Here is a 57,671-nt window from a genome sequence, read left to right as displayed (position 1 = left end):
CATTCGACGATCGACGTCGACGGCCCGGCGCCGGTGAACGCCAGCGACTGCGTGAATAGGTACGACGAGATCGACAGGCTCACGCCGAACAGCAAGGGGCCAAGCGTGATCAGCGCCCAGTACGCGAGCACGCGCTGCGCGAACGGCCGCGGCTTGCGCACCCGCCAGATCAGGTTGAACGCGGACTCGATCGTCATCATCGTCATCACCGACGTGACGACGAGCACGATCAGGCCGGCCGTCGTCAGCCCCTTGGCCTTCGACGCGAACTGGTTCAGGTACTTGAAGATCTGGACGTTGAACTGCGCGGGCATCAGGTGATCCGCGAGGAACCCCTGCAGCGAGATCTGAAACGATGCGAACATCGGGAACGCGGTGAACAGCGCGAACGCGACCGTCACGAGCGGCACGAGTGCCAGCATCGTCGTGAACGTGAGGCTGCCCGCCACTTGCGGGATGCGATCCTCGGCGCTACGCCGGGCCGCGAACTGCGCGAGGCGCTTGAGGGTGTCGAGATCGACGCTCAACTTCGGCAAACGGCTTCTCCTTCTCGATGGCGCGTGCGCGACGGCGCGCCGCCGCCGCGCTGCGCGACGACTTCAGCCCCTATAATAGCCGCTCGATCCAGCAGGGGCCGACTGCACCGGGCATGCGCGCGGCCGCACGCGGCCCCGTCGCCCATGAAAGACATTCTCGTCCTCTATTACAGCCGCCACGGCGCCACGCGCGATCTCGCGCTAGCTATCGCGAACGGCATCGACAGCGTGCCCGGCATGCAGGCCCGCATCCGCACCGTGCCGCCCGTCTCGACTGTCTGCGAAGCCACCGCCCCCGACATCCCCGACGACGGCCCGCCCTATGCGGAACTCCGCGACCTCGAGGAATGCGCGGGCCTCGCGCTCGGCTCGCCGACCCGCTTCGGCAACATGGCCGCCTCGCTCAAGTATTTCCTCGACGGCACGACCCCGCAATGGCTGTCAGGCGCGCTGACCGGCAAGCCGGCCTGCGTGTTCACGTCGACCGGCAGCCTGCACGGCGGCCAGGAATCGACGCTGCTGTCGATGATGCTGCCGCTGCTGCATCACGGGATGATGATCGTCGGGATCCCGTACACGGAAGCCGCGCTCAGCACGACGCGCACCGGCGGCACGCCGTACGGCGCATCGCACGTGTCGCAGCACGATCGCAGCGCGCCCGAAGGGCTGTCGGCCGACGAAAAAGCGCTCGCGGCCGCGCTCGGCGCGCGGCTCGCCCGCGCGGCGTCGGCCCTGTCCGCCGCCCAGGCGGCCGAAGCCGCATGAATGCGCCCGCCCGCCCCGCCGTCGCCGCCCGGCCGCGCTACGCGCTGGCCGCGGCCGCGTGCCTCGTCGCACTGATCGCGCTGTCGCTCGCGTGGGAACTGTGGCTCGCGCCGCTGCGCCCGGGCGGCTCGGCGCTGATGCTCAAGGCCGTGCCGCTCGCGCTCGCGCTGCCCGGCGTCTGGCGGCGTAACATCTATACGATGCAGTGGGCGAGCATGCTGATCCTCGTCTATTTCGCCGAAGGCATCGTGCGCGGCATGTCCGACCGCGGGTTGTCCGCGACGCTCGGCTGGTGCGAGACCGCGCTCGCCGTCGGCTTCTTCGTGGCAGCGCTTGCATACGTCGCGCCGTTCAAGCGCGCGGCGAAGCGGCAGCGCGCCGCGTCCTGACCCTTACGCGACCGAACGTGATGAATTCTTCCGAAGCCTTCGTTTCCGCCTGCCGCGACGCGATCGGCGCCACCTACGTTCTGACCGATCCGCACGACACCGAGCCGTTCCTGATCGACTGGCGCCGCCGCTACCAAGGCCGCGCGTGCGCGGTGCTGAAACCGGCCGATACGGCCGAAGTCGCCGCGCTCGTCCGGCTCGCGAACACGCATGGCGTCGCGCTCGTGCCGCAGGGCGGCAACACGGGCCTCGCCGGCGGCGCAACGCCTGACGCGAGCGGCGACCAGGCCGTGCTGAGCCTCGCGCGCCTGAACCGCGTGCGCGCGCTCGATCCGCACAACAACACGATCACGGTCGAAGCCGGCGTGATCCTCGCCGACGTGCAGGCGCGCGCCCGCGAAGGCGGCCGGCTGTTCGCGCTGAGCCTCGCCGCCGAAGGCAGCTGCACGATCGGCGGCAACCTGTCGACCAACGCGGGCGGCACTGCGGTGCTGCGCTATGGCAACGCGCGCGAGCTGTGCCTCGGGCTCGAGATCGTGACGCCGCAGGGTGAGACCTGGGACGGCCTGCGCGGCTTGCGCAAGGACAACACGGGCTACGACCTGCGCGATTTGTTCATCGGTGCGGAGGGCACGCTCGGGATCATCACGGCCGCCGTGATGAAGCTGCATCCGCTGCCGGCCGCGCAGGTCACCGCGCTGGCCGCGCTCGAGTCGCCGCACGCGGCGCTCGACTTCCTCGCGCTCGCGCAGCGCGCGGCCGGCCCGCTGTTGACCGGCTTCGAGCTGATGTCCGACTTCTGCATGCAGCTCGTCGGCAAGCATTATCCGCAACTGCGCTATCCGTTCGACCGCACGCATGCGCAGACGGTGCTGCTCGAACTGTCGGACAACGAAAGCGAAACGCACGCCCGCGCGCTGTTCGAAAAGCTGATGGAAGAGGCGTTCGAGGCCGGGCTCGTGGTCGACGCGGTGGTCGCGGAAAATCTCGCGCAGTCGCGCGCGTTCTGGGATCTGCGCGAACACATCCCGCTCGCGCAGGCCGACGAGGGACTGAACATCAAGCACGACATCGCGGTGCCGATCTCGTCGATCGCGCGCTTCATCGACGAAACCGACGCGGCAATCCAGCAGGCCGCGCCCGGCGCACGGATGGTCACGTTCGGCCACCTCGGTGACGGCAACCTGCACTACAACGTGCAGACGCCCGAAGGCGGCGATGCGAAGGCGTTCCTCGCGGAATTCCAGAAGCCGATCAATCGCATCGTCTACGACAACGTGCACCGCCACCACGGCACGATCAGCGCGGAGCACGGGATCGGCCAGTTGAAGATCGACGACGCGCAGCGCTACAAGTCGCCGGTCGAAACGGCACTCATGCGCACGCTGAAGAACGCGCTCGACCCACGCGGGCTGATGAATCCCGGCAAGGTCCTGCGCTGAAGCCCCCAACCCGGAGCGATGTCCATGAGAGTTCGCGTCCTTTCCGACCTGCATCTCGAAAGCAACCAGCCCGACACGATCGCGCATGCCGACGCGGATCTCGTCGTGCTGGCCGGCGACATCCACAATCACGCGGAAGGCCTGCGCTGGGCCGCCGAAACGTTCGACACGGACGTGCCGGTGATCTACGTGCCGGGCAACCACGAGTACTACGACGGGGAATTCGGTGCGCTCGAAACCGCGATGCGCGACGCCGCGCAGGCGATCGACAACGTGCATTACCTGAACAACGGCGTGTACGTCGATCCGGCGCAGCGCTTCCGCGTGCTGGGTACGACGCTGTGGTCCGATTTCTCGCTGTTCGGCGCCGACGAGACGAGCATCGCACGCGCGATCGATGCCGGCATGCGTGTGATGCTCGATTTCAAGGGCTTGATCCAGGTGACGTGGCCGCACGATGCGGCACTGCATGCGGCGGTGGCGCCGGAGCGGGATTTCACGCCGGCCGACGCGATCGCGCTGCACCGGCAAGGCCGTGCGTGGCTGGAAGCACGGCTCGCGACGCCGTTCGACGGCCGCACGATCGTCGTCACCCATCATGCGCCGCACCTGCGTTCGCTGGCCGAGCGTTACGCGGAAGACCTCGCATCTGCGGGATTCGTCACGGACATGGCTGAACTCGTGCGGCCGCCCGTGGACCTGTGGATCCACGGCCACACGCATACATCATTCGATTACGTGACCGACAGCGGCACGCGCGTGGTGTGCAACCCGCGCGGCTATATCCACCGGCGCACCGGCGAACTGGAAAATCCCGCGTTTGCGTGGGACAGAGTGGTCGAACTCGGCTGAGCGCCCGGCCGTCGGGGCGCGTGATGCGGCCCTTCCCGATCCGAAAGGCCGCCCGATCAGCGATCGGCGCGGCGCGATCCGTTCGACGACGGGCGCACCCGCACCGGCACCGGCTTCATCCGTGCCTTCATCGCGCGCAGCAGATCGCGCGTCGCCGCGGCGGCAGCAGCCGCACCAAGCAGAACTCCAAGGCCGATCATCAGTTGCGTATCCATTGCGACTCCGGGTATGGGCAGATCCAAATCTCTCTGATTTGAACAGTATCAAACTGTCCGCCGTCCGAGGGTAAAAAAATGTTGCGCGAAGGACAAATCTCGTCAGATCGGGGTCGACCGCGCGCTCATGTCGCAGCCGTGAACTGCGCGAGCGCGGCTTCGTCGGCTTCGAGCGTGGCCGGCAACTCGTCGCGCAAAAAATCGACCCAGGTGCGGATTTTCGCGTCGAGGTACTGGCGCGACGGATACAGCGCGTAAATGTTCATCACGTGCGACCGGTATTCGGGCATCACGCGCACGATGTGCCCGCTGCGCAGCCCGCCGATCGCCGAATAGAGCGGCAACCCGCCGATCCCCATCCCTTCCCGCACGGCCACCGCGAGCGCCTCTGCGACGTTCACGCGGAACGGCGGCGCCGTGATCGGAATCACCTCGTCGCCGCGCGGCCCCGACAGCGACCACTCGTCGAAGTGAAATCCCGGCGCGACCATCCCGAGACAGACGTGATGCTCGAGATCCGCGGGAGTCCGCGGCACGCCGTGCGCGTCGACATAGCCGGGCGACGCGCACACGACGCTGTAGCTCTCGCCGAGCCGCTGCGACACGAGCCCCGAATCGGGCAGGTCGCGGCCGACGACGATCGCGACGTCGTACCCCTCGTCGAGCAGGTCGGGCATCCGCTGCGCGAGCGTCAGTTCGACGTGCACGTCCGGATAGCGCTGCCGATAGCGCGCGATGGCCGGCACCAGGTAGTGCTGCCCGAGGCTCGTGAAGCAATGGACCTTCAGCTTGCCCGACGGGCGCGCGTGCGCGTCGCCCGCTTCGGCCTCGGCCTGGTCGACGTACGCGAGGATCTGCTCGCAGCGCTGCAGGTAGCGCTCGCCTGCCTCGGTCAGCGCGATCCGGCGTGTCGTCCGGTTCAGGAGGCGCGTGCGCAGATGCGCCTCGAGATCCGACACGGCGCGCGACGCGTAGGCAGTAGTCGAATTCATCTGCTGGGCGGCCGCGGTAAAGCTTCCCGCGTCGACCACGCGGACGAATACCCGCATGTTTTGTAGCGTATCCATCGCATTACCCGTTTGAATCCGGATGGATTGTTGCACAGGGTCGAACAAATATTATCTCAGGATTCGTAAAAATGACTTGCATCCTTGTCCATTTATTCAGGAATCACTGAAAAATATAATCGCATCCGACTCATCTATATCCGAAAGGGAGAAAATCGTGCGGTCTCCGGCAACAAAAGGGACGCTGGCACTGGCGGTTCTTGCAGTCTCATTAATAATGGCCGGGTGCGCGAGCATGGGCGACAACAAGCCGCAGTCCGCCCGCATCGAAGCGAACACGCTCGATGCCGGTGCCGCCATCCGCGCGGCGAACCGCGACGCGGGCTGGCCCGCGTCCGACTGGTGGCGCGCTTACCGCGACCCGCAGCTCGACGCGTGGATCGCCGCCGCGCAGGCCGGCAACCCGACCCTCGCGGCCGCCGAGGCCCGCGTTCGCGAAGCGCAGGCGATGGCACGCGTGGCCCGTTCGGCGGAATTGCCGCAGATCAACGGCAACCTGTCGCTGATGCGCCAGCACTGGCCCGATAACGTCTACTACGGCCCGGGGCCGCTCGCCAACACCGACACGTGGAACAACACCGGCACGCTCGGCCTGTCGTACCACCTCGACCTGTGGGGCAAGGACAAGAACGCGACCGAGCGCGCGCTCGACACCGCGCATGCGACCGCAGCCGACGCACGGGCGGCGAAGCTCGAGCTCGAGGTCAACGTCGTACGCGCGTATGTCGGCATGTCGATGAACTACGCGCTGCTCGACCTCGCGCACGAAACGTTCGAACGCCAGCGCTCACTGGCCGATCTCGCGCGCAAGCGCCTGCAGGCGGGCCTCGGCACGCAGCTCGAAGTCAGCCAGGCCGAATCGACGCTGCCCGACTACGAGCGCCAGATCGACAGCTATGAAGAAGCGATCCAGCTCGCGCGCCACCAGCTCGCCGCGCTCGCGGGCAAGGGCCCGGGCGCCGGCGATGCGATCAAGCGGCCGAGCCTGACGCTCGACGCGCCGGCCGGCTTGCCGTCCGCCATGCCGGCCGACCTGCTCGGCCGCCGCCCGGACGTCGTCGCGGCCCGCTGGATGGTCGACGCGCAGGCACGGGGCATCGATGTCGCGAAAGCCGCGTTCTACCCGAACATCGATCTGCTCGCGACGGTCGGCGGCTTCGGCGTGACCGCGCCGTTCGCCGACTTCCTGCGGGCGATGAACGGCGGCTGGACCGCCGGCCCCGCGCTGTCGCTGCCGATCTTCGAAGGCGGCCGCCTGCGCGCGCAACTCGGTGCAGCCGACGCCGGCTACGACCAGGCGGTCGAGCGCTACAACCAGACGGTCGTCGGCGCGCTCAAGGACATCGCCGACCAGGTCGTGCGGATCCGCTCGCTCGATACGCAGAAGAAGGACGCCGCGCGCTCGGTCGCCGCCAACGACCGCAGCTACCAGCTGTCGCGCGAAGGCTTCCGCCGCGGGCTAACCGATTACGTGAACGTGCTGGTCGCGCAACAGCAGCTGCTGCGCGCGCAGGAGACGGCGGCCCGCATTGACGCCGAGCGCCTCGCCGCGCACGCGCAGCTGATGGCCGCGCTCGGCGGCGGCGTCGAGACGGAAACAGACGTTCAGGGCGGCCATCCGCCGCATGACGAATCCGCCGCGAGTGCCGCGTCGGCCGCACGGTAACGCGGAGCAACCGTCATGTCCGCCTCCTCCCACGCTTCCACGCACGCCGCCGGCCCGCTCGCGGCCTGGTCCGCCGCGTTCGGCGACTGGGCCCGCAGCGACGGCGCCGCGTGGCTCTATCTGTTCAAGGCACTGCTCGCCGCGTTCATCGCGACCGGCGTGTCGATGCGGCTCGACCTGCCGGCGCCGAAGACGGCGATGACCACGGTGTTCATCGTGATGCAGCCGCAAAGCGGCGCGGTGCTCGCGAAGAGCTTCTACCGGGTCGCCGGCACGATCTTCGGGCTGATCGCGACGCTCACGTTCGTCGGGTTGTTCCCGCAGCAGCCGCAGCTGTTCCTGCTGGCCGTCGCGCTGTGGGTCGCCCTGTGCACGGCCGGCGCCGCGCGCAACCGCAACTTCCGCAGCTACGGCTTCCTGCTCGCCGGTTACACGACCGCGCTGATCGGGCTGCCGGCATCGCAACATCCGGACGGCGCGTTCATGAGCGCGATGACGCGGGTCGCCGAGATCATGGTCGGGATCGTGTCCGCAGGCGTCGTCAGCGCGCTGGTGTTTCCGCAGTACACCGGCGAGCAGATGCGCACGACCGTGCGCAAGCGCTTCAGCAGCTTCGTCGACTACGTCGCGGCGGCGCTGTCGGGCCAGCTCGACCGCGCGCACATCGAAACCATCCATGCGCGCTTCGTCGCGGATGTGGTCGGCTTCGAAGCGGCGCGCAGCATGGCCGTGTTCGAGGATCCGGACACGCGGATGCGCAGCGGCCGCCTCGCGCGACTGAACAGCGAGTTCATGAGCGTATCGAGCCGCTTCCACGCACTGCACCAGTTGATGAACCGGTTGCGCGCGGCCGGCGCGCAGGCCGCGATCGATGCGATCGAGCCGTACTTCCGCGAAATCGCACCACTTCTGACGCGCAATGGCGAACCGGTACGCTCGTCGGCCGACGCCGCGCTCGCGGCTGAACAGCTGCTCGCGTGGCGCGACGCGCTGCCGCGCCGCATCCGCGTGACGCGCGCCGCGCTCGAGACGCAACCGGATTTTCCACTGCTCGACTTCGACACGGCCACCGAGCTGCTGTACCGCTTCATCACGGACCTGCACGAATACGCGGCGACCTATGCGTCGCTGTCGACCCCGACGCACGAGCGCGAACGCTGGATCGAGCGCTACGAACCGCGCACCAACGTGACGGCGATGGTGATCGCGGCGATTCGGACCGCGACCGTGATCCTGGTGCTCGGCTGGTTCTGGATCGAAACCGCGTGGCCGAGCGGCGTGACGATGACGCTGACGGCCGCGGCCACCTGCGCGCTCGCGTCGTCGACGCCGCGCCCGACCGCGATGTCCGCCCAGATGGGCATGGGTACCGCGCTGGCCGTATGCACGGGCTTCCTGCTGACATTCGGCATCTACCCGCACATCGACGGCTTCCCGCTGCTGTGCGCGGCCCTCGCGCCGCTGCTCGCGATCGGCATCTTCATGACGTTGAAGCCGAAGCTCGCGGGCTACGGGATGGGCTACCTGATCTTCTTCAGCTTCCTCGCCGGCCCCGACAACATCACGCACTACGACCCGATGAGCTTCATGAACGACGCGCTCGCGCTGGTGCTGTCGATGCTGGTCTCGGCGATCGCGTTCGCGGTGCTGTTTCCGCCGACCGCGCCGTGGCTCAAGAAGCGGCTGTTCGCCGACCTGCGCCACCAGGTGGTCGCCGCGTGCCACGCACGTCTGGCCGGACTGCGCACGCGCTTCGAGAGCGGCGCGCGCGACCTGATGTTCCAGGCGCACACGCTATCGGCCGACCAGCCCGACGTGCAGCGCGACGCGCTGCGCTGGATGTTCGCGGTGCTGGAGACGGGCAATGCGGCGCTCGACCTGCGCACCGAACTGGCGATGCTGCCGTCCGACCCGCGCTATGCGCCGACCACGCCGTGGCGACGCGCGATCGAGACGATGCGCACCGCGCTGTCCGCGCTGTTCCGCAAGCCGAACGCAGCGCGCTTCGACGCGACGCTCGACGCGGTCAACGCCGCGATCGACGCGACCCGGCAGACGCTCGATGCGTTCACGCCGTCGCGCGAGGAGCGTCATCGGCTGCAGCGCATCCTGAGTCATCTGCATTTCGTACGCACGGCGCTGCTCGATCCGGAATCGCCCCTCGAGCCGCTCAACCGCAATCGCCCCGTGCGTCCCCAACAAGGAGCCTCGTCATGATGCCGCGTGAAATCGCCATTCTCGATGCCTACATGCCCACGGTGGTCCTGATGTTCGTCCTGGGCGCGCTGGCGACCTGGGCCGTCGACCGCCTGCTTGCCTACACGGGCCTCTACCGTCTCGTCTGGCACCCGTCGCTGTTCCGTGCGTGCCTTCTCGTCTGCATTTGCGGCGGACTGAGTCTTGCCGTTTACCGTTGATTCCGAACCATCATGATTCTCAGAAAACTCTTCGGCTTCGTCGCGACCGCCGTCATCCTTCTCGTCGCGATCCTGATCGGGCGCTCGCTGTGGGTGCACTACATGGACGATCCCTGGACGCGCGACGGGCGCGTCCGTGCCGAGATCGTCAACGTCGCACCGGACGTGTCGGGCGCGATCGTCGAGCTGCCGGTGCATGACAACCAGCTCGTGAAAAAGGGCGACCTGATCATGCAGATCGACCCGTCGCACTATCAGATCGCGGTCGAGCAGGCGCAGGCGGCCGTCGCCGCCCGCCGCGCGGAATTGCAGATGCGCCGCGACGACGCGGCCCGTCGTGCCGACCTCGACGCGCTCGTCGTGTCGAAGGAAAACCGCGAGAACGCGGCGCACAGCGCATCGAGCGCCGACGCGCAGTACCAGCAGGCAATCGCCGCGCTCGATGCCGCGAAGCTCAATCTCGAACGCACGCGCGTGGTCGCGCCGGTCGACGGCTACATCACGAACCTGCAGACGTTCAAGGGCAACTACGCGGTGGCCGGCCAGGCGAAGCTCGCGATCGTCGACAGCCATTCGTTCTGGGTCTACGGCTACTTCGAGGAAACCAAGCTGCCGCGCGTGAAGGTCGGCGCACCGGCCGAGATGCGGCTGATGAGCGGCGGCGTGATGAAGGGCCATGTCGAGAGCATCTCGCGCGGCATCTACGATCGCGACAACCCGCAAAGCCGCGACCTCGTCGCGGACGTGAACCCGACCTTCAACTGGGTGCGCCTCGCGCAGCGCGTGCCGGTGCGCATCCGCATCGACGAAGTGCCGGCCGACGTGGTGCTGTCGGCGGGCACGACCTGCACGGTCATCATCGATCCGGACAAGCAGAAGAAGTCGTGACGGCACTCCGGCCGGGCGCCACCGCACCCGGCCGCGTCACTCCCAGAAGAACCGGTAAGGCAGGAACGGCGACGGGCCGAGCCCGTATTCGCCGAGCATGTTGCGCATTCGCATCGCGAAGCCGACGGCGCCGATCAGGGCCAGCGCAACGATGACGTGCCGGCGCCGGATCCCCGGCACGTGCTGTATCGGCACGAACTGACAGCCCATCGCGAACAGCACGAGCCACTGGAAGCGCAGCCCCGCATAGCTGACCCGCGCGAGCGCGAAGCTCGCGATCTCGCAGACGAACAGGAACACGAGCGTGCGCGGCATGCGCGCCAGCAGCACCCAGCCGGCAGCGAGCGTCAGCATCGCAAGGCCGAGCGGTGCGCCGCCCGATGTCTGCGCGGGCGGCGTGAACGCCGCATACAGGCCGACCTTCGCGAGCAGCGCGTCGTGATGCATCGCGAACAGCACGCCGCCGATCGCGACTGCCAGCCCCGCATAGCGCAGCAGGCGCAACCGTCGGATCTGCAGCAGCACGACAAGCAGCGCCGCCGACACGTGCATGCTGGTCGCCGCGGCAGCGAACGCGAGCGACGCGCCGTGCCGCCTGCGCGCCCACGCGTCCGAAGCAAGCTTCGCGACACAGAACGCGACGCCGTAGCGCACGCCGCTCATCGCCATGTCGTAGAAGAACAGCGGAAAGATCAGCGTGGCGAACACACATGCGTCCTCGGCGCTCCGGCCGAACGCGGCCACGCAGGCGACGACGACCAGCAGCGACAGGATCGCCATCGCGATGTGCGGATCGTGCCCGAGCCACTCGAGCGCGCGCACGAGCCAGACGAAGCCCGGTTCGAGCGTGCGCGGCACGACCTTCAGGTTGCCGCTCCAGATGCCGGTAATGATGTCGTGGTAGATCGCCGTGTCGGTGCCCGTCCGGCCCCGCAGCACGGCGAACGCGGCGGCCGGCGCGATGCCCGCCGCGAGCCATCGCCACGCGGCCGTGCGCATGCGCACTCCGATCGCGGCGGACGCGAGCATCCACACGTATCCCGTCAGGTAAATCGTCATCGTCATTGTTACGACCCGCTCGGCGTGCGGTCGCCCCGGAGTCGGTGCGACCGCACGCCGAGCGGATCTGGCCCCCAGCTATGTGGAGGCGCATTGTAAGGGATTGCGTGCGGGCCGACTGCACGGACTGTCACCGATCGACAGCAGCCCGCCAGCCTGCGCGTCGCCCACGGACGGCTCGCGACGGTGTGGGACGAAGCGACGCTCAGGCCGCGATGCGAAAGCGTCCGACCAGCGACTTGAGGGCCTGCGCCTGCTCGTCGAGCGCGTTCGCTGCTGCGGCTGCCTGTTCGACGAGCGCCGCGTTCTGCTGCGTGCCCGCATCCATCTGCGTGACGGCGCGGCCGATCTCGTCGATTCCCGCGCTCTGCTCGTCCGACGCCGCGGAGATCTCGCCGATGATGTCGGTCACGCGCTTGACCGCCCGCACCACGTCGTTCATCGTGCGGCCCGCATCGTGCGCGAGCGCCGCGCCGTTCGCGACGCGCTCGACCGACGCGCCGATCAGCGCACGGATCTCCTTCGCCGCGGTCGCCGCGCGCTGCGCGAGCAGCCGCACCTCGCCCGCGACCACCGAAAAACCGCGTCCCTGCTCACCCGCGCGCGCCGCCTCGACCGCGGCGTTCAACGCGAGAATGTTGGTCTGGAACGCGATCCCCTCGATCGTGCCGATGATGTCGCGAATGTTCTTCGCGCTGTCGTCGATCTCGCTCATCGTCGCGACCACGCGCCCGACGACTTCGCCGCCCGCCTCCGCGACGGCCGACGCATTGGCCGCGAGCGTGCTCGCTTGCCGCGCGTTCTCGGCATTCTGCCGCACCGTCGACGTGAGTTCCTCCATGCTGGCCGCGGTGCGCTCCAGCGCGACGGCCTGCTGCTCGGTGCGCCGCGACAGGTCGAGGTTACCGGTCGAGATCTCGCCGGACGCGGCCGCGATCGCCTCGGCGCTGACGGCGATCTCGCCGACGGTCGCCGCGAGCCCGGTCTGCATGTCGGACAGCGCGCGCACCATGCTGTCGCGGTCGTGCCGGCCGAGCGGTATCGGCCGTGTGAGGTCGCCCCGCGCGATGTCGGCGGCGATCGCCTTCGCCTCCGCGGGCTCGCCGCCGAGCTGCGACGCGAGGCGGCGCACGACCCCTTCGGCAATCGCGATCGCCAGCACGATCAGCGCGGCCGTCATCGCCGCGATCATCGCGAACGACGACGAGAAGATCGTTGCGGACGCATCGAGCGTCGCCTTCGACTTCGCGCCGCGCGTCTTCACCAGCATCGCGACGAGCTTCTCGAGCTTGCCGGTCTCGACCAGCAGCGACACGTCCTGCGTGCCGACTTGCCAGTTCATCTGCGACAGGTCGAGCGGCTGCGCCTGCACGAGCGCGACGAAATCGCGCAGATGGCCGCTCCACGTGCCGACCGCCATCGAGAACGCGCGCAGTCGCGCGGAATCGTCCGCATCGGACGGATCCGCGTATCGCTGCAGCGTCGCGAGCGCCTGGCCGATCGACGCGAGCCCCGCGCCAACCTCGGCGCCCAGGTCGTCGCGCTCCTTCGCGGTGGTCGCGGTCAGCAGCATCTTCTGCGCGCGGCTCGCGCGCAGCACCTCGGCGCGCACCTCCTCCGCCGCCCGGCTCGCGACGTGCCCCTGCTCATAGACCGACGCAATCGACGCGTTCAGCCGGCTGATCTGCCACAACGAAAACACGCCGATCGCGAGCGTGCCGGCCAGCAGGATCGCGAAGGCCGCGCGCAACGTCGCCTTGACCGTCCACGACCGGCGTTCGCGCCGGGCTGAGCGCGCGCGCCATGCGGCGGGCCTGGCGGCTGCGTCGGATGTGGCGGCGGCCGCAACCGGCCGCGGATGCAATGAAGCTGCTTTCATCGATATTTCCCCGTATTGATCATGCCGCCGGAAAGGTCGGTTCCGGCGGCCGGCATTGCCGCGATGGCCCGCCATGCCGCGCGCCCTGCGCTCGCCCGGCTCGTGGCCGGTGCCGCACGTGGCGCACTCGTGATGTCGCTGCGTCGTTCTACGGCCGCCATCGGCGCGCCTTGAGTCCGGGCAAACACCGATCCGGTCCCGCGCGGCCCGATGAAAGGCGGACCCGCCGCAGCGTCGCAGCGTTATACCTGGCCAAAAAACGCGTCATGGCCGAATCGTCACAGCAATGTCCGAATCGCGACAAAACTTGTCCTGACATTCTCGATGCGCCACATTAGACTTCTTTGACGCAACAACGATTCGAACGCGCCGATCCCCATCAGAGCGCGTCCCGCCACCTCAACTCGCTCAGCTCACATGGAAACCAGCCTCGATACGGGCGCCGGCGCAACAGCCGCAGCCCAGCCGTCTGCCCCACCCGCTCCGCGTACCGTTTACCCCGTGCTCGGCGCGATCAGCTTCTCGCACATGCTCAACGACATGATCCAGTCGTTGATCCTCGCGATCTATCCGATGCTCAAGAGCCAGTTCGCGCTGTCGTTCGCGCAGATCGGCCTGATCACGCTGACCTACCAGATCACCGCGTCGCTGCTGCAGCCGCTTGTCGGCCTGTACACGGACAAGCGGCCGAAACCGTATTCGCTGCCGGTCGGGATGGGCTTCACCCTCGCGGGGCTGCTGCTGATGTCGGCCGCGCAGAACTTCCCGACGCTGCTGGCGGCGGCGGCGCTGGTCGGCTGCGGCTCATCGGTGTTCCATCCGGAATCGTCGCGCGTCGCGCGGATGGCATCGGGCGGCCAGCACGGGCTCGCGCAGTCGCTGTTCCAGGTCGGCGGCAACGCAGGTTCGGCACTCGGGCCGCTGCTCGCCGCGCTGGTGATCATTCCGCACGGCCAGCACAGCATTGCGTGGTTCTCGGCGGCCGCGCTCGTCGCGATGGTCGTCCTCACGCAGATCGGCCACTGGTACAAGAAGCATCCGTCGATGAAGAAGAAGGCCGCGGCGGCCGGCCATCCGACGCTGTCGCAGGGCCGCGTGCTCGCCGCGATCGGCGTGCTGGTGCTGCTGGTCTTCTCGAAGTACTTCTACCTCGCAAGCATCAACAGCTATTTCACGTTCTACCTGATCGACAAGTTCCACCTGTCGGTGCAGGCCGCGCAGATCCACCTGTTCGTGTTCCTCGCGGCGGTCGCGGCCGGCACGCTGATCGGCGGCCCGGTTGGCGACCGGATCGGCCGCAAGTACGTGATCTGGGTGTCGATCCTCGGTGTCGCGCCGTTCACGCTGCTGCTGCCGTACGCGAACCTGTTCTGGACAAGCGTGCTGAGCGTGATCATCGGCGTCGTGCTGGCGTCGGCGTTCGCCGCGATCCTCGTCTATGCGACGGAGCTGATGCCCGGCAAGGTCGGGATGGTCGCGGGCCTGTTCTTCGGCTTCGCGTTCGGCCTGGGCGGCGTGGGTGCCGCCGTGCTCGGCCAGCTCGCGGACGCGACGAGCATCACGTTCGTCTACAAGGTGTGCTCGTTCCTGCCGCTGATCGGCGTGCTGACGGTGTTCCTGCCGAACCTCGAAAGCAGCCGGCGCAAGAAGACGTGACGAACCGGCCGATTCGAAGGGACAGTGCGACGGCGGCTTCAGGCCGCCGTCGTCGCATGCAGCGAAAGGAAACGCTTGAGGATGCCGGACGAATAGCTGCTCGCGATCGCCGACAGGAAATGCGAGAACGACTGCGTCGCGTGATCGTCGGCCGTATCGGAGATCGTGCGCACGATGGCGAACGGCACGTCGTGCTCGGCGCACACCTGCGCGATCGCCGCACCTTCCATCTCGACCGCGAGCGCGTCCGGCAGCGCGTCGCGCAGCGCGACGACTTCCCGCTCGCTCGACACGAAGCGGTCGCCGCTGATGATCAGCCCGCCGTGCAACGTCGCACCCGCCAGCCCGAAACGCTCGGCGAACCGCGCGCCCTCCTCGGCGACGAACAGCGTGCACGCGGCCTTCAGACGAGCCGTCAGCGCCGCATCGGTCGCGAACCGCGTGATGCCGAGCAGCGGCACCTCGTAGCGCGGAAACAGCGGCGACGCGTCGAGATCGTGCTGCAGCAGCAGATCGGCGACGACGACGTCGCCGACGCGTACCGTGCGCGACACGCCACCGGCGACGCCGGTGAATACGATGCCGGACACGCCGAACACATGAATCAGTGCGCTGACCGTCGCGGCGGCCGCAACCTTGCCGACCCGCGCGAGCGTGACGACGCAGGCCGCGCCGTGCACGGTGCCGACGTGATAATCGCGGCGACCGAGCGTGATCGTCTTCATCACGCCTTCGGCACGCATCGCGGCGATCAGGTCGCCGAGTTCCTCGGGCAGCGCTGCCAGAATGCCGAGCGGGCGCGTCGAAACCGTTTCAGTCATGGCGATGGTCATCATTCCACCGCCTGCAGTTTCGCGACCGCCAGCGCGAGCCACTTCTCGCCGTGCCGTTTGAACTTCACCTGCGCCTTCGCATCGGCGCCGTTGCCTTCGAGCGCAGTGACCGTCCCCTCGCCGAACTTGGTATGGAATACCTGCTGGCCGATGCGGAAGCCGGTGTCGGCCGCGCGCTGCTTGTTCGCGAACGCCGGCAGCGGCGCGGAGACCGCCGCGTCGACGACCTGCTCGCGACTGCCGCCGCCCGGCCGCGCGAACCAGTCGCGCCCCCAGCCGGCGTTGTCCGAGCGGCCGCCCCAGCGCGAACCCGCCTCGACCTTCGGCGTGAGCCACTTCAGCACGTGCTCCGGCAATTCGTCGAAAAAGCGCGAGCGCACGTTGTATCGCGTCTGGCCGTGCAGCATCCGGCTCTGCGCGAACGACAGGTAGAGCCGCTCCTTCGCGCGCGTGATCGCAACATACATCAGCCGCCGCTCTTCCTCGAGACCATCCGATTCGAGCACGCTGTTCTCGTGCGGGAACAGCCCTTCCTCGAGGCCGGTGATGAACACAGCCGAGAATTCGAGACCCTTCGCCGCGTGCACCGTCATCAGCTGCACCGCGTCCTGGCCGGCCTGCGCCTGGTTGTCGCCGGCCTCCAGCGACGCGTGCGACAGGAAGCCCGCGAGCGGCGTCATCGTGTCGGGGTTCTGCGCGGGGTCGCCGAGCGGCGCCGGATCGAGCACCTCGACTGTCGGATCGTCCACGTCCACGCCAAGCTCCGGCGCCGCGATCGCGCCCGCGCGCAGCGGAATCGAGCGGGCCGGCGCATCGAGCCCGTAGCCTTCCTCGCTCACGAACGCGGTGGCCGCGTTCACGAGTTCCTGCAAGTTCTCGAGGCGGTCCTGGCCTTCACGCTCGCCCTGGTAGAAATCGGCGAGGCCACTCGCGCGCACGACGTATTCGACCATTTCCGGCAGGCTCATCTGCTGCGTCTCGGCGCGCATCTTCGCGACGAGGTTCGCGAACGCGCCGAGGCTCGTGCCGGCCTTGCCGGTGACGTACGGGATCGCCGCGGCCATCGAGCAGTCGTACAGGCGCGCGGCGTCCGCGAGCTGCTCGATCGAGCGCGCGCCGATCCCGCGCGTCGGGAAATTCACGACGCGCACGAACGCGGTGTCGTCGTTCGGGTTGTCGATCAGGCGCAGGTACGCGAGCGCGTGCTTCACTTCCTGGCGCTCGAAGAAGCGCAGGCCGCCGTACACGCGATACGGGATGCCCGACGTCATCAGCGTGTGCTCGATCGCACGCGACTGCGCATTGCTGCGATACAGGACGGCCACCTCGCTGCGCGACATCCCGGTGTTGATCAGCGAGCGGATCTCCTCGACGATCCAGCCGGCTTCCTGCGCATCGGTGCTCGCCTCGTACACGCGCACGGGCTCGCCATGGCCGGCGTCGGTGCGCAGGTTCTTGCCGAGGCGATGCGAGTTGTTCGAGATCAGCTGGTTCGCCGCGTCGAGGATGTTGCCGTGCGACCGGTAGTTCTGCTCGAGCTTGATCAGGTTGCGCACGCGGAATTCGTCTTCGAAGTCGCGCATGTTGCCGACGTTCGCACCGCGGAACGCGTAGATAGACTGGTCGTCGTCGCCGACAGCGAAGATCGCGTTCTCGCCGCCCGCGAGCATCTTGAGCCACGCGTACTGCAGCTTGTTGGTGTCCTGGAACTCGTCGACGAGAATATGCTTGAAGCGCGCCTGGTAGTGCGCGCGCAGCGGCGCGTTGTACGCGAGCAGCTCGTAGCAGCGCAGCAGCAGTTCGGGGAAGTCGACGACACCCTCGCGCTGGCACTGCTGGTCGTACGCCTGGTAGAGCTCGACGAACTTGCGGTTGAAGTTGTCGGACGCGTCGACCTTGTCGGGACGCAGCCCCTGCTCCTTCGCGTTGTTGATGAAGTACTGGACGTTCTTCGGCGGATATTTTTCGTCGTCGACATTCGCCGCCTTCATCAGCCGCTTGATCGCGGACAACTGGTCGGCCGTGTCGAGGATCTGGAAGGTCTGCGGCAGGCCGGCGTCGCGCCAGTGCGTGCGCAGCATCCGGTTGCACAGCCCGTGGAACGTGCCGATCCACATGCCGCGCGTGTCGATCGGCATCATCGCCGACAGCCGCGCCATCATTTCGCGCGCGGCCTTGTTCGTGAAGGTGACGGCAAGCACGGTGGCCGGCGACGCGTAGCCCTGCTGAATCAGCCACGCGATGCGCGTGATCAGCACGCGGGTCTTGCCGCTGCCCGCCCCCGCGAGGATCAGCGCCGGTTCGTTCGGCAGCGTGACGGCGGCGTATTGTTCAGGGTTCAGATTGGCGAGCAGATCGGGCATGGAGCGGCAGCGGACGTGCGAGAAAAGTGCGGACCCGCCATTATAAGTCGGCCGCGCGATGCCGTTTTCGATCCGTTCCGCCGCATGCCGTCGCCCGCGTTGCGGCGCCCCTGCGACCTGCCCGCGCGGCCAAGCGATGGCTGGCCGATGTGCATCCATTTATAATTGTCAGATTCGGCATCCAATTCACGCATTTTTCGGCAGATTTCCACCATGAGCGACAACACGCTTGCGAAGAGTTTCGAGCCCCGCACCATCGAGTCCCAATGGGGGCCGGAGTGGGAAAAGCGCGGCTATGCGGCCCCGGCCTTCGATCCGGCCCGCCCCGATTTCTCGATCCAGTTGCCGCCGCCGAACGTGACGGGCACGCTGCACATGGGCCACGCGTTCAACCAGACGATCATGGACGGCCTCACCCGCTACCACCGGATGCTCGGCGAGAACACACTGTGGCTGCCCGGCACCGACCACGCGGGGATCGCGACCCAGATCGTCGTCGAGCGCCAGCTCGACGCACAGGGCGTGTCGCGACACGACCTCGGCCGTGAGAAGTTCGTCGAGCGCGTGTGGGAATGGAAGGAAAAGTCCGGTTCGACGATCACCGGCCAGGTGCGCCGCCTCGGCGCGTCGCCCGACTGGTCGCGCGAATACTTCACGATGGACGACAAGATGTCCGCCGCCGTGCGCGACGTGTTCGTCACGCTCTACGAACAGGGCCTGATCTACCGCGGCAAGCGCCTCGTCAACTGGGATCCGGTGCTGCTCACCGCGGTGTCGGATCTCGAGGTCGCGAGCGAGGAGGAAAACGGCCACCTGTGGCACATCCGCTACCCGCTCGTCGACGGTTCGGGCTCGCTGACCGTCGCGACGACGCGTCCCGAGACGATGCTCGGCGACGTCGCGCTGATGGTCCATCCGGAGGACGAGCGCTACGCGCACCTGATCGGCAAGCTCGTCACGCTGCCGCTGACGGGCCGCGAGATCCCGGTGATCGCCGACGACTACGTCGACCGCGAGTTCGGCACGGGGGTCGTGAAGGTCACGCCCGCGCACGACTTCAACGACTACCAGGTCGGCCTGCGCCACAACCTCACGCCGATCGAGATCCTGACGCTCGACGCCAAGATCAACGACAACGGCCCCGAGCAGTATCGCGGCCTCGACCGCTTCGACGCGCGCAAGGCGATCGTCGCCGACCTCGATGCGGAAGGCTTCCTCGACTCCGTGAAGCCGCACAAGCTGATGGTGCCGCGCGGCGACCGCACGGGCGTCGTGATCGAGCCGATGCTGACCGACCAGTGGTTCGTCGCGATGACGAAGCCGGCGCCGGAAGGCACGTTCAACCCGGGCAAGTCGATCACCGAAACGTCGCTCGACGTCGTGCGCAACGGCCAGATCAAGTTCGTGCCGGAAAACTGGACGACCACCTACTACCAGTGGCTCGAGAACATCCAGGACTGGTGCATCTCGCGCCAGCTGTGGTGGGGCCACCAGATTCCCGCATGGTACGGCGAGAACGGCGAGGTGTTCGTCGCACGCAACGAGGCAGACGCGCGCGCGAAGGCCGCCGCGCAAGGCTACACGGGCGCGCTGAAGCGCGATGAAGACGTGCTCGACACGTGGTTCTCGTCGGCGCTCGTGCCGTTCTCGTCGCTCGGCTGGCCGAACGAAACGCCTGAACTGAAGCACTTCCTGCCGTCGTCGGTACTCGTCACGGGCTTCGACATCATCTTCTTCTGGGTCGCCCGGATGGTGATGATGACGACGCACTTCACCGGCAAGGTGCCGTTCCACACGGTCTACGTGCACGGCCTCGTGCGCGACGCGGAAGGCCAGAAGATGTCGAAGAGCAAGGGCAACACGCTCGACCCGATCGACATCGTCGACGGCATCGACCTCGAGACGCTGGTCGCGAAGCGCACGACGGGCCTGATGAACCCGAAACAGGCCGCCACCATCGAGAAGAAGACGCGCAAGGAATTCCCGGACGGCATCGCCGCGTTCGGCACCGACGCGCTGCGCTTCACGATGGCGTCGATGGCGACGCTCGGCCGCAACGTGAATTTCGACCTCGCGCGCTGCGAAGGCTATCGCAACTTCTGCAACAAGCTGTGGAACGCCACGCGCTTCGTGCTGATGAACTGCGAAGGCCACGACTGCGGCGCCGACAAGCCGGAAGTGTGCGGCGCGGGCGACTGCGGCCCCGGCGGCTACCTCGACTTCTCGGCGGCCGACCGCTGGATCGTGTCGCTCCTGCAGCGCACCGAGGCCGACATCGCGAAGGGCTTCGCCGACTACCGCTTCGACAACATCGCCACCAGCATCTACAAGTTCGTGTGGGACGAGTACTGCGACTGGTACCTCGAACTCGCGAAGGTGCAGATCCAGAACGGCACGCCGGAACAGCAGCGCGCGACGCGCCGCACACTGCTGCGCGTGCTGGAAACGGTGCTGCGCCTCGCGCACCCGATCATTCCGTTCATCACCGAAGCGCTCTGGCAGAAGGTCGCGCCGCTCGCCGGCCGTTATCCGCAAGGCAACGCCGAGGGCGAAGCGTCGCTGATGACGCAGGCGTATCCGATTGCGAACCTGCAGAAGATCGACGAGGCATCGGAGCAATGGGCGGCCGACCTGAAGGCGATCGTCGACGCGTGCCGCAACCTGCGCGGCGAGATGAACCTGTCGCCGGCGACCAAGGTGCCGCTGCTCGCGGCCGGCGATGCCGAGCGCCTGCGCTCGTTCGCGCCGTACGTCCAGGCCCTCGCCCGCCTGTCGGAAGTGCAGATCCTGGCCGACGAAGCGACGCTCGACCAGGCGGCGCACGGCGCGCCGATCGCGATCGTGGGCCCGAACAAGCTGGTGCTGAAGGTGGAAATCGACGTCGCGGCCGAACGCGAGCGCCTGTCGAAGGAAATCGCGCGTCTGACGGGCGAAATCGCGAAGTGCAACGCGAAGCTCGGCAACGAGGCGTTCGTCGCGAAAGCGCCGCCGGCCGTGGTCGAACAGGAGCAGAAGCGCGTCGCGGAATTCCAGAGCACGCTGGAAAAACTGCGCGCTCAGCTCGATCGGTTGCCTGCGTAACAAACAGTAAGGTCGTTTGCGTTCACTATAATCGGAACGTGAACATAGACTGTCTGACAAGTCGATTACAGGAATAAAGGTTCGATCATGTTGAAAGTCACCAAGGCGGTATTCCCCGTTGCCGGTCTCGGCACGCGGTTCCTCCCGGCAACGAAGGCGAGCCCGAAGGAAATGCTGCCCGTCGTCGACAAGCCGCTGATCCAGTACGCCGTCGAGGAAGCGATCGCCGCAGGCATCACCGAGATGATCTTCGTGACCGGGCGCAGCAAGCGCGCGATCGAGGATCACTTCGACAAGTCGTACGAAGTCGAGGCCGAACTCGAGGCGCGCGGCAAGGAAAAACTGCTCGAACTCGTGCGCAGCATCAAGCCGAGCCACGTCGACTGCTTCTACGTGCGCCAGCCGGAAGCACTCGGCCTCGGCCATGCGGTGCTGTGCGCGGAGAAGCTCGTCGCCGACAACCCGTTCGCGGTGATCCTCGCCGACGACCTGCTCGACGGCAACCCGCCCGTGATGAAGCAGATGGTCGATGTGTTCGACCACTATCACAGCTCTGTGATCGGCGTGGAAGAGATCCCGCCGTCGGAGACGAAGTCGTACGGCATCGTCGACGGCAAGGAATGGGAAGAGTCGATCGTCAAGATGTCGGCGATCGTCGAGAAGCCGGCGCCGGAAGTCGCGCCGTCGAACCTCGGCGTGGTCGGCCGCTACATCCTGAAGCCGCGGATCTTCCAACACCTGCGCGCGCTGAAGCCGGGTGCGGGCGGCGAGTTGCAGCTCACCGACGCGATCCAGGCGCTGCTCGCCGATGAACAGGTGCTGGCGTACAAGTACCAGGGCACGCGCTACGACTGCGGCAGCAAGCTCGGCTACCTGAAGGCGACGGTCGAATTCGCACTGCGCCACCCGGAAGTCGGCGCAGAGTTCGACGCGTACCTGCGCGCGCGCGGCAACGGGCACCCGGCTGCCTGAACGCGGCACGGGCCGGCCTCGCCTGCGCGGCGGGCCCGCCCTCACCTCACGGCCGGCGCGTCAGCGGATGGCGGCCGACTTCACCGAGACGACGCTTGGCATTGCGCCCGCGTCGTCTTTTTTCGTCTTCACGAGCCAGCCGTCGCCCTGCTCGAACGGCAGCTTCGCGAGCGCGCTCTTCACGAGCGTCGGCGCGGCCCGCTGCGTGCCCGCATCGCGATCGCGCATCGACGCCGACACGCGATAGACGTCGGCGCCCGACTTCGCGTCGACGAAACGCAGCGTCAGCACGTGGCGGTACACCTTGCCGGCGAACGGCAGCGCCAACGGTGCCGGCCCGTCGACGGTCACGCACGCGCTGCTTGCCGCGCCGCACTGGTCGGCCGTCGCCGCGACCGACGCCGGCTGCGTCGCGTACGCGATCGACAGCCGGTAGCGCGCGGCCTGGCCGGGCTGCGCGTCGAAGCCGCGGTGCGCGAGTTCGTCGCGCACGAGCGTCTCGATCTGCCGGTATTCGGCGTCGTCCGCCTGCGCGGCCGTGCGAACGAAATCGTAGTCGTGCGCCCCGGATTCGAACGCGGTCGGCTGCCCGAGCGCGCTCACGCCGGTCGTGACGCCGGCGCAACCCGTCAACAGCGCCACCGCCAGCGCGGTCGCTGCCCATTCCTTTCTCATGACTTCCCCCAAATGCCTGCCGTCGTGCCCGGCCCTGTCAGGCGGACGGCTCGTCGATCGCGGGCAGCGACACCGTCACCGCGGTGCCGACACCCACTTCGCTGTCGACCGTCACGCTGCCGCCGTGGCGCGTGACGACCGTCTTCACGAATGCCATGCCGAGCCCCGAGCCCGAGATTTCAGGCCGCTCGCCCGCATGGAATCGCTTGAAACGCTCGAACAGATGCCGCTGATCTTCCGGCGCAATGCCGTACCCCTGATCGCGAATCGTACAGAACATCCGCTTCGACGCATGCTCGACCGTCAGCGTACACGTGATCACCGTGTCGGACGGACTGTATTTGACCGCATTGTTCAGCAAGTTGACGAACGCGCGCGTGATCAGCGAGCGGTCGGCGCGCGCCCAGCACATGTCGGTGCCGACGTCGGTCTCGATGCGGATGCGCTTCGCCTGCGCCTGCGGCCAGACTTCGTCGCTCGCATCGATCAGCACGTCGACGAGACTGGTCGGTTCGAGCTGATATGCCTGCGACTCCGCGCGCGCCAGCTGCACGAACTCGTCGGCGAGTGACAGCGCGCGGTGCGCATACCGCTCGATCCGCGCGAGCAGCCCGCGCATCGCGTCGGTTTCGACGCGATCGCGCTCGATCTCAACGAGCGCGAGGATCGACGACTGCGGCGAGCGCATGTCGTGCGACAGCAGGTGCAGCGCCTCCTCGCGCTGCCGCTCGGCCGCGTGCAGTTCGGTCACGTCGACGAGGCCGGCGATCCAGCCCGTCACGTGGCCCTGCGCATTCGTACACGGGGCGTAGCGTAACAGATGGTCGAGCCCGTCGCGATCGCGCACCTCGATGCCGCGCGCCATCGCTTCGTCTTCGGCCCCGAGCGTCGGGTCGAGCGCGGCCGGCCAGTGTTCGCGGATCGTGACGTCGTGTTCGGCGTTGCCGTCGACGGTCTTCATGAAGGTCAGCTCGCCGAGCGCGGCGCGCAGCGGCCGCCCTTCCGGCAGCGGCAGCGCGAGGCGTTCCCCGTAGCGCTTCGCCGCATGGTTCGCGATCAGCACGGTCCCGGCCAGGTCCGTGACGAAGATCGGCTCCGGCATGCTGTCGAGGCTGTCCCACACGAAGCGCTTCATGTCCTGGACGCGCTGCGCGGCCTGCGCCATCAACGCCATCTGCCGTTCGAGCACGTCGCCGCCGACGCTGCGCGTGCGCGGCGCCTCGGGCAGCAGATGCGGCTCGTCGGCCAGCCGCTGCAGCTCGCGGCGCAGGTAGGACATCGTCATTTCCAGGCGCCGCCAGTTCCAGATCGGGTAGACGGCGATCAGCCCGAAGATCGCCGGCGCGGGCGACAGCCACACGCGCGCCTCGAACAGCAGCGCCAGGCTCGCGACGACGGACAGCGCGGCCAGGCTCAGCGTCAGCAGCAGCGCGCGCCACGGCGACAGCATCAGGAATCCGCCCAGCAGCACGGCGAGCGGCAGCAGCGATGCGGCGAAGAGCCAGATACGAGACGCGGGCAGGATCGCGCTGCCGGTGGCCAGCATGTCGAGCACGTTCGCATGAATGTACACGCCGGCGAGCGGGCCAAAGTCACCCGACACCGGGGTCGCGAAGCGGTCGTAGAGGCCCGATGCGGTCACGCCGACGACAACGATCTTGCCGCGCAGCGCGTCGGGTTTCACACGCCCTTCGAGCACGTCGTCGAACGACAGCGTCGGATAGGCGGGCGTGTTGCGGCTGAACGGGATCAGGTAGCGGCCCTCGCCGGTCGCGTCGCGCGACAGGTCGTGCGCATTCGCGCCGGGCACACCGCCGACCGGATGCAGCCGGCCGGCCTGGATCGCACGATAGACGGGCACCATCAGTTGCGGCCAGCGCACGCGTCCGTCGCTTTCGAACAGCGCGACGCTGCGCACGATACCGTCGGGGTCGACTTCGAGATTGATGTGGCCAAGCCCCGTCGTGCGTGCCGACAGCTCGGCCACCGGCGGATCGATGGTGCGCGTGCCGTCCGCCTGCTCGGGACTCAGCAAGACAGGCAGGAAGGTCGGCACACGGGTCATTGCGTCCGCGAACGCGCGATCTTCCGGCGACGGCTCGGTAAACAGCACGTCGTAGACGACGGCAGCCGGCTGCGCACGCGCCAGCGTGTCGAGCAGCCGCGCGTGCACGCTGCGCGGCCACGGCCAGCGACCGAGCGCGGACACGCTCTGGTTGTCGATGTCGACGACGACGACATCGGGCGACAACGGCAGGCTGCGCAGCATCAGCAGCCGGTCATAGATGAGCCCGTCGACGCTCGACGAGAACCTGCCGAACGCGCACGCGAGGATCACCGCGATCCCGAGGCAGCCGATCGCGATCCACTCGATCAGGAAGCGGCGGCCGAGGCGCCGCCGCGGGGAAACGGAGTCGGTTTTCATGCGCCGCGGGTCAGCGCGACAACGTGAACGCGCTGACCGGACTCGTCTTCTGATAGAACTTGCCGCCGTCGAACTCCTCGACCGTCACCGCCCAGTAGTAGTCGCCGGGCGGCAGGTGCGAAACCGTGATCCTGCGCGCCTGCAGGCCCATCTGGTCGACGACCGGAGCGCTCAGGTCCTTCGAGCGCGACAGCACGAACCGATAACGCGCATCCTTGCTCGCGCCGTCCGGCGACCAGCGGAACTCATAGCCGTTCGGGCCGGGCGACGCGGTCGCGTCGAGCCCCATCAGGCGCCGCTCGAACGCGTAAATGTGCGGCATGCCTTCGAGGCCGTTGTCGTCAATCGCGGCAATCCGGACGAAGTACGTACCGTTCGGCACCTCGCGGAACACCGCGCGCGACGAGACCGTGCGCGTTTCGCTGAACAGCTCGAGCATGCCCGCATCGCGCGCGAGCTGCAGGTGATAGGCATGCGCACGCTCGAGCGGCACGATGTCGAAGGTGAGGTCGGACTCGTCCTGCACCTTGTCGGGATGCATGAGCGCGGGCGCCGGCAGCAGTGGCACGGGTGCGCCGACCGCGCCGGACGACGTCGAGACGCTGCCGAAGTTCGCATGCACGAGCGTCGGATCGGCCGACTGCTGCTTGCCCGCGACGCCGACGGTGCCGTCGAGCACCTCGACGCGCGTCGCCGCGTTGCCGGCGGCGTCGTAGTTCACGCGGAACCGCGTGCCGCGCACACCGGCCACGACCGACGGCGAGCGGATCTGGAAGCGGTCGTCGCGCTTCTTCAGATGCGTGACCTCGCTGTCGACCGAGCCGCGCGTGAGTTCGAATTCGCGATCGAGCGTGCCGGTCAGCACGGTGCGGCGCAAGGTCTTCAGGTCGAGCTGACTGTCGGGCGGCAGGCTCATGTGCGTGCCATCGGCCAGTTCAAGCGTCAGGAAGCCGTTCGCGCCCGTGCGCACGCGGTCGCCCTCGGTGAGCGTCGCATCGCTCACGAGCGGCGCGTAAGCGGCGCCGGACGCGCGCTCGGCCGTGCCCTGCACTGCGACGACGCGCGCGGTCAGCTTTTCCTTGCGCAAGCGCGCGACGGGCAGCTTCAGCACAACGCCCGGCTGCAGGCGCTTCGGCGCGGGCACGCCGTTGATCTGCTGCAGGAGTTGCCAGTCGTCCGGCCCCTGCAGGTAGCGCGCGGCGACGTCGTACAGCGTGTCGCCGGCATGCGTGCGGTAGACGACCGTCTTGCCCACGGCAGCGGGCGGCTGCGCAACGGCCGGCTGTGCCGCGAACGCGACCGCGCACGCCGCGTACAGTGCCGCCGTGCGCAAGCGCGCCGTGCGCTGCGTGATTCGCTGGGTCACTCCGGTTCTCCCTGGCCGACCCGCTCGAGCCGGTAGCCGTAGCCGTAGATCGGCGCGAGGCGATAGCCGTTTTCCGGCCGCAGGCCGAGCTTCGTGCGCAGCATCGAGATGTGCGTGTCCATCGTGCGCGACGGAATGTCGGTCGCCTGCTTCCACACGAGATCGAGAATGTGCGCGCGCGACAGCGGTCGGTCGAGGTGCTGGAACAGCAGCAGCGCGAGCTCGAATTCCTTCTGCGTGAGGCTCACGGCCTTGTCGCCGACGTACGCCTGCTTCAGGTTCACGTCGAAGCGGAACTGGTCGAACTCGCGAACGGTCGCCTCCGCGTTGACCGGATACGCGCGCCGCAGCAGCGAGCCGATGCGCGCGCGCAGGATCGGGCCCGACACGGGCTTGACCACGTAATCGTCGGCGCCGGCGTTGAGGATCTGCGTGATCCCCGCCTCGTCGTCGCGGCTCGTCATGAAGATGATCGGCAGGCTGTGCTCGGTCTGGTTCGCACGCACCCACTTGAGCACTTCCTCGCCGGACATGTCCGGCACATTCCAGTCGAGCACGAGCAGATCGAACGTCTCGCGCTGCAGACGCTTCTTCAGGGCCTTGCCTTCCTTGAACGCATAGCATGTGTGGCCGGCGGCCGTCAGCGTTTGACTGACGAAATCCGTCTGGGCCGGATCGTCATCCAGTACAGCAATTCTCATAGCACCCCGCAAATCGAAATCGATTCGTCCAGTTCAGCTCCCCGCGCTCACCCCGCGCAGCCGCCGACGCCGGCCGGCGAGCCGTCGTTTGCCGAGCGCGCACCCTGCGCGACACGGCACCCCGGCAAAATATCTCGAAAACGGGGCACGGACGAACCGGCGATTTCACCATAGTAGTATGAAATTCGCCAAGAAATTGCGCGAACTACGGTCCTTTATTCGAATAATCCTTCCCGTCGCGCGATCGCGCGCCTAGTCGGGGCCCGCCTTGCCGGCCACCGGCTCGACCAGATCGTCGGTCGACAGGCGCCGCAGCCGCGCGGCCGGGAGATCTTCCGGCTGCCGCAGCAGCCGCTCCAGCTGGCCGCGCACGCGCTCCCACGCCGGCGCCGCGTAGTCGGGCTGGCTCGCCGCCCACGTCTGCGCGATATCGAACACGCGCTCGACCGTTGCGCCGCAATACGTGAAGCCTGCGCCGTCGTCCTGCGCGGCGCCGCGCAGCCTTTCATCGAGCGATTCGGCCAGCCACGGCATCTCGGCCGCCGCCGAATCGGCATACGCTTCCAGCGCGGCACGCGCGTGGCGATCCCGTTCCGGGTCGAGCTCGATCCGGCTCAACCCCGCCGCGCGTGCGGGCGCGATGCATTCCGCTGCGGACGGACTTCGAATGGTCCCTGGTCTGAAGGACATGTCCTCTCCCCGTTTGTACGACGGTAGCGTCAGGCATGGCCCCCGTGCCAGCCTCATGTGACGTACCGTGGCCGGCGCATCCATCCGAGACGGACGACCGGCCGGGTCAGTATACGCAGCCGGCCGTGTGACGAGGTTTAAGAATTGTCAGAGGTGTCAGAGGCGCGGCCAGGCCGCAACGAGCGCTGCCCGTGCGGGTGCCGCAAGCGGCGCGTGATGCGGACCGTCAGCGGCGGCGCATCAGGAATACGAACGTCTTGTCCTGGGTCGTCACTTCGACGATCTCGTTGCCCGTCTGCTTCGCGAACGCGGCGAAATCGCGCTGCGAGCCCGGATCGGTCGCGAGCACCTTGAGGATCTGCCCACTCTCCATATCGGCGAGCGCTTTCTTGGCGCGCAGGATCGGCAACGGGCAATTGAGCCCGCGCGCATCCACTTCCTTGTGAATCTGCATCGGTTGTCGACCTTCGAATGACGCGCCACACGGGCGCGGGAGGAAACGGCAATTTTACCGCAGCGCCCCCCTGACCGCGCGGCCGGGGCCCGGTCATGCGGCGCGGCGCGCCCGCCCTCGCGAGCCCTCGCCCGTCAGGCGCCCGTGAAACCGCCCGCGAGCCGCTCGCGCAGGTGCCGCACGAGCGCGCGCACGGCACTCGGCACGACCGGGCTGTACGGCCGAATCGCGAAGATGTGGTCGCCGAACGCGCCCGACGGCCGCCAGCCGTCGAGCAGCGCGACGAGCCGGCCGGCGTCGAGATCGCGCCGCGCGCTGAAATCCGGCAGCAGCGCGATGCCGAGCCCGCCGAGCGCGGCCTCGCGCATCGCCTCGCTGTTGTTCGCCGCAAAGCTGCCGCGCACGGGCACGCTCACGCGCTGGCGCCGGCGGCCGTCCGGCTCGAAGCTCCAGGCCGCCGGTTCGTTGTCGCGCAGGTAGCACAGGCAGCTGTGGTCGACGAGTTCGCTCGGGTGGCGCGGCGTGCCGCGCGCGTCGAGGTAGTCTCGGCTCGCGACGAGCAACGAACGCGTGTCGCACAGCTTCCACGCGACGTGGGTTTGCGGCGCGATCGTCGTATGGCGGATCGCGAGGTCGAAACCCTCCTGCGTCAGCGAATGCAGCCGGTCGGACAGGTCGAGTTCGATATGCACGCCCGGATGCTGCCGCAGGAAATCGGGCAAGTGCGGCACGACCTGCTGGCGCCCCAGCGCGACGGGCACCGTCACGCGCAGCAGCCCGCGCGGTTCGCCGGCCAGGTCCTTCACGCGCGCGAAGTGCTGGCCGATCGATTCGAACGCGTCGCGCGTGCTGTCGACCAGCGTCTGCCCCGCGTCGGTGAGCCGAACGCTGCGCGTCGTGCGCCGCACCAGCGGCACGCCGGCCGCCTTCTCGAGATCGGCGATGCGCTGGCTCATCGCGGCCTTGCTGATGCCGAGCCGCTGCGCGGCGGCCGTGAAACTGCCTGCCGCCGCCAGCACGGTCAGCGAATGGATATGCGGCCAGAGCGCCTGGACATTTTGCTGATTCATTCACCGATTATTCAGAATTCTGAACAGTGAATCAAGCTGCGCGGCCTTCTCCCGCCCCGCCGCTTTGCCTAGACTAGGTTCCGTCCACCCCCATCCTCTGGAGACACGATGAACCCGGTTCCCGCCTACACGTCCGACGCCGACGTCGGCCACTATGTCGACGGCGCGCCCGTTGCCGGCCGCAGCGGCCGCTTCCAGGACGTCCTCAATCCGGCGCTCGGCCGCGCGGTGCGCCGCGTCGCGCTCGCCGGCGACGACGAGGTGCAGAAAGCCGTCGCGTCCGCTCACGCCGCGTTCCCGGCCTGGGCCGAGACGCCGCCGATCCGCCGCGCACGCGTGCTGCACCGCTTCCTGCAGTTGATGAATGAACACCGCGACGCGCTCGCCGCGATCATCACGGCCGAGCACGGCAAGGTGTTCTCCGACGCGCAGGGCGAAGTCGCGCGCGGCATCGACATCATCGAATTCGCATGCGGCGTGCCGCAGCTTCTGAAGGGCGACTTCACCGATCAGGTCAGCACCGGCATCGATAACTGGACGATGCGCCAGCCGCTCGGCGTTGTCGCCGGGATCACGCCGTTCAACTTCCCCTGCATGGTGCCGTGCTGGATGTTCCCGGTCGCGCTCGCGACGGGCAACACGTTCGTGCTGAAGCCGAGCGAACGCGACCCGTCGGCGGCGCTGTTCATGGCCGACCTGCTGACGCAGGCCGGCCTGCCCGCCGGCGTGTTCAACGTCGTGCAGGGCGACAAGGGCGCGGTCGACGCGCTGCTCGACCATCCGGATGTGCAAGCCGTCAGCTTCGTCGGCTCGACGCCGATCGCGGCCTACGTGCAGCAGCGTGCGGTGCAGTCGGGCAAGCGCGTGCAGGCGCTCGGCGGCGCGAAGAACCACCTCGTCGTGATGCCCGACGCGAACATCGAGCAGGCGGTCGACGCGCTGATCGGCGCCGCGTACGGCTCGGCGGGCGAACGCTGCATGGCGATCAGCGTCGCGGTGCTGGTCGGCGACGTGGCCGACAAGATCGTGCCGGCGGTCGCCGAGCGCGCGCGCAAGCTGGTGATCGGCGACGGGATGTCGCCGGAAGTCGAGATGGGCCCGATCGTCACCGGCGAAGCGCTGAAGCGCATCGAAGGCTATATCGAGCAAGGCGTGAGCGAAGGCGCGCAACTGGTGGTCGACGGGCGCGGGCTGCGCGTGCCGGGCCGCGAGGCAGGCTTCTTCACCGGCGGCACGCTGTTCGATCATGTGACGCCCGACATGCGCATCTACAAGGAAGAAATCTTCGGGCCCGTGCTCGGCTGCGTGCGCGTGAAGGACTTCGGCGAAGCGGTCGACCTGATCAACGCGCACGAGTTCGGCAATGGCGTGTCGTGCTTCACGAGCGACGGCGGCATCGCGCGCGAATTCGCGCGGCGCATCCAGGTCGGCATGGTCGGCATCAACGTGCCGATTCCGGTGCCGATGGCATGGCACGGCTTCGGCGGCTGGAAGAAGAGCCTGTTCGGCGACATGCATGCATACGGCGAGGAAGGTGTGCGCTTCTACACGCGCCAGAAGTCGGTGATGCAGCGCTGGTCATCGAGCATCGGCAAGGGTGCCGAGTTCGCGATGCCGACCGCGAAGTAAGCGCGATGGGTATGCCGCCCGCCGGATGTGCCCGCGGGCGGCAGGCATGCGGAAGGCCGGTGTCAGCCGGCCTTCGTGCCGTGCGCTCCGTCGGCGGTCGGCAGGTACGACAACTCGAGCCGGTATGCGAGCGCCACGAACAGGCTCTGCGCGAGGCCCATCGTCGCGGTCAGCGCACGGAACCCGAACGTCGCGCTGTCCTGCACCATCAGCGTCACCTCGGCATCCCGCGCCAGCGGGCTCATCCGGCTGTCGGTGATCGCGATCAGGCGCGCGCCGCGCTGCACGGCCTGCTGCGCGACCTGCACCGTCTCTTCCGCGTACGGCATGAACGAGATCACGATCATCACGTCGCCTTCGCGCACCGACCGGATCTGCCCAAGATGCATGCTGCCTAGCGCGCTGAACAGGCCGATGCGCTTGTCGGTATGCTGCAGCGCGTAGTCGAGATAGACGGCGATCGGAAACGCACGGCGCGAGCCGGCGATCCAGATTGCCTGCGTGTCGGCGAGCAGGTCGACGGCCTGCGCGAGCGCCTGCGGGTCGAGCGTCTGCCGCAGCTGCTGCATCCCGGCAATGCTGCCCTTGATGAATTCGTCGGCGATCTGCTCGGGCTGCAGGCTCGACGAGCCCGATTCGATGACGTCGCGCAATCGCAGGTTGTACGCGCGGCCCGGCGCGATCTGCTGGGCCAGGCCCTCGCGGAACAATCGCTGCATCTCGGAGAAGCCGGAAAAGCCGAAATGCTTCGCGAACCGCACGACGGCCGACGGCTGGACCCCGCACGCCTCCGCGAGCGACTGGATGCCTTCCAGGCCAAGCTGATCCCGATTCGTTTCCACGTGACGCGCGATCACCTTCAGGCGATTGCTGAGGCCGTCGTACTCCTGCGTCAGATGCTGCAGGAACTGCTCGACGGTGGCGGGAGGTTTCTCGGATGAACTCATCGGATAGCGCGAAATTGACGGCCCCGATGCGCGCGCGATACCGACGCACGCCGCCCGGGACTCACCTGTACACATGCATGAAGGGCGAATTTAATCACGTTTGCGGCACGGACCGCGCCGCACGCTCGCTCCCACGCGCTCGATCATCACCTGCACACGCTCCACGGCTTGGCTGGAAACGATTTTCCAACGTGCTTGCCCCGGCGTAAAGACTAGGGCGTTCACCGACGCCGACGCCGGCATCGCCCCTCCATCGCTCAACGATAGTCGACCCACACGCCGCCCGCATCGGCGGAGCGCACGCAGTTCTCGACCCATCGCACGCCCTCGACACCCGCGCGGACGTCCGGAAAATGGATGCCCTCCAACGCCTGCCCGTCGCCGCGATCGGCGGCGTCCATCGCGAGCGCGAAGCGCGCGTACAGGTTCGACCACGCTTCGAACAGCCCTTCCGGATGCCCGGCGCCGATGCGATCCTCGCGCAATGCCTGCGGATGCAGATACCCCATCCCGCGATCGAGCACCTGCGCGGGCTGCCCCTGGATTTCGTAGCGCAACTGGTTCGGATGCTCGTCCCACCATTCGACGCTCGCCTTCGAGCCGATCACGCGCACCTTCTGTCCGTGCATCGACCCCGCGTTCACCGCGCTCGACCAGACGTAGCCGATCGCGCCGGTGTCGTATTCCATGATCGTGAACGCGTTGTCCTCGAGCGGCGCGCGGCTCTTCACGAAGCTCTGCCTCGAACACATCAGCCGCTTGATCTTCAGTTCCGGCGCCATCACTTCCGAGATGTACAGCGGATGCGTGCCGATGTCGCCGAGCACGTAGCTCGGGCCCGCGAACTTCGGGTCGACGCGCCACCGTGCAGCCGCGCTCGCGGCCTCGACGCCCTCGCTGTGGAAGCCGTGCGCGAACTGCATCTGCACGATGCGGATCTCGCCGAGATCGCCGCGCGCGATCATCTCGCGCGCCTGCTCGATCATCTGGTGTCCGGAATAACCGTACGCGACGCCGACGATGCGATTCTTCTCGACCGACAGCCGCTGCAGCGCCTCGGCCTCCTCGGTCGTGAAGCACAGCGGCTTCTCGCAGACAACGTGCAGCCCAGCGCTCAGCGCCGCGCGGCAGATCTCGAAGTGCGTGTTGTTCGGCGTCGCGATCGACACCGCGCGGATGCCGTCGGCGCGCTTCGCCTCGGCTTCGAACATCGTCCGGTAGTCGGAATAGCAGCGTTGCGCGTCGACACCGAGCTTCACGCCGAATTGCCGGCCGCGCTCGGCATCGATGTCGAACGCGCCGGCGACCAGCTGGAAACTGCCGTCGCGCAACGCGGCCGATCGGTGGCTGTAGCCGATCTGGCTGCCGAGGCCGCCGCCGACCATGCCCCAGCGAATCGAATGCCCGAGCAGAATCTGTCCGTCAATCATGATGGTGGTGTTCCTGGTACGTGTTCATAAGATCATGCAAAACCGGCCGACGCGAGAAACGCGCGGCTCGCGGCGACGTCGCGCAGGCTCGTGCCGGCGTTGCGCGGGTCGCGCTCCTGCTCGATCGTGATGTAACCGGCGTAGCCGATCTCGTCGAGCGCCTGGCGGATCGCGCGGTAGTCGAGCACGCCGGTGCCGATCGGGCACATCACGCCGCGCGCGCACGCGGCGAAGAACGCGATGTGCTCGCCCATCACCGCGTCGTACACCGCCGCGTCGATATCCTTGAAATGCACGTAGTCGACGCGCGCCGCGTGACGGCGCAGCCAGGCTTCCGGCTCCATGCCCGAGTAGTACAGGTGGCCCGTGTCGAGACAAAGGCCGGCCGTGTCGGCCGGAATGTCCGCGACGATCCGGTCGATCTCGTCCGCGAACTCGATGTAGCCGCCCGCGTGCGGATGAATCACCGCGCGCACGCCGAACTCGTCGCGCGCGATCGTCGCGATCTGCCGGATATGGTCGACCATCGTCGACCAGCGCTCGTCCGACAGCCGCGGCGCACGATCGCCGTGGCCGGCCGCGTAGTCGCGTTCCTCGTGGCCCCAGTCCATCACGACCAGGTACGGCGCCGCATGGCGCTGGCCGTCCTGCGTCGGCAGCCTGGGCAGCCGCGTGATCAGCGCGCAGATGTCGCGGGTCTGGCGCAGCAGGTTCGGCAGGTTCTCCGGCGACACGAGATCGTCGAAGATCGTGCCGGCGGTAATGCTCAGGCGTTGCTGCTCGAGCTCGGCGCTCACCACGTCCAGTTCGAGCGGGATGTAGCCATAGGGCCCCAGCTCGATGCCCGAGTAACCGGCCTGCGCGGCCTCGGCGAGCACCTGCCGCCACGGCGGCAGGTGCGGGTTCTTCACGTCGTCGACACCCCAGCAGCACGGTGCGCAGCCAATCTTCATCGTCATGTCGGTCGGTCCGTTAGACAAGCGGCGGGTGGCCGCGGATCAGCCGCGATAGAACGCGGGACGGTCGGCCATCGCGATCGGTTCGACCGCGCCGCTCTTCTGTGCGCGCACGCACGCATCGGCCGCGACCGCCGCTGCGTAGCCGTCCCACGCGGACGGCCCGGTCAGCGCGCCCTGCCGCACGCCGTCGATGAACGCCTGCAGCTCGACGTCGTACGACGCGATGAAGCGCTCCTTCCAGTCGGTCATGATCTCGACCGACTGCCGTGCCGCATGCTTGAGCCCGACGGCCGGCGGATCGGGCAGCTTTGCGATGCCCTGCTCGCCGACCACCTCGCACTGGATGTCGTAGCCGTACTGGCAGTTCACGAAGATCTCGACGTCGATGCGCACGCCGCTCGCGGTTTCGAGCAGCACGATCTGCGGATCGGCGAGATGCGCTGACGCATGGCGCGTCTTCTTCGGATAGACGACCTGCGCGCTCGTGTAATCCTCGCCGAGCAGCCAGCGCAACACGTCGAGTTCGTGGATCAGCGTGTCGGTGATCGCCATGTCGGTCGTGTAGCGCTCGCCGACCGACTGGTTGCGGTGCGCGCAATGCAGCATCAACGGTGCGCCGATTTCGCCGCTGTCGATCACGCGCTTCAGCGCGCGGTAGCCTTCGTCGTACGGCCGCATGAAGCCGACCTGCACGAGCCGCTTGCCGTGCGCGACTTCGGCTTCGACGATCCGCATGCAGCCGTCGGCCGTGACGGCCAGCGGCTTCTCGCAGAACACCGGCTTGCCGTGCGCGATCGCGTCGAGCACGAACGCTTCGTGCGTCGGCCCCCACGACGTGACGAGCACGGCCTGCACGTCGGCGGCCGCGACGACCTCGTGGCCGTCGCCGTAGATCTCCGCATCGAGCCCGTACTTCGTCACCGCGTCGCGCGCCTGCTGCGGATCGATGTCATTGACGGCCACGACGCGCGCGCCGGACAGCGTGCGGGTCAGTCTGCGGATATGGTCCTGGCCGATCGCGCCGCAGCCGATCACGCCGATTTGCAAGGTCATCTACGAGTCTCCAGTCGTTCATCAGCGGCGCGGCCCGTGCCGCGCCGGTCAACAATCGGTCAGCGCGCGGTGCGGTCGAAATGGCGATCGACGTAGCGCTGGATGGTGTCGCGCATGTAGCGCGACGATGCTTCCGCGCGGTCCTCCCACGCGAACACGCACGACGACATCACGCCGTCGAAGCCGGCGGTGCCGAGCGCGCGGAAAAACACGTCCCAGTCGATCTCGCCCTGCCCGATGTCGAGATGCTGGTGCACACGGATCTGGTTCGAACCGGGCGGGTTCACGATGTAGCGCAGCTGGCTGCTCTTGCGGTGGTCGAACGTATCGGCCACGCGCGCGTGCGCGAGGATCGGCGCGGCCTGCGCGATCATCGCGGCCATGTCGTCGCCGTAGTAGAACGTGTGCGGCGCGATGTACGACAGCTTCAGCGACGGCGAGCCGAGGTTCGTGACGATGTCGATCGCCGGCTGCAGCTGCTCGATCCAGTCCTCCGGATGCGGCTCGACAGACAGCACGATGCGTTCGCGCTCCAGAATCGGCAGCAGTTCGTCCATCGACCGGAACCATGCGGCCTCGCACAGCTCCTTCGGGTTCGCCCCCGGCCGCTCGCCGACCGAGCGCTCGGGCGACGCGCCGCGCCCGAACTCCGACACCATCAGCGCGCACTCCATCTCGACCGCGACCTCGATCGCCTTCTTCCAGCACCGCACGGCCCATTGCCGCTCGTCGTCGAACGGGCTCGCCCAACGGTACATCGGCTGCAGCGACGCGAGGCCGACGCCGCTTGCGCGCATCGCCTGGCGGAACGCGGCCATGCGCTCGCGGGTCGCACGCGGCATCACCCACCAGTCGAGAAAGTCGCTGCGCGGCGACAACTCGATCTGGTCGTAGCCGAGCTCGGCCACCGCGTGCGGCAGCCGGTCGAGCGGCAGGTGGCGAATCATGTAGGGATCCAGCGCAATCTTCATCGGGCTTCCTTCGCGAATGGGGGTGGCTGACGCGAGCGCAGGCGTGCGCTCAGCGGCGCGACTTCTTGTTGCGATACTGGTCGGCGATCACGGCCGCGACGATGATCGCGCCCTTGACCATCTCCTGGTAATACGCGTCGATCCGGATGAACGTGAAGCCCGACGTCATCACGCCGAGGATCAGCACGCCGATCACGGTACCCGTCACGCGCCCGAGACCGCCCGACAGCGACGTGCCGCCGATCACGACGGCCGCGATCGCGTCGAGCTCGTACATCACGCCCATGCCCGACTGGCCGGAGATCGCACGCGCGGCCGTCACGGTGCCGGCGATCCCGCTCAAGAGGCCCGCGATCGCATAGACGAACACCAGATGACGCGTGACGTTGATGCCCGACACGACGGCCGCGTGACGGTTCGCGCCGATCGCGTACGTGTACTTGCCGAAGCGCGTGTAGCGCAGCACGACGTGGAAGATTGCAGCCACCACGACGAAGATGATGACCGGGTTCGCCCCCGCGCCGATCGCCGCGAACTGGTCGGTCAGCATCGACACCGGCATCCCGTTGGTGAACCACTTCGCGAAGCCGCGCGCGGCAACCATCGTGCCGAGCGTCGCGATGAACGGCGGGATTCCCGTCAGCGCGATCAGCGAGCCGTTCAGGAGGCCGACCAGCAGGCCGACGCACACGCCGGCCAGCACCGGCCAGATGATCGGCAGGTCGGTCAGGTGCGGGAACACCGCGCGCGGAAAATCGGATACCTGTGCGAGACTCGCCGACACGACGGCCGCCGCCGCGACGACCGACCCCGACGACAAGTCGATCCCGCTGGTGATGATCACGAGGTTCACGCCGACCGCGATGATGCCGATCACGGCCATCTGCAACACGATGATCTCGAGCCGCTCGGCGTTGAACAGGAAGCTCTGGCCGACGACGAGCCAGCCGATCACCTCGAAGAACAGGCTGATGCCCACCAGCACCAGGAAGATGCTCAGCTCGGGCGGCCACTTCGCGTGCCGCGTCTTGATCGTCATGGACTGCGCGTCCGCGACCGGATTCAGGTTGCCCATTTCAGTTGTCTCCATGCTTGTTGCGGCTCAGCGCGAGGCCAGGTCCATGATGCGGACCTGGTCGGCATCCTTGCGCTCGACGATGCCGGTCATCCGGCCTTCGTGCATCACCATCACGCGGTCACTCATGCCGAGCACTTCCGGCATTTCCGACGAGATCATCAGAACCGCGACGCCCTTGCCGGCGAGCGCGCTGACGAGCCGGTGGATCTCGGCCTTCGCGCCGACGTCGATCCCGCGCGTCGGCTCGTCGAGGATCAGGATGCGCGGTTGCGTCAGCAACCACCGGCCGATCAGCACCTTCTGCTGGTTGCCGCCCGACAGGTTCTGGATTTCCTCGTGCAGCCCCGGCGTCTTCACGCGCAACATCCGGCTCATTTCCTCGCAGTCGCGCTTCAACTGCGCCTGCCGCACGAAATTGAACTTCACGTAGCGATTGCTGAGCACCGCCGCTTCCATGTTCGCGAGCAGGTCGAGATTCAGGAAGCAGCCGGTGTCCTTGCGGTCCTCGGTGAGGAACGCCATCCCGTGCTTCATCGCCTGCGCGGGCGTGGAAATTCGCACCGGCTTGCCGTCGATCCGGATCTCGCCCGTGGTCGCCGGCACGACGCCGAACAGCGCCTCCGCGACGTTCGAGCGCCCCGAGCCGACGAGGCCCGCCACACCGAGGATCTCGCCCGCGCGCAGCTCGAAGCTGACGTCGCGGAACACGCCGTCGACGCCGAGGTTCTTCACGGCCAGCACGACGTCGCCGATCGGCACCTCCTCCTTCGGGAACATCTGCGTGATCTCGCGGCCGACCATCATCCGGATGATGTCGTCGCGCGTGACGTCGGTCGACGCATGCGTGCCGATGTACTTGCCGTCGCGGAACACCGAGAATTCGTCGGCGATCTCGAACAGCTCGTTCATCTTGTGCGTGATGTAGACGATGCCCTTGCCCTGCTCGCGCAGCTGGCGAATGATCCGGAACAGGTGTGTGACCTCCTTGTCGGTCAGCGCGGAAGTCGGCTCGTCCATGATCAGCACGTCCGAGTCGAACGACACGGCCTTCGCGATCTCGACCATCTGGCGGCTCGCGACCGTCAGCGTGCGCACGTCGGCTTCAGGGTCGATGTCGATCGACAGCCGCTCGAACAGCGCGGCGGTGCGGCGGCGCAGCTCGGCGTGATCGATCAGGCCGAAGCGGTTCTTCGGTTCGCGGCGGATCCAGATGTTCTCCGCGACCGTCATGTACGGCATCAGGTTGAGTTCCTGGTGGATCATCGCGATCCCGCGATCGAGCGCGTCGAGCGGGCCGCTCAGCACGACCGGCTCGCCGTTGATCAGGATCTCGCCCTGGTCGGGCGTGTAGACGCCGGCGATGATCTTCATCAGCGTCGACTTGCCGGCGCCGTTCTCGCCCATCAGCGCATGCACGGTGCCGCGGCGCACGCGGAACTGCACGCCGTCGAGCGCGACGACGCCGGGAAACGACTTGCCGACGCCGCGCACCTCCAGCAGGCAATCGTCGACGGGCGCAGCGGACGAACCCGATGCGGCGAACGAGGCGGCCGGCGCGCTTTCGCTGGCCATCGAGCGCGCCATCCTGGCTGTAAACATGGACGTTCCTCGAAATTCACACGCGAACCCGGACGCGCCGGGCCCGCGCAGTTCAGCGGAAAAACCGGTCAGTGCTTCGCGTACTGGTTCATGTTCTCGGGCGTGACGAGCTCGAACGGCACGTTCACGTAGCGGTCGACCGGCTGCTTCTTCGCGAGCTTCAGCGCGGTCGCGACGGCCTGCGCACCCTGCCCGGCCGCGTTCTGGTACACGGACACCTTCAGGTCGCCGCTCTTCATCGCCGCGAGCCCGTCGGGCGTCGCGTCGATGCCCGCGACGACCGTCTTCGGCGTCAGCTTGCGCGCGGCCTTCAGCGCGTTGATCGCGCCGATCGCCATTTCGTCGTTGTTCGACACGATCGCGTCGAACTTCGTCCCGGAGCTCAGCCAGTTCATCGTGATGTCCTGGCCCTGCGTGCGGCTCCACTTGCCTTCGCGCTTGTCGACGATCTTCATGCCGGAACAGTCCTTGCTCGCGATCACGTCCTCGATGTCCTTGGTGCGGGCGCGGGCCGACTCGTTGGACAGCTCGCCCATCAGCACGAGGATGTCGCCCTTGCCGCCGAGCAGCTTGCACACCTGGCGCGCCTGCAGCGTGCCGGACTGTTTCTCGTCGGACGCGACCACCGCGACGCCGGCCGGCAACTTCTCGAAATCGACCGGCTTGCGGTTCACGTAGACGAGCGGAATCTTCGCGGCGGTCACCATCTTCGTGATCTTCGGCGTCGCGTCGGTGTCGACCGCATTCACGATGATCGCGTCGACCTTCTGCGCGATCATGTTCTGGACCTGGCTCAACTGCTTGCCGACGTCGTTGCCGCCGTCCTCGATCTGTACGGTCGCGCCGTCCTTCTTCGCCGAATCGGCGATGCTGTTGCGCAGGATCGTCAGGAACGTGTCGTCGAACGATGCCATCGTCACGCCGATCTTCTCGGCATGCGCGAGCGGCATGGCCAGGATCGCGGCGGCCGCGGCGGCCATCAGCTTGGTCTTCATGATCACTCTGTCTCCTCATCTCCGGGGGGCGGAAAACGGCGCGTTGCGCGCCGCCGGGCCGAGTCCGATAACGGACTGAAGCATCCGGATGAAACTGTAGATCACTTCCTCGAACATTTGGAAATTTATTTCTACGTGATTTCACCTAGGGAACTGGATTTCCAAAAAGTCTAGACTCCGTTCCGTAGCCCGAGTCGTTGCGGCAGGCGCATTCGCGTCGCGTCGCGACATGCGACGAAGATCCGTCGCTGGATCGGTCCCCAATCCGCCGGCATGGTCGAACGCCGGCCGCGAGCGTGATACGTGATATGAGCCCGTTGAACTTTCCGACTGACCGCCCCGTCGATCTCGCCTGCCTCGGCCGCGTCGCCGTGGACCTTTACGCGCAACAATACGGCAGCCGCCTGGAAGACGCGCGCAGCTTCCAGATGTATCTCGGCGGCTCGTCGGGCAACGTCGCGTTCGGCGTCGCCCGGCTCGGGCTGAAGACCGCGATGATCTCGCGCGTCGGCGACGAGCAGATGGGCCGCTTCGTGCGCGAGACGCTCGAGCGCGAAGGCTGCGACACGAGCCAGCTGCAGACGGATCCGGAACGGCTGACCGCGCTGGTGCTGCTCGGTCTGAAGGATCGCGACACGTTCCCGCTGCTGTTCGTGCGCGAGAACTGCGCGGACATGGCCGTGCGCGCCGACGAGATCCGCGAGGACTTCATCGCCGGTTGCCGCGCGCTCGCGATCACGGGCACCCACCTGTCGACGCCGGGCACCCGCGAGGCATCGCTGACCGCGCTCGGCTACGCGCGCCGCCACGGCGTCGTGCGGATCCTCGACATCGATTACCGGCCGGTGCTGTGGGGGCTGACCGCGCGCGGCGCGGGCGAAAACCGTTACGTGCCGGACGCGCAGGTCACACGGCAGTTGCAGCAGGTGCTCGGCGAATTCGATCTGCTGGTCGGCACCGAGGAAGAATTCCTGATCGCGGGCGGCGTGCCGCACGACCTGATCGCGTCGCTGCAGGCCGTGCGCCGCGCGAGCGGCGCGGCGCTGGTGGTCAAGCGCGGTGCGCTCGGCTGCTGCGTGATCGAGGGCGACATCCCTGCACGCATCGAGGATGCGCCGACCTTCCATGGCGAACGCGTCGAAGTGCTGAACGTCCTCGGCGCGGGCGACGCGTTCCTGTCGGGCCTGCTGTCCGGGCTGCTGCGCGGGCGCGACTGGGCCGAATCGACGCGCATCGCGAATGCGTGCGGCGCGATCGTCGTGTCGCGCCACGCGTGTTCGGCCGCGATGCCGACGCCGGCCGAGCTCGCGCACTGGTTCGGCGGCAGCCGCAATCCGCGGGTGGACGCCGATCGCACGCTCGCGCACCTGCATCGCGTGACGGTGCCGCGCCGCGAATGGGACGACCTGTGCGTGATGGCGTTCGACCATCGCAGCCAGTTCTACGAACTCGCGGTGCAGGCCGGCGCGGACGAGGCGCGGATCAAGACGCTGAAGCGCCTGCTCGTGCGCGCGGCCGAACAGGTCGAGCGCGATCGCCATATCGAAGGCCATGTCGGCGTGCTGATCGACGGCGGCGCGTACGGCAGCGACGCGCTCGCGTCGGCCACCGGCCGCGGCTGGTGGGTCGGCCGCCCGGTCGAACTGCCCGGCTCGCGGCCGCTGTGTTTCGACGACACGCGCTCGGTCGGCTCGTCGCTCACGCACTGGCCGACCGAGCAGGTCGTGAAGTGCCTCGTCCACTACCACCCCGATGACGACGTCGACCTGCGCGTCGCGCAGGAGCAGCGCGTGCTGGAGCTGTGGGAAGCCACGCGCGCGAGCGGCAACGAGCTGCTGCTGGAAATCATTCCGCCGCGCGCGGTCACGCCGGCCGGCACCGAGGACGACGCGGTGCTGCGCACGGTCGCGCGCTTCTACAACCTCGGCGTGATGCCCGAGTGGTGGAAGCTCGCGCCGATGAGCGCCGACGGCTGGGCGCGGCTCGAGACGCTGGTTGCCGAGCGCGACCCGTACTGCCGCGGCGCGGTGATCCTCGGGCTGAACCAGCCGCTGCAGTATCTCGTCGACAGCTTCCGCTCGGCGACCAACCCGATCGTCAAGGGCTTCATGGTCGGCCGTACGCTGTGGGCCGACGCGTCGCTGCACTGGCTCGCCGGCCGGATCGACGACCAGGCGCTGATCGACGAAGTGGCCGGCAATTTCGCGCAGCTGGTCGACGCCTGGCTCGGCCGCCGTGCCGCCGCGCGCACCGCGGCAGCAGCCTGATGCAGATGTCCGTGACGACCACCCGACTCCTCTTGATCGACAGACGATGACCACCACCGTGAGACTGACCGTCAGCCAGGCGCTCGTGCGCTACCTGGCCGCCCTGCGCGCCGAAGTCGTCCAGCCGGACGGCCGCACCGAGATCCTGCCGTACTGCGGCGGCGTCTTCGCGATCTTCGGGCACGGCAACGTGGCCGGGCTCGGCGAAGCGCTGCACGCCGAAAAGGACCGGCTGCCGACGTTCCGCGCGCACAACGAGCAAGGCATGGCGAATGCGGCCGTCGCGTTCGCGAAAGCGAATTTCCGCCAGCGGATGATGGCGGCGACGTCGAGCATCGGCCCCGGCGCGACCAACATGCTGACCTCCGCCGCGCTCGCGCACGTCGGCCGGCTGCCGCTGTTGCTGCTGCCCGGCGACGTGTTCGTGTCGCGCTTGCCCGACCCGGTGCTGCAGCAGGTCGAGGATTTCGAACAGGGCGACGTCAGCGCGAACGACTGCTTCCGGCCGGTGACGCGCTACTTCGACCGGATCACGTCGCCGGAACAGTTGCTCGTGGCGCTGCCGCGCGCGATCCAGGTGATGACCGATCCCGCACAGTGCGGACCCGTGTGTCTCGCGCTGCCGCAGGACGTGCAGACCTTCGCGTACGACTGGCCGGAGGATTTCTTCGCGCCACCGGTGATCCGGACGCGCCGGCCGCCCGCGGACTCGCTCGAACTCGCGGATGCGCTGGACGTGCTGAAGGCCGCGAAGAAGCCGCTGATCGTCGCCGGCGGCGGCGTGCTGTACAGCCAGGCATGGGACGCGCTGCGCACGTTCGCCGACACGCACGGCGTGCCGGTCGCCGAATCGCAGGCCGGCAAGGGCAGCCTCGCGTGGGACCACCCGCTGAACCTCGGCTCGATCGGCGTGACGGGTTCGCCTGCAGCGAACCGCGCGGCCGCGCAGGCCGACGTGGTGTTCGCGGTCGGCACGCGCCTGCAGGACTTCACGACCGGCTCGCACGCGCTGTTCGGCAACGCGACGCTGCTGAGCCTGAACGTGCAGCCGTTCGACGCGGGCAAGAAACGCGGCCGGCAATTGATCGCCGACGCGCGCACCGGCCTCGGCCAGCTGTCGGCCGCGCTCGCGGGCTGGCAGGCGGATGCGGCGTGGACCGCCGCGAACCGCGACCAGGCCGCCGCGTGGAACGCGCGCGTGACCGAGCTGACCACGCGCGTGCCGAAGGACACGCTGCCGTACGACGCGGAAGTGATCGGCGCGGTGCGCGACTCCGCGGCCGACGCGGGGCACGACAGCGCGCGCGACGATCTCGTCGTGTGCGCGGCCGGCACGCTGCCAGCCGAGCTGCACAAGCTGTGGCGCAGCGGCGTGCCGGGCAACTATCACATGGACTACGCGTACTCGTGCATGGGCTACGAGGTCGCGGGCGGCCTCGGCGCGAAGCTCGCGCGGCCCGAGCGCGAAGTGATCGTGATCGTCGGCGACGGCTCGTACATGATGCTCAACGCGGAGCTCGCGACGTCCGTGATGCTCGGCCGCAAGATCATCGTCGTGATCCTCGACAACCGCGGCTACGGCTGCATCGAGCGGCTGCAACTGAACTGCGGCGGCGCGAGCTTCAACAACATGCTCGACGACTGCGTGCCCGAGGGCGGCGAACGCTCGACGATCGACTTCGCGATGCATGCGCGCGCGATGGGCGCCGAAGCCGTGCACGTGCGCGACGTCGGCGAGCTGCGCGGCGAAATGAAGCGTGCGCGCGCGGCGAAGACGAGCCAGGTCATCGTGATCGACACGACGCACGAGCGCACGACCGCGGACGGCGGCGCGTGGTGGGAAGTCGCGGTGCCGCAAGTGTCCGCGCGCGCCGGCGTCGACGATGCGCATCGCGCGTATCTCGACGCGAAGACCCGGCAGCGGCGCTGACACGCTTTCCGTTTCAATCCGCCGCCCCGCGACAACAACAATCGAACCAAGGAAGCAAGTCATGAGCTGGAACGTTCGCATCGGTATCAATCCCCTGTCGTGGATGAACGACGACCTGCCGTCGCTCGGCGGCGAGACGCCGCTCGAGACGGCGCTGAAGGAAGGCGCCGAAATCGGCTATGCGGGCTTCGAGCTTGGCAACAAGTTTCCGAAGACGGGCCCCGAGCTGAAGGCGAAGCTCGCCGAATTCGGGCTCGTATGCGTGTCGGGCTGGTATTCGGGCTTCCTCGCGGAAGTCGAACCGGGCATGAGCGACGCCGATGCGCTCGCCGCCGAAATCGAGCGCTGCCGCGCGCACATGACGAAGCTGCAGTTCAACGACGTGAAGGTCGCGGTGTACGGCGAATGCGCGGGCACGATCCAGGGCCGCATCGACATGCCGGTCGCGAAGCGTCCGCGTTTCGTCGACGATGAAGCCTGGCGACGCTATGCGGCACGCCTCGACGCATTCGGCGCGCACCTGCTCGAGACCTACGGGATCAAGCTCGCCTACCATCACCACATGGGCGCTTACGTCGAATCGCCCGCCGACGTCGACCGGCTGATGGCGCTGACCGATCCGGCGAAGGTATTCCTGCTGTTCGACACCGGTCACGCGTATTTCGGCGGCGCGGCCGATCCCGTCGCACTGCTGAAGAAACACGTGTCGCGCGTCGTGCACGTGCACTGCAAGGACGTGCGGCCGCAGGTCGTCACGCAGGCGCGCAACGGCGGCTGGAGCTTCCTGAACGGCGTGATCAACGGCACCTTCACGGTGCCGGGCGACGGCGCGCTCGATTACGAAGCGACGCTGCGCACGCTGAAGGACGCCGGCTACGAAGGCTGGCTCGTGGTCGAGGCCGAGCAGGACCCGGCCGTCGCGCCGAGCTATCAGTATGCGAAGAAGGGCTACGAATCGCTGCGCGCGATCGTCGACCGGTTGAGCGCGTAAGCCCTGTCACCTCGCTGTCACCCCATTGCGGAGCCCCGTTCCATGACGATTTCTCCCCTGCTGGTCAAAGCATCCGCCGACCGCGAAATCTGCAACGTGACGCCCGAGTCGGCCGGCTGGAAACATGTCGGCTTTCGCGCGCTGCGCCTGAAGGCCGGCGACACCGAAACGCTCGATACCGGCGCGCGCGAACTGTGCGTCGTCGTGCTCACCGGCACGCTGCGCGCGCAAGTCGACGGCGAGACGTACGATGCGCTCGGCAAGCGCGACAGCGTGTTCGAGGAAGTGTCGCCGGACGCGCTGTACGTGCCGGGCGGCAAGACCGTCACGCTGGTCGCGACGCGCGATGCGGAAGTCGCGCTGTGCACCGCGCCTTACGCGAGCGGCGACAAGCGCGTGCAGCGTCTCGACGGCGAACGGATGCGGCGCGCGGTGCGCGGGCACGGCACCAACACGCGCTACGTGTGCGACATCCTGATGGGCGACAATCCGGCCGCCGACCGGCTGCTCGTCGTCGAAGTGATCACGCCCGCGAGCCACTCGAGCAGCTATCCGCCGCACAAGCACGATCGCGACGCGGCGCCGGACGAGACGTCGCTCGAGGAAACCTATTACCACCGGATCGATCCGCCGCAGGGTTTCGCGTTTCAGCGTGTGTACACGGACGACCGCAGCCTCGACGAGGCGTGCGCGGTCGAGAACCACGACGTGGTGCTGGTGCCGCGCGGCTATCACCCGGTGGTCGCGCCGCATGGCTACAACCTGTACTACCTGAACGTGATGGCCGGGCCGAGCCGCGCGTGGGCATTCAAGAACGACCCCGCGCACGAATGGATGCTCGACGCGGCACCCGGGCGCTGACGCATCGATGCGCTGAACGATCGACGGCCGGCGCGCGAGACGCAGGATGAAAACGCGTGCGTGAGCCGCATTTGCGACGACACGGAGTTGCCATGGCGACCACCTTCCCCCGCTTCGCACCCGCGCCCTTCTGCGACACGGCGTCGACGCCGATGCTGTCGCACTTCGATGCCGACGTCGCGCGCCGGCTCGGCGACATCGCCGTCAATCTCGCGGCGCGCCGCGGGCTGCCGATCGCGGTCGGCATCGTCGGTGAAGCCGCGCCGCTGTTCTATTGCGCGCTGGACGGCAGCCGCGCCAACGACAGCGACGCGATCCGCCGACGACAGAACACGGTGTTCCGTTTCGGCGTCAGTTCATTCGAGGTCGGCGCGCGCTTTCGCCGCGCCGGCTGGTCGTTGCAGTCGCAGGGATTGTCGGACGCCGACTATGCGCTCGATGGCGGCGGCGTGCCGTTGCGGCTTGCCGGCGGCGGCATCGTCGGCGCGATGACCATCGCAGGGCTCGACGACGCACGCGATCACGCACTCGTCATCGAGAGCCTGCGCTGGCATGTCGGCGCGAATGCGCTCGCGATGATCGCGTAGCCGCGCGCGCCGACTCGCGCGATCAGTGCAGCCCGCCGCTCGCGACGAGGCGCTCGCCGGTCAGCCAGCGGGAGTCGTCCGATGCGAGGAACACGGCGACCGACGCGATGTCGTCCGGCTCGCCGAGGCGGCCGAGCGGCGTCTGGCTGCGCACCTGCTTGTCGAGATCCGAGCCGATGATGCCCGCGCTGTGCGTGCCTTCGGTCACGATCATGCCCGGGTTGATCGCGTTCACGCGGATCTTGCGCGGGCCGAGTTCGAGCGCGAGCACGCCGGTGATGGCGTCGACGGCGCCCTTGGTGCCGCTGTACACGGCGCTCGCGGGCGGCGTGATGCTCGTCACGACCGAGCTGATGTTGATGATGCTCGCGCCTTCGCCGAGATGCTTGACGGCGGCCTGCGTCGTCAGCAGCACGCCGAACACGTTCGTGTCGAACTGCCGGCGGTAGTGCTCTTCGGTGATCGCCTCGATCGGCGCGAACTCGTAGACGCCGGAGTTGTTGACCAGCACGTCGAGACGGCCATAGTTTTCGATAGCGGCATCGACGATGCGCTGCGCGTCCGTTGCCTTCGACACGTCGCCGCCCACCGCGACCGCACGGCCGCCCGTTTCGACGATCGCGCTCACGACGGCGTCGGCACCGGCCTTGCTGCTCGCGTAGTTCACGACGACCGACGCGCCTTCGGCGGCCAGCGCCTTCGCGATCGCGGCGCCGATTCCCTTGGACCCGCCCGTGACGATCGCTACCTTGCCTGTCAGCTTGCTCATGATTTCATTCCTCAGTCGGAAGACATTCGATGGATGAGGGCCGGTTGCCGCGTGCGCGGCGCGCCGGCCTTGCTGGCAATATTCGCGGTTCGCGCGACGGCGATAAAGCGGCTCGATACGAATTGACTGGCGGGGTTTGCCGAACAATCGGCGCGCTTGCGCTCAACCGGCACTCAGCCACGCACTGACGACGTCGGCGCCGAGCCCGTCGAGCGCGCCGTCGTAGACGATCCGTCCCCGCCCCATCACCGCGACGCGCCGCGCGAGCCGCGGCGCGAGTTGCAGCCGCTGCTCGATCAGCAGGATCGCGACGCCGTCGGCCTGCAGCGCGGCGAGACAGGCGCCCACCTCGTCGACCGCGAGCGGCGCGAGCCCTTCGGCCGGTTCGTCGACGATCAGCACGCGCGGGCGGCCCGCGAGCGCGCGCACCAGCGCGAGCACCTGCTGTTCGCCGCCCGACAGCCGTCCGGCCTTCACGTCCGCCCGCGCGGCCAGCAGCGGAAAGCGCGCGAGCAACCGGTCGAGCGCCGCGCGTTCGGCCGTGCCGTGCACGCCGCGCAGCCCGAGCCGCAGGTTGTCGCGCACGCTCAGTAGCGGAAACACGTCGCGGCTTTCGGCAACGTAAGCGACACCGCGCCGCGCGATCTCGAAGGTGCGCGCGCCCGCGCATTCGGCGCCGGCGACGCGCACCGAACCCGCCGTGCGCACGAGTCCCATCACGGCCTTCGCGAGCGTCGAGCGGCCCGAGCCGTTGCGGCCGAGCAGCGCGAGCGTCTCGCCAGGCCCGAGCGCGAGATCGACACCGTCGAGCACGGGTTGCATCGCGTACCACGCGCGCAGGCCGCGAATGTCGAGCAGCACGCTCATGCGCCCTCGCCAAGATAGGCGGCGCGCACGGCCCGGTCCGCGCGGATCGCGTCGGGCGCGCCGGTTGCGACCACCGCGCCGCGCACGAGCACCGTGATGCGCTCGGCGAAGCCGAACACCGCATCCATGTCGTGCTCGATCATCAACACCGTGCGGCCATGCGTCGTCGCACGGATCAGCGCGATCATCCGCGCCGCCTGGTCGCGGTTCATGCCGGCCGTCGGTTCGTCGAGCAGCAGCGTGCGCGCGCCGCTCGCGAGCGCGATGCCGAGATCGAGCGCGCGCTGTTCCGCATAGCCGAGTTCGCCGGCCGGCGTGTCGCGCCGCCCATCGAGACCGATGTCGCTCAGCACGCGCGCGGCCACGCGATCGACCGACGCGGATTCGCGCAGCCGGTTCCACCAGCGCCGCCGCTCGGCCGGCGCATGCAGCGCCGCGCAGCGCAGGTTGTCGAACACGCTCAATCGTGCGAACACGCTCGTCTGCTGAAAACTGCGGCCGATGCCGAGCCGGCTCGCCACGATCGGACCGCGCCCGCGCAGCTCGACGCCGTGCAGCATGACGCGCCCGCGCGTCGGCCGCGTCGCGCCGGCGATCACGCCGAACAGCGTCGACTTGCCTGCGCCATTCGGCCCGATCAGCGCGTGACGCTCGCCGGCCGGGACGTTCAGCTCGACGCCGTCGAGCACGGTCTGCACACCGAAGCGCTGCACGATCCCGTGCAACTCGATCGCGCTGCCGCTCATCGCCCGTCCCCCCGCTTGCCTTGCCCGTGGTTCTGGAACCGTGCGCGCCAGCCCCACAGCAACGTGCCGATGCCGGCCGCCGAGCATGCGACGGCCCAGCCCGCCGGCGCATCGGCGTCGATGCCCCACGCGCCGAACGCGATGCCCGTGCCATCGTCCTGCGCGAAGCGCCATGCATAGCCGAGCTCGGCCGCGCAGACGATCGCGACTACCCAGAACGCACATGCGCCGACGCCACACAGCACGCGCCAGCGCTCGGCGGGAGGTGCGTCGCCGCGCAACGCATGCGCCAGCGTCTGCGCGATGCCCGCGATCCCGCGCGGCGCCGCGACGACGACCGCGACGAACAGGAGGCCGAGATACAGCGCCCATGCGCGCGACACGCCCGCGACGACGACGCTCAGCGCGGTCAGCACCACCGCGCCGGCCGCCGGCCCGAAGAATGTGCCCGTGCCGCCGATCACTGCTGCAATCAGCACGGTCGCCGAACGCGCCATCGACACGCTGTCGGGCGTCGCGATCTCGACGTCGATCAGCGTCAACGTGCCGGCAATGCCCGCGAAGAACGACGCGCAGGTCACCATCGCAAGCCGCACGCGACGCGGCTCGGTGCCGAGCGCGGCAACGCGCGCGGGGTTGTCGCGCACCGCCTTCGCGAGCCGCGCGAGCGGCGTGCGCGTCAGCGCGTGCATCGCCACCGCGGAGACGATGCACCATGCGGCAATCACGGCGTAGGCCTGCGTTTGCGCGCCGAAATGCCAGCCGCCCAAAGGCGTGCCGCTCGCGCGGTCGATCGGTACGCCGCCGAGGCCGCCGAACCACGCCGGCACGCTCCACGCCGCGGCCGCGACGCACTCGCCGAGACCGAGCGTGATCATCGCGAACACGGTGCCCGCGCGGCGTGTCGCGAGCAGTCCGGCGATGAAACCGAAGCCCGCGCCGGCCACGCCGCCGACGAGCGGCAACAGCGGCAGCGGGCCGCCGACATGATTGAACCAATGCGCGGCGGCGAATGCGCCAAGGCCCGCGAAGGCTGCATGACCGAACGACAGCAGCCCGGTCGTACCGAGCTGCAGGTTGTACGACAGCGCGAGCACGACGAGCGCCGCCGTCTGTGCGAGATAGCCAAGCACCGCGCCATGCGGCCACAGCCACGCGGGCAGCGCGACGCACGCGGCGAACAGCACCCAGCGCAGTGCGCCGGCCCATGCGCGGCTAGCCATCGACACGCTCGCCGAACAGTCCGCGCGGGCGGGCGACCAGCACCGCGACGAGCAGCAGGTACGGAACCAGCGGTGCGAGCTGCGCGATCGACACGGCAGCGACGCTGTCGGGCAGCGCGACACCCGACCATTGCGCGAGGTCGCGCAGCGACGTGTCGCTGGCCGCCGCGAAGGTCTGCGCGAAGCCGACCGCAAGCGACGCGACGAACGCGCCGCCGAGCGAGCCGAGCCCGCCGATCACGACGACCGCGAACACCACCGACCCGACGGTCTCGGCCAGCGCCGGTTCGATCACCGCAAGCGGCGCGCCAATGACGCCGGCCAGCGCCGCGAGCGCGGTGCCGGCGCCGAACAGGCCGGTCATCACGCCCGGCACGTCGTAGCCGAGCGCCTCGACGGCCGCGCGGTGCGTGAGCGCGGCGCGCACGACGAGCCCGATGCGCGACGCGCGCAGCAGCGCGCCGAGCGCGACCAGCATCGCCGCGGCAATCGCCATCATGAAGAGCCGGTAGCGCGGCAGCGCGAGGCCGAACACGGCCACGGGCGCACCGTCGAACAGCGGCGGCACCGGCGCCGGCAGCGGTGCGAGGCCCCACAGGAGTTTCGCGCCCTCGCCGATCAGGTACGCGAGCCCGACGGTCAGCAGCAGTTCGCTCGTGTGTCCATGCGGCTGTACGCGGCGCAGCAGCCAGCGCTCGCAGCCGGCGCCGAGCAACCCGACCGCGAGCGGCGCGAGCGCGAGCGCGGCCCAGAAACCCGCGCGGGCCGCGATGCTGTATCCAATGTATGCGCCGAGCATGTAGAAGCTCGCGTGCGCGAAGTTGAGCACGCCCTGCACGCTGAAGATCAGCGTGAGGCCAGCCGACAGCATGAACAGCAGCAACCCGTAGCTGAGGCCATTGAACGCCTGGAGCGCGAACGCGTGCACGCCGCGCGCCCGTCAGCCGGCGAGTGGTTCGAGCGCCGCGCGCAGCGCGTCGGGCAGCGGCACCGGGCGGCGCGTGCCGCGATCGACGTACACGTGCACGAAATGCCCTTGCGCGGCCGGCGCGGCCTCCCCAGCCGCGAACAATCCGATCTCGTAGCGCACACTCGACGTGCCGAGCTTCGCGACGCGCAGCCCCGCATCGACCGACTGCGGAAACACGAGCGGCGCGAAGTAGTTGCACTGCGTCTCGACCACGAGCCCGATCGTCTGCCCGTGCTCGACGTCGAGCACACCCGCGCGGATCAGGTATTCGTTCACGACGGTGTCGAAGTAGCTGTAGTAGACGACGTTGTTCACGTGCCCGTAGACGTCGTTGTCCATCCAGCGGGTCGTGATCGGCAGGAAGTGGCGATAGGCGTCGCGGGAACGCGGCTGCGGCTTGTCGGACATGGCGATGGCGGTCAGGATGAAGAAGGCGCAGCGGACGGCGCGCGGTGGCCGTTCGCGACGGCGCGCCGGCCAACGGCGGGATGCCGCGTCGCGATCGCGCGCGGCGCGGCGGATGACATTCCGGGAGCGGCGCGGCCCGTCACTGCCCCGCTCGATCGACGAATTCGAAATCGAGGCCGCGCGCGCGCATCCAGTCGGCCAGCGCGTAGCCGGTGCCGGCGCGCCACGGGCGCAGCAACGGCGGCTCGACGAGCCGGTATTCGAGCAGCTCCGGCGACAGCGCGACGGTGCCCGACGCGCGCACGTGGTACGCGATGATCAGCTCGTTCTTGCGCATGAATTCATAGACGCCGACCAGCGTGACCTGCTCGGCCTTCAGCGCGGTTTCCTCGAACACCTCGCGCGCGATGCCGTCCTCGGGCGTCTCGCCGTTCTCGAGGAAACCGGTGATCAGCGCGAACATCCCCTCAGGCCAGGCCGCATTGCGCGCGAGCAGGATCTTGCCGTCGAGCTCGACGATCGCGGCCACCACCGGCAGCGGGTTGTTCCAGTGCACGTAGCCACACTCGTCATCCGGGCAGGCCTGGCGGACGCGCCCGCCCTCGTGTTCGGGATCGGCGCGCTCGGTCAGCGGACGCGCGCAGCGCGGGCAAAAACGGTAGTCGGCGATGGTCATCGATGGGGATCTGGCAGGCGCCGACGGCGGCCGGCAAGCCGCCTCGCACGCCCGCTCGGCGCAGGAAAGGCTTCATTCTAGCGAGTTTGCCCGCGTCGCTGACGATCCGGCCCCGATGACGTCAGGGTTGCATGCCCGGTTGCGCACGCCCGCGTGCGGCCGTCGCCGCGAAGCCGGCGGCACCGACGAGCAAGGCACCCGCCGCGACCCACAGCGCCGGCGAGAACGACCCGAAACGCGCGGTCAGCGGCGCCGCGACGAGCGGGCCGAGAATCTGCCCGACCCCGTACGACGCGGTCGCATAGCCCATCAGCCCGGCCGCGCGTTCGCCGTGCAGCCGCCGCGCCTCGCGCATCGCGAACAGCGTGATGGCGGTGAACGGCAGGCCGAGCAGCGCGCTCCCGATGGAGAAGCCCACCGCATTCGGCCACACGATCCCCGCCGTGATCCCGAGCGCCTGCGTCGCGCAACCGGCGGCGAGCAGCAGCCGGTTGTCCCAGCGGCCGGGCAGCCGCGCGGCCGCGATCGCGCCGACGATCAGCGCCGCGCCGAACATCGGCCAGAACAGGTCCGGCCACGGCGAGCCGGCCGGCAGCGCGGCGCGCGCGATCACTGGCAGGAACGTCGCGGTGATGATGTAGCCGAAACCCGGCATCCCGTACAGGACGACGAGCCATGCGGCGTCGGCCCGATGGCGCCGCGCGTCGTGCGGTGCCGCGTCCGTCGCCGCATGCAGGACGGGCGCGGCTGACGTGGCGCCCGCCGCCGCCGGCACCGGCGCGCTGCCGAACGTGCGCCAGATCGCGATCGACAACACCGCCGACAACGCCGCGAAACCGAGCCAGCCGGGCGCCGCGCGATGGCCGGCCAGTGCGCTGCCGATCAGGCCCGTCAGCACGATGCCGACGCCGGGCCCCGCGTAGATCACCCCGCTCCATTCGGGCGCGTGCAGTTCCGCGAGCCGCCGCAGCCCCCATTGCGACACGAACACGAACGTCCATGCGCTGACGACGCCCGCGACGAAACGCACCACGAGCCACACCGGCAGCACATGGCCGATGCCCATCGCGGCGGTCAGCAGCACGGTGGCGGCAAGCCCGAAGCGCACCATCCGCGCGGGCGCGACGCGCATCGCCGCGCAACTGACCGCACCGACGAAATAGCCCGCGTAGTTCGCCGACGCGAGCCAGCTGCCGGCTTTCAGGCCGATCGAACCGTCGGCGAGCATCAGCGGCAGCAGCGGCGTGAACGCGAAGCGGCCGATGCCGAGCGCGACGGCAAGCCCGATCATGCAGGCAAGCGCGACCGCGCGGGCGCGACGGTCGGCGTCGTCGGAAAGGGGTACGCCGGCGGCGCTCGGAGCATCGGAACGGGACATGGCGGCATGGGCCGCGCGGGTTGCGCAACGGCCGGAACGAGAATCGGATTGCTTGTATCGTAGCTTGACCGAACGTTCTCTAAAAACGAATAATTGAGAATCCAGCAATCTCACGGAGAGAATCATGGACCTGGCGGCGCTGGCGATTTTCAGGGCCGTCGTGCGCGAGAACGGCATCACGCGCGCGGCGGCGAAGCTCAATCGCGTGCAGTCGAACGTGACGACGCGCATCAAGCAGCTCGAGGAGGAACTCGGCGCGGCGCTGTTCGTGCGCGACGGCCGCCGGCTCGTGCTGACGCCGGCCGGGCATACGCTGCTGCCCTACGCGGAGCGGCTGCTCGAGCTTGCCGACGAGGCGCGCGACGCCGTGCGCGAGGACACGCCGCGCGGGCGGCTGCGGCTCGGCACGATGGAAAGCACGGCCGCGAGCCGGCTGCCGACCGTGCTCGCGCGCTATCACCATGCGTGGCCCGACGTGTCGCTGGAACTCGTGACCGGCACGACCGGCTGGCTGATCGACAAGGTGCGCGACTTCGAGGTCGACGCGGCGCTGTTCGCGCGGCCACCCGAGCCCGACACGCTGCCCGACACGTTCGAGACGGTGCCCATCTTCCGCGAGGACCTGGTGCTGCTGACGCCGCGCGGCCATCCGCCGGTGCGCACGCCGCGCGACGTGATCCTGCCGACGCTGATCGCGTTCGAGCGCGGCTGCACGTACCGGAAGTATGTCGAGCGATGGTATGCGGCGCACGGGATGAAACCCGCGCGCGTGCTCGAACTGGGTTCGTATCACGCGATCGTCGCGTGCGTCGCGGCCGGTGCGGGCGTCGCGGTCGCGCCGCGCTCGGTGCTCGAGCTTCAGCCCGAGACCGGCAACGTCGCCGCCCACAGGATCGCGGAACTCGAAGCAATCGACACGCTGCTCGCGTGGCGGCACGGTTACGCGTCGGCGGCACTCGCCGCGTTGCGCGATGCGCTCGGCGATGCCGCGCGGCAGTCGGGAGATTCGCCCTCGTTGCCGGCAACGGCACTACCGGCCTGATTCCGCTGCGCCGACGCGCCGCCATGCGCTCATCCTGCGCACCGGCAAAAACAAAACGACCCGACCGGCCACTGCCGATCGGGTCGTTTTCTCGTGCGCTGCGACGGGGTCAGCAAGACCGCATCGCATCAGCCATGCCGATCAAAGACGCTCTTCGACCCAGCCCTTGACGCCTGCCAGCGCGCCCGGCAGGTTCGCCGGTTCCGTGCCGCCTGCCTGCGCCATGTCCGGACGGCCACCGCCCTTGCCGCCCACCTGCTGCGCGACGAAGTTCACGAGCTCGCCGGCCTTGACCTTCTTGCTCGCGTCCGGCGTGACGCCCGCGATCAGGCTGACCTTGCCGCCTTCGACGGCCGCGAGCACGATCGCCGCGCTCTTCAGCTTGTCCTTCAGCTTGTCGACCGTTTCGCGCAGCGTCTTCGCGTCGGCACCGTCGAGCGTCGCCGCGAGCACGTACACACCGCCAATTTCGACGGCCTGCTGCGCGAGTTCATCACCCTGGCTCGATGCGAGCTTCGACTTCAGCGCGCCCAGTTCCTTCTCGAGCGACTTCACCTGGTCCTGCACCTGCGCGATGCGCTGCGTGAGCTCCGACGGCTGTGCCTTCAGCGCCGCCGCCGCCTGGTTCACGCGGGCGTCGAGCTCCTGCACATAGCGCACCGCGTTGTCGCCGGTGATCGCCTCGACGCGGCGGATGCCGGCCGCGACGCCGCCTTCGACGACGATCTTGAAGAAGCCGATATCGCCGGTGCGGTGCACGTGCGTGCCGCCGCACAGTTCGCGCGAGAAGCCGAGGTCGAGCACGCGCACTTCGTCGCCGTACTTCTCGCCGAACAGCGCCATCGCGCCGCCCTTCACCGCTTCGTCATACGGCATCACGCGCACGATGCCCGGCGCGTTCGCGAGGATTTCGTTGTTGACGATCTGCTCGACACGACGGATTTCGTCGTCGGTCATCGGCGCGTTGTGCGCGAAGTCGAAGCGGGTTTTCTCCGCGTCGACGAGCGAACCCTTCTGCTGCACGTGCGCGCCGAGCACTTCACGCAGCGCCTTGTGCATCAGGTGGGTGGCCGAGTGGTTGCGCTGGGTGCGCGCGCGGCGGTGCGCGTCGATTTCCGCGCGCAGCACGTCGCCGATCTTCAGCGTGCCCTGTTCGAGCGTGCCGTGGTGGCCGATCACGTCGGCCTGCACCTTCAGCGTGTCGGCCACCGCGAAGCGCGTCGCGGCGTTCGCGAGCACGCCCTGGTCGCCGACCTGGCCGCCCGATTCCGCGTAGAACGGCGTGTGGTCGAGCACGACGACCGCATCCTGGCCGTGCTTCACTTCGTTGACGGCCGAGCCGTCGACGTACAGCGCGACGACCTTCGCGTCGTCGAACGCGATTTCCTCATAGCCGTGGAAGGTGGTCTTCGCGCCCGAGTATTCGAGGCCCTGCGTGGCCTTGAACTTGCCGGCCGCGCGCGCCTGCTCGCGCTGGCGCGCCATCGCGTCGTCGAACGCCGGCTCGTCGACCGTCATCCCGCGCTCGCGGCACACGTCGGCCGTGAGGTCGAGCGGGAAGCCGTAGGTGTCGTGCAGCTTGAACGCGAGTTCGCCGTCGAGCACCTTGCCGCCCTTCGCCTCGACGTCCGCCAGCGCGGCCTCGAGGATCGACATCCCGTGTTCGATCGTCTCGAAGAAGCGCTCTTCTTCCTGACGCAGCACGTCCGTCACGCGCTGTTCGGCTTCCTTCAGTTCCGGATACGCGGCGCCCATCTCGGCGACGAGGTCGGCCACCAGCTTGTGGAAGAACGAGCCCTTGCGGCCGAGCTTGTAGCCGTGGCGGATCGCGCGGCGCACGATGCGGCGCAGCACGTAGCCGCGGCCTTCGTTGCCGGGGATCACGCCGTCGACGATCAGGAACGAGCACGCGCGGATGTGATCGGCGATCACCTTCAGCGAGTTGTTGTTCAGGTCGCTGATCTCGGTCACGCGCGCGGCGGCCTTGATCAGGTTCTGGAACAGGTCGATCTCGTAGTTGCTATGCACGTGCTGCAGCACCGCGGCGAGACGCTCGAGGCCCATGCCGGTGTCGACCGACTGCTTCGGCAGGCGCGTCATGTTGCCCTGCGCGTCGCGGTTGAACTGCATGAACACGAGGTTCCAGATCTCGATGTAGCGGTCGCCGTCTTCTTCGGGCGATCCCGGCGGACCACCCCAGACGTCCGGGCCGTGGTCGTAGAAGATTTCCGTGCACGGGCCGCACGGGCCCGTGTCGCCCATCGTCCAGAAGTTGTCCGACGCGTAGCGCGCGCCCTTGTTGTCGCCGATGCGGATGATCCGCTCGGTCGGCACGCCGACTTCCTTCGCCCAGATGTCGTAGGCTTCGTCGTCTTCCTGGTAGACGGTGACCCACAGCTTTTCCTTCGGCAGCTGGTAGACCGTGGTCAGCAGTTCCCACGCGAACTTGATCGCGTCATGCTTGAAGTAGTCGCCGAACGAGAAATTGCCGAGCATCTCGAAGAACGTGTGGTGGCGCGCCGTGTAGCCGACGTTCTCGAGGTCGTTGTGCTTGCCGCCCGCGCGCACGCTGCGCTGCGCCGTGGTGGCGCGCGAGTACGGACGCGGGTCCGTGCCGAGGAACACGTCCTTGAACTGGACCATGCCCGAGTTCGTGAACATCAGCGTGGGGTCGTTACCGGGCACGAGGCTCGACGAGCGGACGATCGTGTGGCCCTTCGATTCGAAGAATTTGAGGAATTTCTCGCGGATTTCGGCAGCTTTCATGGCGTGCGGGGAATGTCTGGCTGAGACGGCTTCAAACGCCGGCCGTCCTCGCGGACGCACGGCGGGCA

Annotated in this window: 49 protein-coding genes (1 of these 49 running past the window's edge); 18 read left to right on the top strand and 31 right to left on the bottom strand. The window is 68.3% G+C overall.

Annotated features, from left to right (window positions below):
• Nucleotides 1–536, bottom strand: the 5' portion of a protein-coding gene (locus tag DIE08_RS22990) for a YihY family inner membrane protein (RefSeq protein WP_124903736.1). 796 nt of this gene lie to the left of the window's left edge; only the first 536 of its 1,332 coding nucleotides appear in the window; the start codon lies at nt 534–536; its stop codon lies beyond the left edge, outside the window.
• Between the two features lie 144 nt (nt 537–680).
• Between DIE08_RS22990 and wrbA the strand changes: the two genes are divergently transcribed.
• The 4 genes from wrbA to DIE08_RS22970 are packed head-to-tail and all read left to right on the top strand — an operon-like array spanning nt 681 to nt 3,984.
• A complete protein-coding gene (gene wrbA / locus DIE08_RS22985) occupies nt 681–1,301 on the top strand; it encodes an NAD(P)H:quinone oxidoreductase (RefSeq protein ID WP_059606576.1) in 621 nt (206 codons plus the stop codon).
• A complete protein-coding gene (locus DIE08_RS22980) occupies nt 1,298–1,690 on the top strand; it encodes a DUF2069 domain-containing protein (protein ID WP_059545112.1) in 393 nt (130 codons plus the stop codon). Before wrbA ends, DIE08_RS22980 begins: the two co-directional genes overlap by 4 nt.
• A 20-nt stretch (nt 1,691–1,710) precedes the next feature.
• Nucleotides 1,711–3,132, top strand: a complete 1,422-nt coding sequence (locus tag DIE08_RS22975) for an FAD-binding oxidoreductase (protein WP_124903750.1) — start codon at nt 1,711–1,713, stop codon at nt 3,130–3,132.
• A 24-nt stretch (nt 3,133–3,156) separates the two neighbouring features.
• Complete coding sequence (locus DIE08_RS22970; RefSeq protein ID WP_124903734.1) at nt 3,157–3,984, top strand: metallophosphoesterase; 828 nt, start codon at nt 3,157–3,159, stop codon at nt 3,982–3,984.
• 56 nt (nt 3,985–4,040) lie between these two features.
• Here DIE08_RS22970 and DIE08_RS35725 read toward each other — a convergent pair whose 3' ends face one another.
• Together DIE08_RS35725 and DIE08_RS22965 are read right to left on the bottom strand one after the other, a co-directional pair.
• Nucleotides 4,041–4,199, bottom strand: a complete 159-nt coding sequence (locus tag DIE08_RS35725; RefSeq protein ID WP_170296438.1) for a hypothetical protein — start codon at nt 4,197–4,199, stop codon at nt 4,041–4,043.
• A gap of 125 nt (nt 4,200–4,324) precedes the next feature.
• Nucleotides 4,325–5,266: a LysR family transcriptional regulator gene (locus DIE08_RS22965; RefSeq protein ID WP_059606568.1), complete on the bottom strand. Its 942-nt coding sequence runs from the start codon at nt 5,264–5,266 to the stop codon at nt 4,325–4,327.
• Between the two features lie 157 nt (nt 5,267–5,423).
• Here DIE08_RS22965 and DIE08_RS22960 point away from each other — a divergent pair, with 157 nt between their 5' ends.
• The 4 genes from DIE08_RS22960 to DIE08_RS22945 are packed head-to-tail and all read left to right on the top strand — an operon-like array spanning nt 5,424 to nt 10,237.
• A complete protein-coding gene (locus DIE08_RS22960; RefSeq protein ID WP_226114085.1) occupies nt 5,424–6,932 on the top strand; it encodes an efflux transporter outer membrane subunit in 1,509 nt (502 codons plus the stop codon).
• A gap of 15 nt (nt 6,933–6,947) precedes the next feature.
• A complete protein-coding gene (locus DIE08_RS22955) occupies nt 6,948–9,149 on the top strand; it encodes an FUSC family protein (protein ID WP_124903732.1) in 2,202 nt (733 codons plus the stop codon).
• On the top strand, nt 9,146–9,349 hold the full coding sequence (locus DIE08_RS22950; protein ID WP_011351756.1) for a DUF1656 domain-containing protein: 204 nt from the start codon (nt 9,146–9,148) through the stop codon (nt 9,347–9,349). Before DIE08_RS22955 ends, DIE08_RS22950 begins: the two co-directional genes overlap by 4 nt.
• A 12-nt stretch (nt 9,350–9,361) precedes the next feature.
• Complete coding sequence (locus DIE08_RS22945; RefSeq protein WP_047900486.1) at nt 9,362–10,237, top strand: HlyD family secretion protein; 876 nt, start codon at nt 9,362–9,364, stop codon at nt 10,235–10,237.
• A 36-nt stretch (nt 10,238–10,273) separates the two neighbouring features.
• Here the strand turns inward: DIE08_RS22945 and DIE08_RS22940 are convergent, their stop codons facing one another.
• The gene (locus tag DIE08_RS22940) at nt 10,274–11,302 is read right to left on the bottom strand and encodes an EpsG family protein (protein WP_124903730.1); all 1,029 of its coding nucleotides are present in this window, start codon (nt 11,300–11,302) and stop codon (nt 10,274–10,276) included.
• A 199-nt stretch (nt 11,303–11,501) separates the two neighbouring features.
• A complete protein-coding gene (locus tag DIE08_RS22935) occupies nt 11,502–13,175 on the bottom strand; it encodes a methyl-accepting chemotaxis protein (RefSeq protein ID WP_124903728.1) in 1,674 nt (557 codons plus the stop codon).
• A gap of 417 nt (nt 13,176–13,592) precedes the next feature.
• Between DIE08_RS22935 and DIE08_RS22930 the strand changes: the two genes are divergently transcribed.
• Nucleotides 13,593–14,831 carry an MFS transporter gene (locus tag DIE08_RS22930; RefSeq protein ID WP_059606563.1) on the top strand — a complete coding sequence of 413 codons (1,239 nt, stop codon included), beginning with the start codon at nt 13,593–13,595 and terminating at the stop codon, nt 14,829–14,831.
• Nucleotides 14,832–14,869: 38 nt separating this feature from the next.
• On the opposite strand, the gene DIE08_RS22925 is transcribed toward DIE08_RS22930, so the two are convergent.
• Entirely contained in the window at nt 14,870–15,667 is a 798-nt protein-coding gene (locus tag DIE08_RS22925; protein ID WP_124903726.1) for a 5'-methylthioadenosine/adenosylhomocysteine nucleosidase, read from the bottom strand.
• Nucleotides 15,664–18,027: a UvrD-helicase domain-containing protein gene (locus DIE08_RS22920; protein WP_124903724.1), complete on the bottom strand. Its 2,364-nt coding sequence runs from the start codon at nt 18,025–18,027 to the stop codon at nt 15,664–15,666. Before DIE08_RS22920 ends, DIE08_RS22925 begins: the two co-directional genes overlap by 4 nt.
• Nucleotides 18,028–18,240: 213 nt before the next feature.
• Here DIE08_RS22920 and DIE08_RS22915 point away from each other — a divergent pair, with 213 nt between their 5' ends.
• Both DIE08_RS22915 and galU read left to right on the top strand, forming a co-directional pair.
• The gene (locus DIE08_RS22915; RefSeq protein WP_124903722.1) at nt 18,241–21,108 is read left to right on the top strand and encodes a valine--tRNA ligase; all 2,868 of its coding nucleotides are present in this window, start codon (nt 18,241–18,243) and stop codon (nt 21,106–21,108) included.
• Nucleotides 21,109–21,195: 87 nt separating this feature from the next.
• Nucleotides 21,196–22,080 carry a UTP--glucose-1-phosphate uridylyltransferase GalU gene (gene galU / locus DIE08_RS22910; RefSeq protein ID WP_059606556.1) on the top strand — a complete coding sequence of 295 codons (885 nt, stop codon included), beginning with the start codon at nt 21,196–21,198 and terminating at the stop codon, nt 22,078–22,080.
• Nucleotides 22,081–22,140: 60 nt separating this feature from the next.
• On the opposite strand, the gene DIE08_RS22905 is transcribed toward galU, so the two are convergent.
• The 7 genes from DIE08_RS22905 to DIE08_RS22875 form a co-directional block, all read right to left on the bottom strand.
• Nucleotides 22,141–22,755, bottom strand: a complete 615-nt coding sequence (locus tag DIE08_RS22905) for a DUF4136 domain-containing protein (RefSeq protein ID WP_124903720.1) — start codon at nt 22,753–22,755, stop codon at nt 22,141–22,143.
• A 37-nt stretch (nt 22,756–22,792) separates the two neighbouring features.
• Nucleotides 22,793–25,180, bottom strand: coding sequence for a CHASE2 domain-containing protein (locus tag DIE08_RS22900; RefSeq protein WP_124903718.1), 2,388 nt, complete (start codon nt 25,178–25,180; stop codon nt 22,793–22,795).
• Between the two features lie 10 nt (nt 25,181–25,190).
• Nucleotides 25,191–26,546: a FecR domain-containing protein gene (locus tag DIE08_RS22895; RefSeq protein ID WP_124903716.1), complete on the bottom strand. Its 1,356-nt coding sequence runs from the start codon at nt 26,544–26,546 to the stop codon at nt 25,191–25,193.
• Nucleotides 26,543–27,247, bottom strand: a complete 705-nt coding sequence (locus DIE08_RS22890) for a response regulator transcription factor (protein WP_006402120.1) — start codon at nt 27,245–27,247, stop codon at nt 26,543–26,545. Before DIE08_RS22890 ends, DIE08_RS22895 begins: the two co-directional genes overlap by 4 nt.
• Nucleotides 27,248–27,499: 252 nt before the next feature.
• Nucleotides 27,500–27,937, bottom strand: coding sequence for a peptidase (locus DIE08_RS22885; RefSeq protein ID WP_124903714.1), 438 nt, complete (start codon nt 27,935–27,937; stop codon nt 27,500–27,502).
• A gap of 226 nt (nt 27,938–28,163) precedes the next feature.
• Complete coding sequence (locus tag DIE08_RS22880) at nt 28,164–28,391, bottom strand: sulfurtransferase TusA family protein (RefSeq protein ID WP_006753156.1); 228 nt, start codon at nt 28,389–28,391, stop codon at nt 28,164–28,166.
• Nucleotides 28,392–28,525: 134 nt separating this feature from the next.
• Nucleotides 28,526–29,461: a LysR family transcriptional regulator gene (locus DIE08_RS22875; RefSeq protein ID WP_059606543.1), complete on the bottom strand. Its 936-nt coding sequence runs from the start codon at nt 29,459–29,461 to the stop codon at nt 28,526–28,528.
• A 108-nt stretch (nt 29,462–29,569) separates the two neighbouring features.
• Between DIE08_RS22875 and DIE08_RS22870 the strand changes: the two genes are divergently transcribed.
• Nucleotides 29,570–31,090 (top strand): CoA-acylating methylmalonate-semialdehyde dehydrogenase, encoded by a 1,521-nt coding sequence (locus tag DIE08_RS22870; RefSeq protein WP_124903712.1) that lies wholly within the window; start codon nt 29,570–29,572, stop codon nt 31,088–31,090.
• Between the two features lie 62 nt (nt 31,091–31,152).
• On the opposite strand, the gene DIE08_RS22865 is transcribed toward DIE08_RS22870, so the two are convergent.
• The 8 genes from DIE08_RS22865 to DIE08_RS22830 all read right to left on the bottom strand — a co-directional run bounded on the left by DIE08_RS22865 (nt 31,153) and on the right by DIE08_RS22830 (nt 40,122).
• Nucleotides 31,153–32,037: a MurR/RpiR family transcriptional regulator gene (locus DIE08_RS22865; RefSeq protein ID WP_124626518.1), complete on the bottom strand. Its 885-nt coding sequence runs from the start codon at nt 32,035–32,037 to the stop codon at nt 31,153–31,155.
• A gap of 257 nt (nt 32,038–32,294) precedes the next feature.
• A complete protein-coding gene (locus DIE08_RS22860; protein ID WP_124903710.1) occupies nt 32,295–33,467 on the bottom strand; it encodes a Gfo/Idh/MocA family protein in 1,173 nt (390 codons plus the stop codon).
• A 32-nt stretch (nt 33,468–33,499) separates the two neighbouring features.
• Nucleotides 33,500–34,426, bottom strand: coding sequence for a TIM barrel protein (locus DIE08_RS22855; protein WP_124903708.1), 927 nt, complete (start codon nt 34,424–34,426; stop codon nt 33,500–33,502).
• A 39-nt stretch (nt 34,427–34,465) separates the two neighbouring features.
• Complete coding sequence (locus DIE08_RS22850; RefSeq protein ID WP_124903706.1) at nt 34,466–35,479, bottom strand: Gfo/Idh/MocA family protein; 1,014 nt, start codon at nt 35,477–35,479, stop codon at nt 34,466–34,468.
• 59 nt (nt 35,480–35,538) lie between these two features.
• Complete coding sequence (locus tag DIE08_RS22845; protein WP_059606530.1) at nt 35,539–36,450, bottom strand: sugar phosphate isomerase/epimerase family protein; 912 nt, start codon at nt 36,448–36,450, stop codon at nt 35,539–35,541.
• A gap of 49 nt (nt 36,451–36,499) precedes the next feature.
• Nucleotides 36,500–37,525: an ABC transporter permease gene (locus DIE08_RS22840; RefSeq protein ID WP_014722872.1), complete on the bottom strand. Its 1,026-nt coding sequence runs from the start codon at nt 37,523–37,525 to the stop codon at nt 36,500–36,502.
• Nucleotides 37,526–37,552: 27 nt separating this feature from the next.
• Nucleotides 37,553–39,127, bottom strand: coding sequence for a sugar ABC transporter ATP-binding protein (locus DIE08_RS22835; RefSeq protein WP_124903704.1), 1,575 nt, complete (start codon nt 39,125–39,127; stop codon nt 37,553–37,555).
• Nucleotides 39,128–39,195: 68 nt separating this feature from the next.
• Nucleotides 39,196–40,122, bottom strand: coding sequence for a sugar ABC transporter substrate-binding protein (locus DIE08_RS22830; RefSeq protein ID WP_124903702.1), 927 nt, complete (start codon nt 40,120–40,122; stop codon nt 39,196–39,198).
• Nucleotides 40,123–40,430: 308 nt separating this feature from the next.
• Here DIE08_RS22830 and iolC point away from each other — a divergent pair, with 308 nt between their 5' ends.
• From iolC to DIE08_RS22805, 5 genes are all read left to right on the top strand, one after another.
• Entirely contained in the window at nt 40,431–42,389 is a 1,959-nt protein-coding gene (gene iolC / locus DIE08_RS22825) for a bifunctional 5-dehydro-2-deoxygluconokinase/5-dehydro-2-deoxyphosphogluconate aldolase (RefSeq protein ID WP_059606522.1), read from the top strand.
• A 46-nt stretch (nt 42,390–42,435) separates the two neighbouring features.
• Nucleotides 42,436–44,319: a 3D-(3,5/4)-trihydroxycyclohexane-1,2-dione acylhydrolase (decyclizing) gene (gene iolD, locus DIE08_RS22820; RefSeq protein WP_124903700.1), complete on the top strand. Its 1,884-nt coding sequence runs from the start codon at nt 42,436–42,438 to the stop codon at nt 44,317–44,319.
• Nucleotides 44,320–44,380: 61 nt separating this feature from the next.
• A complete protein-coding gene (gene iolE / locus DIE08_RS22815) occupies nt 44,381–45,310 on the top strand; it encodes a myo-inosose-2 dehydratase (protein ID WP_124903698.1) in 930 nt (309 codons plus the stop codon).
• A 42-nt stretch (nt 45,311–45,352) separates the two neighbouring features.
• A complete protein-coding gene (gene iolB, locus DIE08_RS22810) occupies nt 45,353–46,171 on the top strand; it encodes a 5-deoxy-glucuronate isomerase (RefSeq protein WP_124626534.1) in 819 nt (272 codons plus the stop codon).
• A gap of 92 nt (nt 46,172–46,263) precedes the next feature.
• Nucleotides 46,264–46,758 (top strand): heme-degrading domain-containing protein, encoded by a 495-nt coding sequence (locus tag DIE08_RS22805; RefSeq protein WP_124903696.1) that lies wholly within the window; start codon nt 46,264–46,266, stop codon nt 46,756–46,758.
• 22 nt (nt 46,759–46,780) lie between these two features.
• On the opposite strand, the gene DIE08_RS22800 is transcribed toward DIE08_RS22805, so the two are convergent.
• The 8 genes from DIE08_RS22800 to DIE08_RS22765 form a co-directional block, all read right to left on the bottom strand.
• A complete protein-coding gene (locus DIE08_RS22800; RefSeq protein WP_059606512.1) occupies nt 46,781–47,527 on the bottom strand; it encodes a glucose 1-dehydrogenase in 747 nt (248 codons plus the stop codon).
• Nucleotides 47,528–47,689: 162 nt separating this feature from the next.
• The gene (locus DIE08_RS22795; protein WP_124903694.1) at nt 47,690–48,394 is read right to left on the bottom strand and encodes an ABC transporter ATP-binding protein; all 705 of its coding nucleotides are present in this window, start codon (nt 48,392–48,394) and stop codon (nt 47,690–47,692) included.
• The gene (locus DIE08_RS22790) at nt 48,391–49,140 is read right to left on the bottom strand and encodes an ABC transporter ATP-binding protein (protein WP_124903692.1); all 750 of its coding nucleotides are present in this window, start codon (nt 49,138–49,140) and stop codon (nt 48,391–48,393) included. The genes DIE08_RS22795 and DIE08_RS22790 overlap by 4 nt, the downstream gene beginning before the upstream one ends.
• On the bottom strand, nt 49,137–50,363 hold the full coding sequence (locus tag DIE08_RS22785) for a branched-chain amino acid ABC transporter permease (RefSeq protein ID WP_124903690.1): 1,227 nt from the start codon (nt 50,361–50,363) through the stop codon (nt 49,137–49,139). Before DIE08_RS22785 ends, DIE08_RS22790 begins: the two co-directional genes overlap by 4 nt.
• Nucleotides 50,356–51,291 (bottom strand): branched-chain amino acid ABC transporter permease, encoded by a 936-nt coding sequence (locus DIE08_RS22780; protein ID WP_124626551.1) that lies wholly within the window; start codon nt 51,289–51,291, stop codon nt 50,356–50,358. Before DIE08_RS22780 ends, DIE08_RS22785 begins: the two co-directional genes overlap by 8 nt.
• A gap of 12 nt (nt 51,292–51,303) precedes the next feature.
• On the bottom strand, nt 51,304–51,741 hold the full coding sequence (locus tag DIE08_RS22775; protein WP_059606502.1) for a thioesterase family protein: 438 nt from the start codon (nt 51,739–51,741) through the stop codon (nt 51,304–51,306).
• Between the two features lie 139 nt (nt 51,742–51,880).
• Nucleotides 51,881–52,417 (bottom strand): NUDIX domain-containing protein, encoded by a 537-nt coding sequence (locus tag DIE08_RS22770; protein ID WP_059606500.1) that lies wholly within the window; start codon nt 52,415–52,417, stop codon nt 51,881–51,883.
• A 121-nt stretch (nt 52,418–52,538) separates the two neighbouring features.
• Nucleotides 52,539–53,795, bottom strand: coding sequence for a YbfB/YjiJ family MFS transporter (locus DIE08_RS22765; RefSeq protein WP_124903688.1), 1,257 nt, complete (start codon nt 53,793–53,795; stop codon nt 52,539–52,541).
• A 124-nt stretch (nt 53,796–53,919) separates the two neighbouring features.
• Between DIE08_RS22765 and DIE08_RS22760 the strand changes: the two genes are divergently transcribed.
• Complete coding sequence (locus tag DIE08_RS22760) at nt 53,920–54,837, top strand: LysR family transcriptional regulator (protein WP_124903686.1); 918 nt, start codon at nt 53,920–53,922, stop codon at nt 54,835–54,837.
• A gap of 141 nt (nt 54,838–54,978) precedes the next feature.
• Here DIE08_RS22760 and alaS read toward each other — a convergent pair whose 3' ends face one another.
• Complete coding sequence (gene alaS / locus DIE08_RS22755) at nt 54,979–57,603, bottom strand: alanine--tRNA ligase (RefSeq protein ID WP_124903748.1); 2,625 nt, start codon at nt 57,601–57,603, stop codon at nt 54,979–54,981.
• Nucleotides 57,604–57,671: the final 68 nt, after the last annotated feature.

This window comes from Burkholderia sp. Bp9004 (assembly GCF_003858025.1).
In the GTDB taxonomy this organism is placed as follows: domain Bacteria; phylum Pseudomonadota; class Gammaproteobacteria; order Burkholderiales; family Burkholderiaceae; genus Burkholderia; species Burkholderia diffusa.
The sequence above is the reverse complement of the archived record's forward strand: the minus strand, read 5'-3'. Positions and strand labels throughout refer to the sequence as shown.

Coding starts and splice junctions, on each gene's coding strand:
- DIE08_RS22950 (WP_011351756.1), top strand. CDS start 9,146: ATGATGCCGCGTGAAATCGCCATTCTCGATGCCTACATGCCCACGGTG.
- DIE08_RS22840 (WP_014722872.1), bottom strand. CDS start 37,525: ATGGGCAACCTGAATCCGGTCGCGGACGCGCAGTCCATGACGATCAAG.
- DIE08_RS22770 (WP_059606500.1), bottom strand. CDS start 52,417: ATGACCATCGCCGACTACCGTTTTTGCCCGCGCTGCGCGCGTCCGCTG.
- DIE08_RS22915 (WP_124903722.1), top strand. CDS start 18,241: ATGAGCGACAACACGCTTGCGAAGAGTTTCGAGCCCCGCACCATCGAG.
- DIE08_RS22880 (WP_006753156.1), bottom strand. CDS start 28,391: ATGCAGATTCACAAGGAAGTGGATGCGCGCGGGCTCAATTGCCCGTTG.
- DIE08_RS22760 (WP_124903686.1), top strand. CDS start 53,920: ATGGACCTGGCGGCGCTGGCGATTTTCAGGGCCGTCGTGCGCGAGAAC.
- DIE08_RS22920 (WP_124903724.1), bottom strand. CDS start 18,027: ATGCCCGATCTGCTCGCCAATCTGAACCCTGAACAATACGCCGCCGTC.
- DIE08_RS22850 (WP_124903706.1), bottom strand. CDS start 35,479: ATGACCTTGCAAATCGGCGTGATCGGCTGCGGCGCGATCGGCCAGGAC.
- iolC (WP_059606522.1), top strand. CDS start 40,431: ATGAGCCCGTTGAACTTTCCGACTGACCGCCCCGTCGATCTCGCCTGC.
- DIE08_RS22945 (WP_047900486.1), top strand. CDS start 9,362: ATGATTCTCAGAAAACTCTTCGGCTTCGTCGCGACCGCCGTCATCCTT.
- DIE08_RS22925 (WP_124903726.1), bottom strand. CDS start 15,667: ATGATGACCATCGCCATGACTGAAACGGTTTCGACGCGCCCGCTCGGC.
- DIE08_RS22875 (WP_059606543.1), bottom strand. CDS start 29,461: ATGAATCAGCAAAATGTCCAGGCGCTCTGGCCGCATATCCATTCGCTG.
- iolE (WP_124903698.1), top strand. CDS start 44,381: ATGAGCTGGAACGTTCGCATCGGTATCAATCCCCTGTCGTGGATGAAC.
- DIE08_RS22775 (WP_059606502.1), bottom strand. CDS start 51,741: ATGTCCGACAAGCCGCAGCCGCGTTCCCGCGACGCCTATCGCCACTTC.
- iolD (WP_124903700.1), top strand. CDS start 42,436: ATGACCACCACCGTGAGACTGACCGTCAGCCAGGCGCTCGTGCGCTAC.
- DIE08_RS22830 (WP_124903702.1), bottom strand. CDS start 40,122: ATGAAGACCAAGCTGATGGCCGCCGCGGCCGCCGCGATCCTGGCCATG.
- DIE08_RS22900 (WP_124903718.1), bottom strand. CDS start 25,180: ATGAAAACCGACTCCGTTTCCCCGCGGCGGCGCCTCGGCCGCCGCTTC.
- DIE08_RS22790 (WP_124903692.1), bottom strand. CDS start 49,140: ATGAGCGGCAGCGCGATCGAGTTGCACGGGATCGTGCAGCGCTTCGGT.
- DIE08_RS22940 (WP_124903730.1), bottom strand. CDS start 11,302: ATGACGATGACGATTTACCTGACGGGATACGTGTGGATGCTCGCGTCC.
- DIE08_RS22765 (WP_124903688.1), bottom strand. CDS start 53,795: ATGTCCCGTTCCGATGCTCCGAGCGCCGCCGGCGTACCCCTTTCCGAC.
- alaS (WP_124903748.1), bottom strand. CDS start 57,603: ATGAAAGCTGCCGAAATCCGCGAGAAATTCCTCAAATTCTTCGAATCG.
- DIE08_RS22935 (WP_124903728.1), bottom strand. CDS start 13,175: ATGAAAGCAGCTTCATTGCATCCGCGGCCGGTTGCGGCCGCCGCCACA.
- DIE08_RS22970 (WP_124903734.1), top strand. CDS start 3,157: ATGAGAGTTCGCGTCCTTTCCGACCTGCATCTCGAAAGCAACCAGCCC.
- DIE08_RS22795 (WP_124903694.1), bottom strand. CDS start 48,394: ATGAGCGTGCTGCTCGACATTCGCGGCCTGCGCGCGTGGTACGCGATG.
- DIE08_RS35725 (WP_170296438.1), bottom strand. CDS start 4,199: ATGGATACGCAACTGATGATCGGCCTTGGAGTTCTGCTTGGTGCGGCT.
- DIE08_RS22870 (WP_124903712.1), top strand. CDS start 29,570: ATGAACCCGGTTCCCGCCTACACGTCCGACGCCGACGTCGGCCACTAT.
- iolB (WP_124626534.1), top strand. CDS start 45,353: ATGACGATTTCTCCCCTGCTGGTCAAAGCATCCGCCGACCGCGAAATC.
- DIE08_RS22905 (WP_124903720.1), bottom strand. CDS start 22,755: ATGAGAAAGGAATGGGCAGCGACCGCGCTGGCGGTGGCGCTGTTGACG.
- galU (WP_059606556.1), top strand. CDS start 21,196: ATGTTGAAAGTCACCAAGGCGGTATTCCCCGTTGCCGGTCTCGGCACG.
- DIE08_RS22930 (WP_059606563.1), top strand. CDS start 13,593: ATGGAAACCAGCCTCGATACGGGCGCCGGCGCAACAGCCGCAGCCCAG.
- DIE08_RS22785 (WP_124903690.1), bottom strand. CDS start 50,363: ATGGCTAGCCGCGCATGGGCCGGCGCACTGCGCTGGGTGCTGTTCGCC.
- DIE08_RS22975 (WP_124903750.1), top strand. CDS start 1,711: ATGAATTCTTCCGAAGCCTTCGTTTCCGCCTGCCGCGACGCGATCGGC.
- DIE08_RS22980 (WP_059545112.1), top strand. CDS start 1,298: ATGAATGCGCCCGCCCGCCCCGCCGTCGCCGCCCGGCCGCGCTACGCG.
- DIE08_RS22955 (WP_124903732.1), top strand. CDS start 6,948: ATGTCCGCCTCCTCCCACGCTTCCACGCACGCCGCCGGCCCGCTCGCG.
- DIE08_RS22855 (WP_124903708.1), bottom strand. CDS start 34,426: ATGACGATGAAGATTGGCTGCGCACCGTGCTGCTGGGGTGTCGACGAC.
- DIE08_RS22800 (WP_059606512.1), bottom strand. CDS start 47,527: ATGAGCAAGCTGACAGGCAAGGTAGCGATCGTCACGGGCGGGTCCAAG.
- DIE08_RS22805 (WP_124903696.1), top strand. CDS start 46,264: ATGGCGACCACCTTCCCCCGCTTCGCACCCGCGCCCTTCTGCGACACG.
- DIE08_RS22835 (WP_124903704.1), bottom strand. CDS start 39,127: ATGTTTACAGCCAGGATGGCGCGCTCGATGGCCAGCGAAAGCGCGCCG.
- DIE08_RS22845 (WP_059606530.1), bottom strand. CDS start 36,450: ATGAAGATTGCGCTGGATCCCTACATGATTCGCCACCTGCCGCTCGAC.
- DIE08_RS22885 (WP_124903714.1), bottom strand. CDS start 27,937: ATGTCCTTCAGACCAGGGACCATTCGAAGTCCGTCCGCAGCGGAATGC.
- DIE08_RS22965 (WP_059606568.1), bottom strand. CDS start 5,266: ATGGATACGCTACAAAACATGCGGGTATTCGTCCGCGTGGTCGACGCG.
- DIE08_RS22890 (WP_006402120.1), bottom strand. CDS start 27,247: ATGAGAATTGCTGTACTGGATGACGATCCGGCCCAGACGGATTTCGTC.
- wrbA (WP_059606576.1), top strand. CDS start 681: ATGAAAGACATTCTCGTCCTCTATTACAGCCGCCACGGCGCCACGCGC.
- DIE08_RS22860 (WP_124903710.1), bottom strand. CDS start 33,467: ATGATTGACGGACAGATTCTGCTCGGGCATTCGATTCGCTGGGGCATG.
- DIE08_RS22865 (WP_124626518.1), bottom strand. CDS start 32,037: ATGAGTTCATCCGAGAAACCTCCCGCCACCGTCGAGCAGTTCCTGCAG.